General features: G+C 65.5%; 52 protein-coding genes and 2 tRNA genes (2 of these 54 cut by a window edge). 25 read left to right on the top strand and 29 right to left on the bottom strand.

The features are described 5' to 3' along the window. A protein-coding gene (locus tag PP1Y_RS09345) for a TonB-dependent receptor (protein WP_232512592.1) crosses the window boundary here: on the bottom strand, positions 1-587 show its beginning. It extends 2,059 nt beyond the left edge of the window; 587 of the gene's 2,646 nt are visible here — the first part of the coding sequence; its start codon is at positions 585-587; its stop codon lies beyond the left edge, outside the window. 295 nt (positions 588-882) lie between these two features. Here PP1Y_RS09345 and typA point away from each other — a divergent pair, with 295 nt between their 5' ends. From typA to PP1Y_RS09330, 3 genes are all read left to right on the top strand, one after another. Continuing rightward, positions 883-2,715 (top strand): translational GTPase TypA, encoded by a 1,833-nt coding sequence (gene typA / locus PP1Y_RS09340; protein ID WP_013832014.1) that lies wholly within the window; start codon positions 883-885, stop codon positions 2,713-2,715. A gap of 275 nt (positions 2,716-2,990) precedes the next feature. Then, positions 2,991-3,476 (top strand): hypothetical protein, encoded by a 486-nt coding sequence (locus PP1Y_RS09335; RefSeq protein WP_041558720.1) that lies wholly within the window; start codon positions 2,991-2,993, stop codon positions 3,474-3,476. Between the two features lie 140 nt (positions 3,477-3,616). Next, positions 3,617-4,774: a glycosyltransferase family 1 protein gene (locus tag PP1Y_RS09330; protein ID WP_013832012.1), complete on the top strand. Its 1,158-nt coding sequence runs from the start codon at positions 3,617-3,619 to the stop codon at positions 4,772-4,774. A 16-nt stretch (positions 4,775-4,790) separates the two neighbouring features. Here PP1Y_RS09330 and PP1Y_RS09325 read toward each other — a convergent pair whose 3' ends face one another. Beyond that, the gene (locus PP1Y_RS09325) at positions 4,791-5,228 is read right to left on the bottom strand and encodes a hypothetical protein (protein WP_013832011.1); all 438 of its coding nucleotides are present in this window, start codon (positions 5,226-5,228) and stop codon (positions 4,791-4,793) included. 93 nt (positions 5,229-5,321) lie between these two features. Here PP1Y_RS09325 and PP1Y_RS09320 point away from each other — a divergent pair, with 93 nt between their 5' ends. The 4 genes from PP1Y_RS09320 to PP1Y_RS09305 all read left to right on the top strand — a co-directional run bounded on the left by PP1Y_RS09320 (position 5,322) and on the right by PP1Y_RS09305 (position 9,539). Continuing rightward, the gene (locus PP1Y_RS09320; protein ID WP_013832010.1) at positions 5,322-6,641 is read left to right on the top strand and encodes a replication-associated recombination protein A; all 1,320 of its coding nucleotides are present in this window, start codon (positions 5,322-5,324) and stop codon (positions 6,639-6,641) included. Beyond that, the gene (locus tag PP1Y_RS09315) at positions 6,638-7,546 is read left to right on the top strand and encodes a hypothetical protein (RefSeq protein ID WP_013832009.1); all 909 of its coding nucleotides are present in this window, start codon (positions 6,638-6,640) and stop codon (positions 7,544-7,546) included. The genes PP1Y_RS09320 and PP1Y_RS09315 overlap by 4 nt, the downstream gene beginning before the upstream one ends. A gap of 80 nt (positions 7,547-7,626) precedes the next feature. After that, entirely contained in the window at positions 7,627-9,357 is a 1,731-nt protein-coding gene (locus PP1Y_RS09310) for a DUF885 domain-containing protein (protein ID WP_041558719.1), read from the top strand. Positions 9,358-9,463: 106 nt separating this feature from the next. Next, positions 9,464-9,539, top strand: a tRNA-Thr gene (locus tag PP1Y_RS09305). A 112-nt stretch (positions 9,540-9,651) separates the two neighbouring features. Here PP1Y_RS09305 and PP1Y_RS09300 read toward each other — a convergent pair. The 7 genes from PP1Y_RS09300 to PP1Y_RS09270 all read right to left on the bottom strand — a co-directional run bounded on the left by PP1Y_RS09300 (position 9,652) and on the right by PP1Y_RS09270 (position 17,714). Further along, positions 9,652-10,224, bottom strand: a complete 573-nt coding sequence (locus PP1Y_RS09300; protein WP_232512591.1) for a response regulator transcription factor — start codon at positions 10,222-10,224, stop codon at positions 9,652-9,654. A gap of 309 nt (positions 10,225-10,533) precedes the next feature. Beyond that, entirely contained in the window at positions 10,534-11,148 is a 615-nt protein-coding gene (locus PP1Y_RS09295; protein ID WP_013832006.1) for a Pycsar system effector family protein, read from the bottom strand. A gap of 17 nt (positions 11,149-11,165) precedes the next feature. Continuing rightward, on the bottom strand, positions 11,166-12,521 hold the full coding sequence (gene gdhA, locus PP1Y_RS09290; RefSeq protein ID WP_013832005.1) for an NADP-specific glutamate dehydrogenase: 1,356 nt from the start codon (positions 12,519-12,521) through the stop codon (positions 11,166-11,168). A 208-nt stretch (positions 12,522-12,729) separates the two neighbouring features. Further along, a complete protein-coding gene (locus tag PP1Y_RS09285; RefSeq protein WP_148274930.1) occupies positions 12,730-12,954 on the bottom strand; it encodes a hypothetical protein in 225 nt (74 codons plus the stop codon). A 144-nt stretch (positions 12,955-13,098) separates the two neighbouring features. Continuing rightward, complete coding sequence (locus PP1Y_RS09280) at positions 13,099-14,370, bottom strand: MFS transporter (protein ID WP_013832003.1); 1,272 nt, start codon at positions 14,368-14,370, stop codon at positions 13,099-13,101. 1 nt (position 14,371) lies between these two features. Continuing rightward, positions 14,372-15,244: an alpha/beta fold hydrolase gene (locus PP1Y_RS09275; RefSeq protein ID WP_013832002.1), complete on the bottom strand. Its 873-nt coding sequence runs from the start codon at positions 15,242-15,244 to the stop codon at positions 14,372-14,374. A gap of 103 nt (positions 15,245-15,347) precedes the next feature. Then, positions 15,348-17,714, bottom strand: a complete 2,367-nt coding sequence (locus tag PP1Y_RS09270) for a TonB-dependent receptor (protein WP_013832001.1) — start codon at positions 17,712-17,714, stop codon at positions 15,348-15,350. A 111-nt stretch (positions 17,715-17,825) separates the two neighbouring features. Between PP1Y_RS09270 and PP1Y_RS09265 the strand changes: the two genes are divergently transcribed. Both PP1Y_RS09265 and PP1Y_RS09260 read left to right on the top strand, forming a co-directional pair. After that, positions 17,826-18,464, top strand: a complete 639-nt coding sequence (locus PP1Y_RS09265; protein WP_013832000.1) for a TetR/AcrR family transcriptional regulator — start codon at positions 17,826-17,828, stop codon at positions 18,462-18,464. A 172-nt stretch (positions 18,465-18,636) separates the two neighbouring features. Continuing rightward, the gene (locus PP1Y_RS09260; protein ID WP_041558717.1) at positions 18,637-19,311 is read left to right on the top strand and encodes a L,D-transpeptidase family protein; all 675 of its coding nucleotides are present in this window, start codon (positions 18,637-18,639) and stop codon (positions 19,309-19,311) included. A 3-nt stretch (positions 19,312-19,314) separates the two neighbouring features. Here PP1Y_RS09260 and tilS read toward each other — a convergent pair whose 3' ends face one another. The 5 genes from tilS to PP1Y_RS25315 all read right to left on the bottom strand — a co-directional run bounded on the left by tilS (position 19,315) and on the right by PP1Y_RS25315 (position 25,337). Next, on the bottom strand, positions 19,315-20,328 hold the full coding sequence (tilS, locus tag PP1Y_RS09255; protein ID WP_041558716.1) for a tRNA lysidine(34) synthetase TilS: 1,014 nt from the start codon (positions 20,326-20,328) through the stop codon (positions 19,315-19,317). Beyond that, a complete protein-coding gene (locus tag PP1Y_RS09250) occupies positions 20,309-21,262 on the bottom strand; it encodes a tol-pal system YbgF family protein (RefSeq protein WP_013831997.1) in 954 nt (317 codons plus the stop codon). Before PP1Y_RS09250 ends, tilS begins: the two co-directional genes overlap by 20 nt. A gap of 203 nt (positions 21,263-21,465) precedes the next feature. Beyond that, positions 21,466-22,644 (bottom strand): helix-turn-helix domain-containing protein, encoded by a 1,179-nt coding sequence (locus PP1Y_RS09245; RefSeq protein WP_013831996.1) that lies wholly within the window; start codon positions 22,642-22,644, stop codon positions 21,466-21,468. A 160-nt stretch (positions 22,645-22,804) separates the two neighbouring features. Further along, positions 22,805-25,081 carry a phosphoenolpyruvate--protein phosphotransferase gene (gene ptsP / locus PP1Y_RS09240; protein ID WP_013831995.1) on the bottom strand — a complete coding sequence of 759 codons (2,277 nt, stop codon included), beginning with the start codon at positions 25,079-25,081 and terminating at the stop codon, positions 22,805-22,807. 100 nt (positions 25,082-25,181) lie between these two features. Next, the gene (locus PP1Y_RS25315; RefSeq protein ID WP_007013154.1) at positions 25,182-25,337 is read right to left on the bottom strand and encodes a YdcH family protein; all 156 of its coding nucleotides are present in this window, start codon (positions 25,335-25,337) and stop codon (positions 25,182-25,184) included. Positions 25,338-25,560: 223 nt separating this feature from the next. On the opposite strand from PP1Y_RS25315, the gene PP1Y_RS09235 reads away from it, so the two are divergent. From PP1Y_RS09235 to nadA, 5 genes are all read left to right on the top strand, one after another. Beyond that, positions 25,561-25,758, top strand: coding sequence for a YdcH family protein (locus PP1Y_RS09235; RefSeq protein WP_173364724.1), 198 nt, complete (start codon positions 25,561-25,563; stop codon positions 25,756-25,758). A 148-nt stretch (positions 25,759-25,906) separates the two neighbouring features. After that, positions 25,907-26,371, top strand: a complete 465-nt coding sequence (locus PP1Y_RS09230) for a DUF1465 family protein (RefSeq protein ID WP_013831994.1) — start codon at positions 25,907-25,909, stop codon at positions 26,369-26,371. A gap of 60 nt (positions 26,372-26,431) precedes the next feature. Next, positions 26,432-27,310, top strand: a complete 879-nt coding sequence (locus PP1Y_RS09225; RefSeq protein ID WP_013831993.1) for an MBL fold metallo-hydrolase — start codon at positions 26,432-26,434, stop codon at positions 27,308-27,310. Positions 27,311-27,385: 75 nt separating this feature from the next. Then, on the top strand, positions 27,386-28,102 hold the full coding sequence (locus PP1Y_RS09220) for a hypothetical protein (RefSeq protein WP_051010003.1): 717 nt from the start codon (positions 27,386-27,388) through the stop codon (positions 28,100-28,102). Positions 28,103-28,194: 92 nt separating this feature from the next. Continuing rightward, complete coding sequence (gene nadA, locus PP1Y_RS09215; RefSeq protein WP_007013150.1) at positions 28,195-29,181, top strand: quinolinate synthase NadA; 987 nt, start codon at positions 28,195-28,197, stop codon at positions 29,179-29,181. A 142-nt stretch (positions 29,182-29,323) separates the two neighbouring features. Here the strand turns inward: nadA and metW are convergent, their stop codons facing one another. Both metW and PP1Y_RS09205 read right to left on the bottom strand, forming a co-directional pair. Further along, entirely contained in the window at positions 29,324-29,917 is a 594-nt protein-coding gene (metW, locus tag PP1Y_RS09210; RefSeq protein WP_013831991.1) for a methionine biosynthesis protein MetW, read from the bottom strand. An 8-nt stretch (positions 29,918-29,925) separates the two neighbouring features. Then, a complete protein-coding gene (locus PP1Y_RS09205; protein WP_041558715.1) occupies positions 29,926-31,047 on the bottom strand; it encodes a homoserine O-acetyltransferase in 1,122 nt (373 codons plus the stop codon). 86 nt (positions 31,048-31,133) lie between these two features. Between PP1Y_RS09205 and hisC the strand changes: the two genes are divergently transcribed. From hisC to PP1Y_RS09190, 3 genes are all read left to right on the top strand, one after another. Then, a complete protein-coding gene (gene hisC, locus PP1Y_RS09200; RefSeq protein WP_013831989.1) occupies positions 31,134-32,246 on the top strand; it encodes a histidinol-phosphate transaminase in 1,113 nt (370 codons plus the stop codon). Further along, positions 32,243-33,169 carry a prephenate/arogenate dehydrogenase family protein gene (locus PP1Y_RS09195; RefSeq protein ID WP_013831988.1) on the top strand — a complete coding sequence of 309 codons (927 nt, stop codon included), beginning with the start codon at positions 32,243-32,245 and terminating at the stop codon, positions 33,167-33,169. Before hisC ends, PP1Y_RS09195 begins: the two co-directional genes overlap by 4 nt. 70 nt (positions 33,170-33,239) lie before the next feature. Further along, complete coding sequence (locus PP1Y_RS09190) at positions 33,240-34,019, top strand: transglutaminase family protein (protein ID WP_013831987.1); 780 nt, start codon at positions 33,240-33,242, stop codon at positions 34,017-34,019. Positions 34,020-34,110: 91 nt separating this feature from the next. Here PP1Y_RS09190 and PP1Y_RS09185 read toward each other — a convergent pair whose 3' ends face one another. Genes PP1Y_RS09185 through ftsE form a run of 4 tightly spaced genes read right to left on the bottom strand, consistent with a single transcriptional unit; the run spans position 34,111 to position 36,983 of the window. Next, positions 34,111-34,806: a 1-acyl-sn-glycerol-3-phosphate acyltransferase gene (locus tag PP1Y_RS09185; RefSeq protein WP_013831986.1), complete on the bottom strand. Its 696-nt coding sequence runs from the start codon at positions 34,804-34,806 to the stop codon at positions 34,111-34,113. Beyond that, on the bottom strand, positions 34,806-35,336 hold the full coding sequence (locus PP1Y_RS09180) for a YdcF family protein (RefSeq protein WP_013831985.1): 531 nt from the start codon (positions 35,334-35,336) through the stop codon (positions 34,806-34,808). Before PP1Y_RS09180 ends, PP1Y_RS09185 begins: the two co-directional genes overlap by 1 nt. Positions 35,337-35,346: 10 nt before the next feature. After that, positions 35,347-36,234 (bottom strand): ABC transporter permease, encoded by an 888-nt coding sequence (locus PP1Y_RS09175; RefSeq protein ID WP_013831984.1) that lies wholly within the window; start codon positions 36,232-36,234, stop codon positions 35,347-35,349. A gap of 35 nt (positions 36,235-36,269) precedes the next feature. Next, complete coding sequence (ftsE, locus tag PP1Y_RS09170; protein ID WP_007013141.1) at positions 36,270-36,983, bottom strand: cell division ATP-binding protein FtsE; 714 nt, start codon at positions 36,981-36,983, stop codon at positions 36,270-36,272. A gap of 149 nt (positions 36,984-37,132) precedes the next feature. Between ftsE and PP1Y_RS09165 the strand changes: the two genes are divergently transcribed. Next, on the top strand, positions 37,133-38,017 hold the full coding sequence (locus PP1Y_RS09165; RefSeq protein WP_013831982.1) for an MJ0042-type zinc finger domain-containing protein: 885 nt from the start codon (positions 37,133-37,135) through the stop codon (positions 38,015-38,017). Positions 38,018-38,158: 141 nt separating this feature from the next. Further along, a tRNA-Leu gene (locus PP1Y_RS09160) sits at positions 38,159-38,245 on the top strand. Positions 38,246-38,352: 107 nt separating this feature from the next. Here PP1Y_RS09160 and PP1Y_RS09155 read toward each other — a convergent pair. Then, on the bottom strand, positions 38,353-39,210 hold the full coding sequence (locus PP1Y_RS09155; protein WP_013831981.1) for a nucleotidyltransferase family protein: 858 nt from the start codon (positions 39,208-39,210) through the stop codon (positions 38,353-38,355). A 70-nt stretch (positions 39,211-39,280) separates the two neighbouring features. After that, on the bottom strand, positions 39,281-40,579 hold the full coding sequence (locus PP1Y_RS09150) for a DUF3422 domain-containing protein (protein WP_013831980.1): 1,299 nt from the start codon (positions 40,577-40,579) through the stop codon (positions 39,281-39,283). 247 nt (positions 40,580-40,826) lie between these two features. On the opposite strand from PP1Y_RS09150, the gene PP1Y_RS26340 reads away from it, so the two are divergent. Together PP1Y_RS26340 and PP1Y_RS09140 are read left to right on the top strand one after the other, a co-directional pair. Next, positions 40,827-41,423 carry a cytochrome c family protein gene (locus PP1Y_RS26340; protein ID WP_232512590.1) on the top strand — a complete coding sequence of 199 codons (597 nt, stop codon included), beginning with the start codon at positions 40,827-40,829 and terminating at the stop codon, positions 41,421-41,423. A gap of 190 nt (positions 41,424-41,613) precedes the next feature. Next, on the top strand, positions 41,614-41,802 hold the full coding sequence (locus PP1Y_RS09140) for a hypothetical protein (RefSeq protein ID WP_041558713.1): 189 nt from the start codon (positions 41,614-41,616) through the stop codon (positions 41,800-41,802). Between the two features lie 6 nt (positions 41,803-41,808). On the opposite strand, the gene PP1Y_RS09135 is transcribed toward PP1Y_RS09140, so the two are convergent. The 5 genes from PP1Y_RS09135 to PP1Y_RS09115 all read right to left on the bottom strand — a co-directional run bounded on the left by PP1Y_RS09135 (position 41,809) and on the right by PP1Y_RS09115 (position 49,304). Beyond that, complete coding sequence (locus PP1Y_RS09135) at positions 41,809-44,073, bottom strand: TonB-dependent receptor (protein WP_041558712.1); 2,265 nt, start codon at positions 44,071-44,073, stop codon at positions 41,809-41,811. Further along, the gene (locus PP1Y_RS25575; RefSeq protein ID WP_041558711.1) at positions 44,070-44,588 is read right to left on the bottom strand and encodes a cytochrome b; all 519 of its coding nucleotides are present in this window, start codon (positions 44,586-44,588) and stop codon (positions 44,070-44,072) included. The genes PP1Y_RS09135 and PP1Y_RS25575 overlap by 4 nt, the downstream gene beginning before the upstream one ends. Before the next feature lie 27 nt (positions 44,589-44,615). Next, on the bottom strand, positions 44,616-46,634 hold the full coding sequence (locus PP1Y_RS09125; RefSeq protein WP_013831977.1) for a TonB-dependent receptor: 2,019 nt from the start codon (positions 46,632-46,634) through the stop codon (positions 44,616-44,618). Positions 46,635-46,787: 153 nt separating this feature from the next. Then, the gene (locus tag PP1Y_RS09120; RefSeq protein ID WP_013831976.1) at positions 46,788-48,188 is read right to left on the bottom strand and encodes a hypothetical protein; all 1,401 of its coding nucleotides are present in this window, start codon (positions 48,186-48,188) and stop codon (positions 46,788-46,790) included. A gap of 114 nt (positions 48,189-48,302) precedes the next feature. Continuing rightward, on the bottom strand, positions 48,303-49,304 hold the full coding sequence (locus tag PP1Y_RS09115) for a PQQ-dependent catabolism-associated beta-propeller protein (protein ID WP_013831975.1): 1,002 nt from the start codon (positions 49,302-49,304) through the stop codon (positions 48,303-48,305). Between the two features lie 168 nt (positions 49,305-49,472). On the opposite strand from PP1Y_RS09115, the gene pedF reads away from it, so the two are divergent. The 4 genes from pedF to PP1Y_RS09095 all read left to right on the top strand — a co-directional run bounded on the left by pedF (position 49,473) and on the right by PP1Y_RS09095 (position 53,564). Further along, positions 49,473-49,916, top strand: a complete 444-nt coding sequence (gene pedF / locus PP1Y_RS09110) for a cytochrome c-550 PedF (protein WP_013831974.1) — start codon at positions 49,473-49,475, stop codon at positions 49,914-49,916. 3 nt (positions 49,917-49,919) lie between these two features. Beyond that, positions 49,920-50,813 (top strand): ABC transporter substrate-binding protein, encoded by an 894-nt coding sequence (locus PP1Y_RS09105; protein WP_013831973.1) that lies wholly within the window; start codon positions 49,920-49,922, stop codon positions 50,811-50,813. A gap of 261 nt (positions 50,814-51,074) precedes the next feature. Then, complete coding sequence (locus tag PP1Y_RS09100; protein ID WP_013831972.1) at positions 51,075-52,817, top strand: methanol/ethanol family PQQ-dependent dehydrogenase; 1,743 nt, start codon at positions 51,075-51,077, stop codon at positions 52,815-52,817. Between the two features lie 66 nt (positions 52,818-52,883). Beyond that, positions 52,884-53,564, top strand: coding sequence for a response regulator transcription factor (locus tag PP1Y_RS09095; RefSeq protein ID WP_013831971.1), 681 nt, complete (start codon positions 52,884-52,886; stop codon positions 53,562-53,564). 83 nt (positions 53,565-53,647) lie between these two features. Here PP1Y_RS09095 and PP1Y_RS09090 read toward each other — a convergent pair whose 3' ends face one another. Together PP1Y_RS09090 and PP1Y_RS09085 are read right to left on the bottom strand one after the other, a co-directional pair. Next, positions 53,648-55,855, bottom strand: coding sequence for a PAS-domain containing protein (locus tag PP1Y_RS09090; RefSeq protein ID WP_041558710.1), 2,208 nt, complete (start codon positions 55,853-55,855; stop codon positions 53,648-53,650). Then, positions 55,855-56,713, bottom strand: partial view of an FIST N-terminal domain-containing protein gene (locus PP1Y_RS09085; protein ID WP_013831969.1) — the 3' portion only. The gene runs 287 nt beyond the window's last position; 859 of the gene's 1,146 nt are visible here — the last part of the coding sequence; the start codon falls outside the window, past its right edge; it ends in the stop codon at positions 55,855-55,857. The genes PP1Y_RS09090 and PP1Y_RS09085 overlap by 1 nt, the downstream gene beginning before the upstream one ends.

Raw genomic sequence — 56,713 nt, 5'->3', positions numbered from 1 at the left:
AAGTTGCCGCCCAGTTCGAACTGCGGCTTCATCGTGACAATGGAAATCACGCCGGCCGAGGCATTCTTGCCGAACAGCGTCGATTGCGGCCCGCGCAGAACTTCGATCCGTTCGACATCCGGGAAGTCGGCAATCATCGAAGCCGAGCGCGAACGATAGACGCCATCGACGAAGAGGCCCACCGAGGGTTCGATCCCGGCATTGTTGGCACCGTTGCCGAAGCCGCGAATGTAGAAATTGGTGTTGGCCGAGCTTTGCAGCTGGTTGACGCGCAGCGATGGCACGAGCGTCTGCAGGTCCTTCAGGTCGCGGACCTGCGCGCGCTCGATGGTTTCACCGCTGGTTACCGCGACGGAGACCGGCACGTCCTGCAGGGTCTGCTCGCGCTTGGTCGCGGTAACGACGATTTCGTCGCCTGTGAGCGTTGCATCTTCGGCATTCTGGGCCAAGGCTGTGGGTGCCCAGACACAAGCCGCCGCGGCAACGCCAGTCATCAAGCCCATGCGCGCGAATTGACGGCGACGCGCCGTGCTCGCTCCGCGCACACGGAAGAACTCCGCGGCGGCGGCAACAGAAATGCCTTTCATGCAATCCTCGCTGTACAAACCCGTCGGGCGGCCTGTGTCTATCGCTGCACAGTACGCGCCGCATTCAATGCTTGGACAATTACGAGGGAATTCAAGGGGACACAATTAAGTCATTGCCATTCGGGACGAATAGGCGATGCTTGTGGCACGCGCGCCACAGCAACTGTACGATTGTGATCACAAGCAGTACCGCTTGCCGGAATCACTTGTATCGGCTAAGGGCGCGGCAATTTTGCGGTGCAGCAAACGGCATCGCGATGATGCCATTTGGCCCCCTCGAATTGTAAGGCTAACGATGTCCGCCCCGCTTCCCCTGCGCAATATCGCGATCATTGCGCACGTCGACCACGGCAAGACCACGCTTGTGGACCAGCTTTTCCGCCAGTCCGGCACCTTCCGCGACAACCAGCGCGTGGAAGAGCGTGCGATGGACTCCAACGACCTCGAGAAGGAGCGCGGGATCACCATTCTTGCGAAGCCGACCTCGATCGAGTGGAACGGCTATCGCATCAACATCGTCGACACCCCCGGCCACGCCGACTTCGGCGCCGAGGTGGAACGCATCCTCTCGATGGTCGACGGCGTGATCCTGCTGGTCGACAGCTCGGAAGGCGCGATGCCGCAGACCAAGTTCGTCACCGGCAAGGCGCTCGGCCTCGGCCTCAAGCCGATCGTCGTCGTCAACAAGATCGACCGCCCCGACGGCCGTCACTCCGAAGTGCTCGACGAAGTGTTCGACCTCTTCGTCAGCCTCGACGCCAATGACGAGCAGCTCGATTTCCCGACGCTCTACGCTTCGGGCCGCAACGGCTACGCCAGCTACGATCCCGACGCGCGCGAAGGCACCCTGACCCCGCTGTTCGAAAAGATCGTCGAGCACGTTCCCGCGCCGAACCTCGACGTCGACGCGCCGTTCTCGTTCCTCGCCACCCTGCTCGACCGCGACAACTTCATGGGCCGCGTGCTGACCGGCCGCGTCCAGTCGGGCACGCTCAAGGTCAACGACCCGATCCGTGCCATCGACATGGACGGCAAGGTGATCGAAACCGGCCGCGCCACCAAGGTCCTGACTTTCCGCGGCCTCGACCGCGTGCCCGTCGATGAAGCCCGCGCCGGCGACATCATCGCGCTCGCCGGACTCGAGAAGGCGACCGTGTCGAACACCATCGCAGATCCCTCGGTCACCGAGGCGATCCAGGCCCAGCCGATCGACCCGCCGACGCTGGCCATGCGCTTCGCCGTCAACGACAGCCCGCTCGCCGGACGCGAAGGCGACAAGGTGACCAGCCGCATGATCCGCGATCGCCTGATGCGCGAAGCGGAAACCAATGTCGCCATCCGCGTCACCGAATCGGCGGACAAGGACAGCTTCGAGGTTGCCGGTCGCGGCGAACTCCAGCTTGGCGTCCTGATCGAGACGATGCGCCGCGAGGGCTTCGAACTGGGCATCAGCCGCCCGCGCGTGCTGTTCCAGACCGACGAGAACGGACAGCGCACCGAACCTTACGAAACCGTCGTGATCGACGTGGACGATGAATATTCGGGCACGGTCGTCGAGAAGATGCAGCGCCGCAAGGCCGAGCTGACCGACATGCGTCCCTCCGGCGCAGGCAAGACCCGCATCACCTTCTCGGCCCCCTCGCGCGGCCTGATCGGCTACCACGGCGAGTTCCTTTCGGACACCCGCGGCACCGGCATCATGAACCGCCTGTTCGAGAAGTACGACGCGCACAAGGGTCCCATCGAGGGCCGCCTCAACGGCGTGCTGATCTCCAACGGCACCGGCGAGGCAGTGGGTTACGCGCTCAACAGCCTTGAGGATCGCGGCGTGCTGTTCGTCAAGCCGCAGGAGAAGATCTACGAGGGCATGATCATCGGCGAGAACGCCAAGCCCGACGATCTCGAAGTCAACCCGATGAAGTCGAAGCAGCTGACGAACTTCCGTTCGACCGGCAAGGACGACGCCATCCGCCTGACCCCGCCGCGGGTCATGACGCTCGAACAGGCAATCGCCTACATCGACGACGACGAAATGGTCGAAGTCACGCCGCAGTCGATCCGTCTGCGCAAGGCGATCCTCGATCCGCACGAGCGCAAGAAGGCCAGCCGCAAGAAGGAAGCGGCGTAAACCGATCCAAAAAAGCCTCCCCGGGCCATCTCGGGGAGGCTTTTTTTCTTGAAGCAGGGCTTAGATTGCCCGGGCACTCTCCAGGACACTCACCCTGAGCCTGTCGAAGGGTGGGGATGTGTCTCCCGGCCATCGGCCTGCCGCGAGCAGCGCACGCCTTATTACAAATCGCGACAAGTTCAGTGGCGGTTCAGTACCGGCCTGCCATGATCCTCTTCTAACGTGCCCGCCGATACCGCCGTCACCCGGTTGGCCATCCGAAGGGAGACGCCCAAATGAAATCCACACTGAAATCTCTTGCCACCAAACTCGGCCTCGGCGCCGTGCTGGCAGCCTCGACACTTGCCATGGCCGCTCCGGCCGAGGCGCGCGGCCGCCATCACGACGGCGATGACGCAGCCATTGCCATCGGCGCGGGCCTGATCGGCCTCGCAGTCGGCGCAGCGCTCGCCGACGATGGCGACCGCTATTACTACGACCGCGACTACTATCCCTCTCGCCGCTACGTGACCGTGCGCGGCCATCCGGGCTATTACTATTATTACGAAGGTCGCCCGAACCGCTATTATCGCGACCGTTACTACGATCGCTATTACGGACGCTACTACCGCGAACGCTGGAACCGTGGAAACAACTGGGGTCGAGACCGTCACGACTGGCGTCACGATCGGCGTGACTGGCACCGTGACCGCCGCGACTGGCGTCGCGATCGCCGTCATCGCGACCGCGATTACCGCTACGAACGGCGTTATCGCCACTGATCCTCTGACACACTCCATCCGGGCGGCGGCCACCGCGTGACATAAACGCAAGCCCCGCCCTTTTTCGTTCATCTTCGGATGGGATCCCGGGCCTCTCCCCCTCGCCAAGCGGGGCGGGGGAGGCTATGGCGCTCGCCACCATGGACACCGCCGACCTGCGCATCGCCCTGTTTTCGGGCAACTACAATTACGTTCGTGACGGGGCCAACCAGGCCCTCAACCGTCTCGCCGAGTATCTCCTGCGCCAGGGCGCCAAGGTGCGCGTCTATGCGCCTGTCGTGGCCGAACCCGCGTTCGAGCCGACCGGCGACCTCATCGGCGTCCACTCCGTGCCCATTCCCTCGCGTTCGGAATATCGCGTTCCACTGGCGATTTCCGGCAAGGCACGCAGGGATCTCAAGGCTTTCTCGCCTCACATCGTGCATGTCTCCTCGCCCGACCCGGTCGGCCATCAGGCGGTGAGCTGGGCCCGCAAGCGCGGCCTGCCGATCCTCGCTTCGGTGCATACCCGCTTCGAGACCTACCTGCGCTACTACAACATGGCCTGGGGCGAACCGGTGATCGAGGCGATCCTGCGCCGTTTCTACCGCCGCTGCGACGCTCTGGTCGCTCCGTCCGAATCGATGGCGCAATTGCTGCGCGAACAGCGCATGAACTATGACGTCTCGATCTGGTCGCGCGGCGTCGACCGCGAGATTTTCCACCCGGGCCGCCGCGACCTCGACTGGCGCCGTGCCCACGGCATTGCCGACGACGAAGTGACAATCGGCTTTCTGGGCCGGCTCGTCATGGAAAAGGGCCTCGACGTCTTTTCCGACACGCTCGACGAACTGCGCCGCCGCAAGGTGAAGTACAAGGTCCTCGTCATCGGCGAGGGTCCGGCGCGCGAGTGGTTCGAGGCGCGCCTTCCCGGCGCCGCTTTCGTCGGTTTCCAGCAGGGCGCGGACCTGGGCCGCGCCGTCGCCAGCATGGACCTGCTGTTCAATCCCTCGGTCACCGAGACTTTCGGGAACGTGACGCTGGAGGCGATGGCCTGCGGTCTGCCCGTCGTCGCCGCTGCCGCAACCGGCAGCCAGAGCCTAGTCGACGATCGCGTTTCCGGCCGCCTCCTGCCGCCCGGCGCGATCCACCAGTTCGCCGAGGCGCTCAAGGCCTATATCGAAGACCCGGCACTGCGGCTCTCGCACGGCAAGGCAGGCGAGGATCGCGCCGCCGAGTTCAGCTGGGACAAGATCAACCAGGCGGTTGCCGACACCTACATCCGCCTGATCCGCCAGAAGTCCGGCGCCAGGGCCTGACCGCGCGCAGGCGCTCTCAGGAAAGCACGTAAAGCGCACGCATGCGCACGGCGAACCAGAGCAGGGCGATGGCGACGATCCAGATCAACGCGCTCATCACCATGCCGCCCGCCCCGGTGACGGCCGCGGGCGCATCGCTGGTCCACTGATAGACCGTAGTCAGCGCAAGACCGAGCAGCGAGGCGGCGAAAGCCGCTATCGCCCAGCGCGAGCGCATGACCAGCAGGACCGAGCCAAGCAGCGCGCCCCACGTGCCCAGTGCCCAGGCGACGATGGACCAGGCGGGAAACGTGTCGATGTAGTCGATCATGTCGGGCGGAAACTGCGCAAGGTAGGTCGGGCTGCGCGTCACCGTCAGGGTGAAGTCGAGGCAGCCGAAGGCATTCCACGGGATCGACAGCAGCGCTGCCACCCAGAAGTACCAAGGGGTCCCTACGCCGGTCGCTTTGTCCATCGCATCCCACCATTTTGCATTTCCTTGTGGGCGCAAGCCTATCGCGCGCGGCAGACCGGTGCAATTGCGGGCGACTCTCGCTAGATAGGCCCCATGGCCGACCTGTTTGCCGAAGATATTCCCGCAACGCCTCCCGACGAACCGCGCGAGGATGCTCCGCTCGCCGACCGGCTGCGACCGCGCACGCTGGCCGACGTGGTCGGGCAGGAGCACCTGACCGGTCCGGAAGGCGCGATCGGACGCATGGTCGCGGCCGGACGCCTGTCCTCGATGATCCTGTGGGGTCCGCCCGGCACCGGCAAGACGAGCACGGCGCGCCTGCTGGCCGATGCCGTGGGCATGCGCTTTGCCGCGGTCTCCGCCGTCTTTTCCGGGGTGGCAGACCTCAAGAAGGCCTTCGCAGAGGCCGAAGTGGCCGCAAGGGCCGGGCAACGCACCCTGCTATTCGTGGACGAGATCCACCGCTTCAACCGGGCCCAGCAGGATGGCTTCCTGCCCTTCGTCGAGCGCGGCACCGTCACCCTCGTCGGGGCGACGACCGAGAACCCCAGCTTCGCGCTCAACGCCGCCCTCCTGAGCCGGGCGCAAGTGCTGATCCTGCACCGCCTCGACGCCGGGGCGCTGGGTGCGCTGATCGACAAGGCCGAGGCGCTGGAAGGCCCCCTCCCCCTCGATGCCGCGGCGCGTGAGGCGCTGATCGCATCGGCCGACGGCGATGGCCGCTTCCTGCTCAATCAGGCCGAGACGCTCTATGCCGCCAAGATCGCGGAAAAGCTCGACCCGGCCGGGCTCGGCCAGTTCCTGCAGCGGCGCGTGGCCGTCTATGACAAGGACCGCGACGGCCACTACAACCTGATCTCGGCGCTGCACAAAAGCCTGCGCGGATCCGATCCGCAGGCCGCGCTCTACTATCTCGCCCGAATGCTGACGGCGGGCGAGGAACCGCTCTACGTCCTGCGCCGCCTGGTGCGTTTCGCCTCGGAAGACGTCGGACTGGCCGATCCCCAGGCCCTCGTCCAGTGCCTTGCTGCCAAGGATGCCTACGAATTCCTCGGCTCGCCCGAAGGCGAACTGGCGATCGTGCAGGCCTGCCTCTACCTCGCCACCGCCCCCAAATCGAATGCGGCCTACATGGCGTTCAAGTCCTCGTTCCGCAGCGCAAAGGAAACCGGTTCGCTCAGCCCGCCGGCCAACATCCTGAACGCGCCGACCAAGCTTATGAAGGACATCGGCTACGGCAAGGACTACGCCTACGACCACGACGCGCCCGACGGCTTTTCCGGCGACAATTACTGGCCCGAAGAGATGGCTCCGCAGACCTACTATGCGCCGGTAGAGCGCGGTTTCGAACGCGAGATCCTCAAGCGCATCGACTGGTGGAACCGCAAGCGCGCCGAGCGGCGCGAGCAGTGAACGCCGCGGCGCATGGCGGGCCGCGCTTTCGCCACTTCATGGCGATCGACTGGTCCGGCGCTGTCGGCCCGCGCCAGAAAGGCATCGCGGTCGGCCTGTGCGACCTCAGCGGCGCAGCGCCGCAAATCGTGCGCCCGCGCAATCACGCCGTCTGGTCGCGGCAGGACGTACTCGATCATCTATTGCACGACCTGCCCGACGACACCCTGGTCGGGCTCGACCTCGGCATCTCGCTGCCTTTCGCCGACGCCGGGGCCTTCTTCCCCGGCTGGAACGAAAGCCCCGGCGATGCCCGCGCGCTCTGGGCGCTGATCGATGCGGTCTGCGCGGGCGATGCGGACCTATGCGCCACCAGTTTCGTCGACCACGCCAGGGCCAGCGCCTATTTTCGCCGTCACGGCGGGCGGGAGGGCCAGCAATTCCACCTGCCCGGCGCGGCACATCGGCGCGGGCGGATGCGCGTGACCGAGGAGGCGCAGGCCCGCGCGGGCTGCAAGCCCTATTCGAACTTCAACCTCGTCGGCGCGGCACAAGTCGGCAAGTCCAGCCTGACCGGGATGCGCATGCTCCATCGCCTTGGCGGCACAGTGCCGGTCTGGCCCATCGACCCGCTGCCGGCGCGCGGGTCCGTCATCGTCGAGATCTACACGACGCTGGCCGCCGTAGCGGCAGGCCGCTCGCCTTCCCGCGCCAAGATGACGACGTTCGAGGCCTTGGCTGACGCGCTCGCGGCGCTGGGTTCCCCGCCCGCCCGGGGCAGCGGCGCGATCGACGATCACACCAGCGACGCGCTGCTCACCGCCGCCTGGCTGCGCCGCGCCGCCTGCGATCCGGCACTCTGGCAACCGGCTGAACTGACGCCGGAATTGGCCTGCACCGAGGGCTGGACCTTCGGCGCGGTATAGACCACAACCTGTCCCATCGAGGGCGCCCCTCCCCCCGGTCCGGGCGTCGCTCCACCAAACCGATAGGGACACACTATCACATGAAACACAAACTGCTGGCAGGTCTGGCCTGCCTTGCAATGGGAGCCTGTGCAACCGCCGCGCCCCCTCCCGAAGCGCCGATGGCGGCCGCACCTGCGGCCGAGGCTCCGGCAAGCGCGTGGAAGGCCTTCGTCCAGAAGACCATCGACGACTGGATGATCCAGGACCCTGCCTTCGCCGTCTATCAGGGCGCACACCAGTTCGACGGCAGGCTGCCCGACTGGAGCGAAGCCGGTCTCGCCAAACGTGCCGCCTTCCTCCACTCGGTCATCGACCGGGCGAACGCCTTCACCGGCCTGTCCGACGCCGACAGGTTCGAGCGCGATTACCTGGTGCAGGTTGCCAAGGGCAGCCTCTTCTGGATCGAAGATGCCGACCAGCCGCACACAAACCCAACCTGGTACATCAACGGCGGGCTCGACCCGAACGTCTATGTCAGCCGCAACTATGCCGACAAGGCAACGCGGATGAAGGCCATGATCGGTTTCTTCAAGGCGGTGCCGACTGCCGCGAAGAACATCCGCGCCAACCTCAAGCCCCAGATGCCCGCCAGCTTCATCAAGCTGGGCGTCGCCGGCTTCGGCGGTTTCGCGGAGTACTATCGCGGCGATGCCCGCGCAGCCTTTGCCGACGTACAGGACCCTGCGCTGCAGGCCGAGTTCAAGGCCACGTCCGAAGCTGCGGCAAATGCCATGCAACAACTCGCCGACTGGCTCGCCGCAGCCACGCCGACGCAGGACTTCGCGCTGGGAGCCGAGCGTTTCTCGCGCATGCTGGCCGCGACCGAAGCGGTCGATGCCCCGCTGGACGAGCTTGAAGCGGTGGGTCAGGCCGATCTCAAGCGCAACCAGGAGGCGCTGAAGAAAGCCTGCGCCGCCTATGCCCCGGGCAAGGACATCCAGGGCTGTTTCGACAAGATGCGGGCCGACAAGCCAGAGGGTGGACCGGTCACCGCCGCGCGCAAGCAGATCCCCGATCTCACTGCCTTCGTGCGCGCGCACGACCTGGTGACGATCCCGGGAACCGAGCAGGCGCTGGTCGAGGAAAGCCCGCCCTACAACCGGCAGAACTCCGCCTACATCGACCCGCCCGGACCGTTCGAGAAGGGCATCCCCTCGATCTATTACATCTCGCCGCCGGACCCTTCGTGGTCCAAGCAGAAGCAGCAGGACTACATTCCGGGCAAGAACGACCTGCTGTTCACCTCGGTCCATGAAGTCATGCCCGGCCACTTCCTGCAGTTCCTCCACTCGAACCGCTCGCCGTCATGGGTGGGCCGCCTGTGGGTGGGCTATGCCTTCGCCGAAGGGTGGGCGCACTATGCCGAGGAAATGATGTGGGATGCGGGCCTCGGTGACGGCGATCCCGGCGTCCACGTCGGCCAGCTCTCCAACGCCCTGCTGCGCAACTGCCGCTATCTGTCAGCCATCGGGCTGCACGCCCGCGGCATGACGCAGGAGCAGTCCAAGCGCATGTTCATGGACGAATGCTACCAGGACGAGGGCACGGCCGAACAGCAGGCCGCGCGCGGGACCTACGACCCGGCCTACCTCAACTACACGCTGGGCAAGCTGATGATCCGCAAGCTGCGCGACGACTGGACCGCCAGCCGTGGCGGTCGCGGCGCATGGAAGCAGTTCCACGACAGCTTCCTGAGCTACGGCGGCCCGCCGATCCCTCTGGTTCGCCAGGCGATGATGCACGAAGACGCACCGCACGCGGTCTTCTGATCCAAAAGCGTTTGCACCCAACGCATAAAACTCTGGACCGGCGCCCCTGCCTCGCGGTAAGGGCGCCGGACTTGTTTCGTGCAGCCGCGACAGCGCGCCGCACCGGGCCGGCTTAGCTCAGTTGGTAGAGCACCTGATTTGTAATCAGGGGGCCACGGGTTCGAATCCTGTAGCCGGCACCATTTTCCCTTCCCGATAGAGCCAACAGGCCCGCCCAAACCAAGCGGTTCGGACGGGCCTGTGTAAACTTCTCGATTTGTCGGTACCGCCCTTGAGGCGCCCGGGGACGCAGCTTCAGATGATGCGCGCCTCGATGAGCAGGCGGATTGCGGCGTTGATGCCGACATCGCCCAGCTTGGTGAGCAGGTTCGCGCGGTGGATTTCCACGGTCCGGTGGCTGATTTCGAGCTGCTCGGCGACGGCGCGGTTGGTCAGACCCTGGGCAAGACCTTCCAGCACTTCCATTTCACGGCGCGTCAGGCTTTCGATCGACTTCTTGGCCCGGATCGCGCGCGCGCGGATGTGGCCGATGCGGTCTATGGAGACGCGCGCTTCCTCGACCGTCTTGCAGAATTCGTCGACATTGGTCGGGCTGTCGCTGTAGCCCACCGCACCTTCATTCACGGCCCGCACGATCTGCGACGTCGTCGGATTTTCAGCAAAGGCGACGAAGGGAAGCCATTTCTCCATCTGCAGCATGAGGTGGGTGAGCGTGGCGATGTTGTTGTTGTCGTCCGCGATGAGAATCATGCCCGCATCGGGCCAGCGCGATGCCAGTTCCTCAACCGCTTCGAAAGGAACGATATAGATGCCACGCTTCGACATTTCGTAGCTCACCGTCGCGCGGCGCTTTTGATTCTGATCCACCAGAAACAGGTGGAAATTCCCTTGGTACATTGGCTTGCGACCCCATGTTTTTGTCCAATCCGCTGGACGAACAGGGGCCTCGCCCGCACCGTTCGGTGCGATCCCCACGTTCATCCACCCCATTTTGGCTATATCTCGAGTTATCTCGATGAGGTGAGATTGGGCAACTACGTAATTGCACGTAGCCAAGGCTCGCAGCGAATTAAATTCGTGAAAGAATCACCCAAGCAATTGCAAAGAAATGATTTTCGTCAAGGTGATTTTCTGTCGCAAGACGAGATTTTTTTCATCCCGGCACCTCGACGCGAATCAAAAGATAGGGACCGCAGCTTCCAGCACGAAGGCGGCGAACGCCAGAACCAGACCGATCCGAAAGGTTCGGAAGGCATAGGAAAGATAGCGATACTTCTTGCGCTGGAGCACCACGCCGTTCTGGTAGATGTCCCGCAACATCGTGCTCAGCACCCGGCCATCGGTTTCTGCACGCTGCATGGCACGGTCGATGAATTCCTCCTGCGGCAATCCGGTAAAGACCCCGAAGAAGAGAAGATTGTCCAGCTCGTCGTCCGACAACTTTGGCGGAGTCACCTTTGGCGTCACCGCCGCCATCGCGAACAGCGCCGACAGGAAAGCGGAGAGGACGAGGATGAGCAGCGAGACGCGGTAGTTGCCGCCGCCGAACGCGCTCACCGACAAGGTGAACACGAGGAATGTCACGCCCATGAGGATATTCGCCTTGTGATCGGCCATCTGGCTGAGCACGGCGTGATTGGTCATGGCAGTGCGCACCATGTGGATGGCGTGCACCGAATAGGTCCTGTCGTCGTAGAGCCCGGCCTGCCTGCGGTCGGGCTCATGGCGGGCGGGTCCATGGCAGGCAGGCACGTCCGAAGCGGCTTCCTCTGGCTTCACCGTTTCGGACATGCGCCCCTCCAGCCCTGTTACACCACGCCGAACGCCAGCATGGCATCGGCGACTTTCTTGAACCCGGCGATATTGGCGCCGCGAACGTAATCGACATAGCCGCCACCGCGTTCGCCGTAAGTCAGGCAGCGGGCATGGATGCCGGACATGATGTCCTTGAGCATCTGCTGCAGTTCCGCCTCGGTCCAGGGACGGCGCCCGGAATTCTGGCTCATTTCGAGACCCGACACCGCCACGCCGCCGGCATTGGCAGCCTTGCCCGGGGCGAACATGATCTTGGCGTCCTTGAAGACGTGCACCGCTTCGAGGTCGGAAGGCATGTTCGCACCTTCCGAAACGGCGATGCAGCCATTGGCGACGAGCGCGCGGGCATCCGCGCCGTTCAGTTCGTTCTGCGTCGCGCAGGGCAGCGCAACGTCGCAGGCGACGTTCCACGGCGTCTTGCCCTCGTGATACGAGGCGCCCTTGAACTCGTCCACGTACTCGCTGATGCGGCCGCGGCGGTGAGTCTTGTGGTGCTTGACCCAGTTTATCTTATCGAGGGTCAGTCCATCGGGATCGTAGATGAACCCGCCGGAGTCCGAGAGCGTCACCGGCTTGCCGCCCATGTGGACGATCTTCTCCGCCGCATGGGTCGCCACGTTGCCCGAACCGGAGATGACGGCAGTCTTGCCGTCGAGGTCGAGCCCGCGCGCCGCCAGCATCTCGGCCAGGAAATAGACTGCGCCGTAGCCGGTCGCCTCGGGACGGATCAGCGATCCGCCGTATTCCAGACCCTTGCCGGTCAGCACTCCGGTGAAGTGGTTGGTGATGCGCTTGTACTGGCCGAACATGTAGCCGATCTCGCGCCCGCCCACGCCGATGTCACCGGCGGGAACGTCGACGTCGGCACCGATGTGGCGATAGAGTTCGGTCATGAAGGACTGGCAGAAGCGCATGATCTCGCGCACCGACTTACCCTTCGGATTGAAGTTCGAGCCCCCCTTGCCGCCGCCCATCGGCAGGCCGGTAAGCGCGTTCTTGAAGGTCTGCTCGAAGGCCAGGAACTTCAGGACGCTTTCGTTGACGCTGGGATGGAAGCGCAGACCGCCCTTGTACGGGCCGATGGCATTGTTGTTCTGCACGCGCCAACCGCGCTGGACGCGGATGTTGCCGTTGTCGTCTTCCCAGCAGACACGGAAGGAAACGACGCGGTCCGGCTCGGCAATGCGCCGCAGGATCTGCTGCTCGTGATACTGTTCCTTATCGGCGATAAATTCGAAGATGTCTTCCGCGACTTCCTGCACGGCCTGAACGAATTCGGGCTGGTAGGGATTACGGCGCTTCACGCCCTCCATAAAAGCGTTGAAATCAACGTGGTCGGTGATGGCCATAATTAATCTCCCTTTACTATATTCAGTACTTCCCGCGTCGTTCGCACAGTTCTCCTGCGTCAGAATACGACTGCGGATCAAGGCCGTACAGAGCTAAAGTGGACAAGTCGTTGATTTGGGAAACACCGGCGCGGCGATTGCGAAAGCAGGCCTGACCCACGGCTGCGGCGCCGGCCAGCAGAGTGCCCGAGCGCAGGAGCGCCCGCCATTACCTGGCGGGTTTGGCCGGCGGCTTGGCAGCGGCCGATTTGGGCTTGGCCGTCGGCTTGGCCTTGGGCTTTGCAGGCGCCTCGGGCTCGCTGTCCCGGGCAATCTTCTCAAGCTCCTTCTCAGGGGAGACGAACACGTCCTCCCCCTTGGCCTTGCGACCGATCGAGTACCTGTAGATCGCGTAAGCGCCAGCGCCACCAACGGCCCACTTGAGTAGTTTCACGAAGCGTCCCCTCGTTACCTGAACCAGCATCACCGCCCTGCCCGGATGCTTCCGGACAGGCCCGCTACTGCCAATTGGTAGTCGATAAGCGCGCGATTGCAACGCAGGAGCGGGCGGTTTTGCGCCCGGTGCAGGCCGAGCGGATCAGCCTTCGGACACCCATTCGCGCCGCAATGCCGGGCCCGCCAGCGCCATGAGCACGGCGGCGATCAGGTAGAGGACGAGACCGAAGAGCATCGAATAGCGCAGCGATTCCTCGCCATAGACCGGCGCCAGCGCCGTGGAGAGAGCGCCCAGCGCATAGATGCCGCCGCCCAGCCCGATCAGGTTGTTGATCAGCAGGAACAATGCCGATGCCGTGGCCCGGGCGGGCGGTTCGACGAGATGCTGGATCGCCGAGGTCACCGGTCCGAGCCAGATATAGGCCAGTGCCTGCGGGACGAGGAACATGAGGAAGGCGAGCGGCACGCTCGAAGTCCAGATGCCCCCGGCGAACAGGGGCACGGCAGCCACGAACGCCATCGCCGGCACCCAGGCGTAGAAGGCACGGTTGGCCCGGCCGAGACGGTCGGCGAGCAGCCCGCCCGACAGCACGCCCACGCTTCCGCCCAGGAGCAGAACCGCGCCGATGAACCAGGACGTCTCGACCAGATCGAGGTGGAAGCTGCGCTGGAGCAGGCTGGGCAGCCAGAAAGCGAGGCCGTAGCCCAGCATCGAGCTGGAGGCGGCGCCGAACGAAAGCAGCCAGAAGCCGCGCTTGCGGGCGAGCAAGGCCGCGATCGCGAGGAAGCGCACGCCCTCCCCGTCTGCCGGAGACGCCGGGGCGGCAGGCTTGGGGCGATCGCGCACGACGAACTTGAAAAGCGGCGCAATCAGCAGCCCGGCAATGCCAACGACGAGAAAGGCCGCGCGCCAGTCCACCCTTGCCGCAACATAGCCTCCGGCCAGCACGCCGGTTGCCGAACCCAGCGGAATGCCCAGCGAATAGACCGAGAGCGCGAAGGCCCTGCGTTCGCTGGGAAAATGATCGCCGATCACGGCATAGGATGGGGCAACCCCGCCCGCCTCCCCGACGCCGACGCCAAGCCGGGCGAGGAAGATGTGCCAGAAACCCTGCGCCGCGCCGCAGACCGCCGTGAACAGGCTCCAGATCACCAGCGATCCGGCTATCACCCAGGACCGGCTCGTGCGGTCAGCCAACCACGCCAGCGGCACGCCCAGCGTCGAATAGAGGATGGCGAAGGCAAGCCCGCCGAGCATCCCCATCTGCGCGTCGTCGAGACCGAGATCGGCCTGGATCGGTGCGGCCAGGATCGCGAGGATCTGGCGGTCGACGAAGTTGAACACATAGACCAGCAGCAGCATCGCCAGAACGAGATTGGGCGAAGCCAGTCGCCGGGGCGCAGTGCTGGTCATCTCAGTTCACGTGCTCCTGGCAGAAGGACCTGATGGCCGGCAGGGCCGCAGGCTCATCGAGGATCGGGGCATGGCCGACGCGCGGCACTTCCACGGCGGCATAAGGCCCCCTGTGCCGACTGGCCATCTCCTCGACCGTCGCTCTCGACAGGAGATCGGACAGCGCACCGCGAATGACAAGCACCGGCATCCGGTCGAGCAGGTCCCACAAGGGCCACAGGTCGGGCGGTACGACAGTCGCGTCCTCGTCCGAAAAGCCCTGCGAGATCGCCGGATCGTAAGCGAAGGAAACGGTGCCATCGGCATTCTCGGCGCAAGTGCGCCTGGCAAAGGCCATCCAGTCTGCGCTGCCGAAATCGGGGAAGGCGGGCGCGTTGATCGCACGGCACCGGGCTGCGGCTTCGGTCCAGGAGGCCATCGCCCCGCGCGGGCCAACATAGCTCTTGATGCGATCCAGCCCTTCGTCCTCGAGAACCGGGCCGATATCGTTGAACACCACGGCCGATGCGAGTTCGGGCCGCAGCGCGTTGATGATCAGCGCCATCAGCCCACCCATCGAAGTCCCGATCATGCCGACGCGCTCGATACCCAGTCCATCGAGCAGGGCCAGCATGTCCTGTGCGTAGACGTCCGGCCGGTATTGCGCAGGATCGGGGTCCCGGTCGGAGAGGCCCCGTCCGCGCTGGTCGGGCACGATCAGCCGGTAAGTGCCGGCCAGGTGCGCTGCGAGCGGCTCGAAATCCGCACTGTTGCGGGTCAGGCCATGCATCATCAGCAGGACCGGGGCCTCGTCGCCCGCGGCTGCGGGATAATCGCGCGCGGCCAGCTCAAGGCGCCCGCAGGCGCTGCGATAGCGGTGGTCGCGGTAGTCCATCGAACAATCCTTTCACCTGCAGCGGACCTGGCGGGATCTTGCGGGGGGTGCTCCGTAAGGGTGGAGACGAAGACCCCGCCAGGCTGCCGCGCAGTTGCCCCGATCAGAATTCCACTGTCGCGGTGAGGAAGACCTGGCGCGGATTGCCGTAGAACGCAGTCAGCGTACCTTCGCTGCCGAGCGTCGGGATCGGGTAGCCATTGGCACCCAGATTGACCGCGCCCGTCTCTTCGTTCTGCGAGATGTAGCTGTAGCCCGAAGTGATGTATTCCTTGTCGAGCAGGTTCTTGCCGTGCAGGCCGATGCTCCAGCCGCTGCCCGGCGCGGAATAGACCAGGCTGGCATCCCACAGGGCATAACCCTTCTGGTCGAGATAGGGGCTGGGGAACTCGAACTGGTGGGTCTTCGAGCGGTAGGACACCGTCGTCGACATGCTGAGATCGCCCTCGCCGACCGGGGTCGAGTAAGACAGCGTTCCGCTGGCGGTCCACTTGGGCGTATTCTGGATATTGCGATACTGCGCGACGTCGACAGTCTGCCCGCCGATCAGCGTCTCGTACTTCTTGAACTTGGCATCGATGTAACCGATCGCGGTCGAGAAATTCAGCCGGTCCCCTGAGGCGACGAGGTCGCGTGCCAGGCGGGCATTGGCCTCCAGTTCCGCGCCCTGCATCCTCGCCTTGCCGGCGTTGGAAACGACACCGCAGAAGGTCGGCACGCCATTCACCGTGCAGGCAACCGATCCGGGGATCTGGATGTCGGTGTAATCCATGCGGAAGATCGCACCGGCAACATAGAGCGCGCCGCCGAGCAGGTTGCCCTTGTAGCCCAGCTCGTAGCTGTCGACCGTCTCCGGCTTGAAGCTGAGGTACTGGGCGATTTCGGCATCGCTCAGGCTGCCGTCGCCATCGAGGTCGTTGGCGTTCTTGCCGACGCCGCGCGGATCGAAGCCGCCGCCCTTGAAGCCCTTGGAATAGCTGGCGTAGATGTTGTGATCGGCGCTGGGCTTGAAGCTGAGCGACACGCGCGGCGTGAACTTCTTGAATTCGTTGCTGCCGCTGAAGTCGGTGTCGGTCGAGAACAGCACGCCCGGATTCTGGAAGCCTGCCGAGCCGCCGAGAATATAGTTCTGCTTGAGGATGTTCGCCTTACGCTTGTCCCAGGTGTAGCGCCCGCCAAGCGACAGGCTGAACTGATCGGTCAGGTCATAAGTGAAATCGCCGAAGATCGCGTAAGTCTTGGTACCGACGTCGGCTTCGGTATGACCGGTGAGCATCGGCAGGACATCGGCAAAGGTCGTGTAGAGCCGGCTGTCGAAGTAGGTGTCGGCCGTGGCGTCGAGATAATAGACGCCGACAAGACCCTGCAGCGGCCCGCCGTCATCCCACTGCAGCTGGAATTCCTGGCTGACCTGCTCGTTGTGATAGAACGCCGGCACATCGAGGTCGACGGTCGGCAGCGCATCGAAGTCGATCGGCGAGGCACTGTTGTCCTTGCGCCAAGAACTGATCGACTTGAACGTCAGCGCGTCGGTCAGCTCGGCCGTGGCGTTGATGGCAAAGCCATAGGCCTCGACGTCCTGCTTCGGATCGGTCAGGCCGCCGCGCGTATCGAACACATCGGAAAGGACCGGCGCGCCCGAAGCGAAGCCGGGGATCAGGCGATGGCCGCCGCGGGCATTCGACTTGTCGTGGGTGTAGTCGCCGGAAATGCGGATCAGCACCGGCGCACCGTAGCCGCCGATGTCGAGGCTGCCGCGCGCCGCCCAGACGTTCTTGTTGTAATTCTCCGCCCCGGTAGTGAGGTTCTTGCCGAAGCCGTCGCGGGTGAGCCGCGCTACCGAACCGCCCACGCGCACGAGGTCGCTGATCGGGGCGGAAACCGTCACGACGCCATCGACCTGGTCGTAAGTGCCGATGGTGCCCTTGACCTTGACGTAGAAGTCCTGCGGCAATTGCTTGGTCACGTACTTGACCGCGCCGCCGATCGTGTTGCGACCGTAGAGCGTGCCCTGCGGTCCGCGCAGCACTTCGATGCGTTCGACATCGTAGATGTCGAGTACTGCGGCCTGCGGACGGTTGAGGTAGACGTCGTCGAGATAGATGCCCACGCCCTGTTCGAAACCGGAAACCGGATCCTGCTGGCCAACACCGCGGATGAAGGCGGAAAGCGTCGAGTTGGTTCCGCGCGAGGGCTCCAGCGTGACGTTGGGGGCCGACTGCGCGATGTCGGTGACATCGATCGCGCCGGACTTCTCGAGCTGGGCGCCGCTGAAGCTGGTAACCGCAATCGGCACGTCGACGAGGCGCTCCTCGCGGCGGCGGGCCGTCACGATGATTTCAGCGCCGGTCGTCTCCTGCGCTTCGGCTGCTGCCTGCGCATCCTGAGCGAGAGCCGGAGCGGCCAGCCCCAGCGATCCGGCAAGAGCCAGAGTACTGCAACCGAATGTGAGAAAATGCGCCTTGAGCATCACTTCACCTCCCAATGAACCTTGTCGTTGCCGCTATCGATACCGAGAGTTGAATCAGGTTTCAACATTGAAGATTTGCCAATCGCCATTGAAGGGGATAGCTGTGGCATTGTGACCACAGCAGATGCGCCCGAACCCAAGATTTCCGCCCCCTCCGACAAGGCTCCCAGAACCGAGCGGGGACGAAAGACGCTGCGCAAGTTGCTCGACGCCGCGGCGCTCGAATTCGGCGAGCACGGGTTTCACGAGGCATCGATAACGGGAATCACCCGAAGGGCCGGAACGGCGCTGGGCAGTTTCTACACCTACTTCGATTCGAAGGATGAGATCTTCCGCGCGCTCGTCGACGACATGAGCGGCAAAGTGCGCGAGGCAGCCAAGAAGGCCCTGGAGCCGCCCCTTCCCGCGCTCGACCGCGAACGCGCTGCCCTCGGGGCGTTCCTGCACTTCGCGCGTGAGCACAAGGAGATCTACCGGATCATAGACGAGTGCGAATTCGTCGATCCCGCCGCCTTCCGCGCGCACTACGAAACAACGGCAGCGCGCATGACCGACAGGCTCAAGGCCGGTATCGCCAGCGGCGAATTGCGCGAGGACCTGGGCGAAGCCCACGCCTGGGCGATCATGGGCATGAACGTCTTCCTCGGCCTGCGCTACATGGTGTGGTCCGACGAAACCAATCCGGACGAAATGGCGGAACTGGCCTGCTCGATCCTGCGCGAAGGCATCGCCCGCCCCAAGGGCGACTGAGAAGCCGCGCAGCGGCCCTCGATGGCTTGATCAGGCACCGGAGTGTGGCCGTTAACTTTTGCGGCCCGGCAGTCCTCCAAGGGGACAGCGCCCCCGCGCCGCTGGTACTTCACGCCGTTTTAAGCGATCATCGCCAGAACGGTACCGGCAGATTCGTCAAGGACAGGACTACGTGAACGGACGCATCCTCCTCGCTTCGGGCTTTATCGCCCTGGCCGTCATTGCCGGCGTCCTGATGCTTGCCGCGTCTCCCGACAAGCCGCAGCCCGCATCGCTCTCCGAAGCCCGCGTGGCAGCGGCCAAGGCCGATCCGGCAACGGTGGCCCCTGCCTCCGAAGCCCTCGCCGCACAGGCCGCAACGCCTGTCGCCAAGGCCGACGAGCCTTTCGTGATCAAGCGGATCCTGCCCATCGACGGCCCGATCAAGTACGGCGAATGGCACTGGGACGACACCGATGTCCCCGACGGTCCGATCGTCGTGACCGTGGACCTCGACGCCCGCGTCCTTTCCGTGTTCCGCAACGGCTACGAGATCGGCGCGACTGCCGTGCTGCTCGGCACCGAGGACAAGCCCACCCCGCTCGGCGTCTTCCCGATCACGCAGAAGGACAAGGACCACGTGTCCAACATCTACACCGGCGCACCGATGCCCTACATGCAGCGGCTGACCGACGACGGCATCACCCTGCACGGCTCCAAGGTCGAGCTGGGCTATGCCAGCCACGGCTGCATCGGCATGCCCGAGCCTTTCGCCGCCAAGCTGTTCCGGACCACGAAGCTGGGCGACAAGGTCTACATCACCCGCGGCAAGCAGGTTGGCATGGGCGACAGCCTCGTCGGCGCGTGACCGTCAGGCCCTGGGGCGGCGGGCCGCGCGCACCGGCGCCTTGCTGAAACTCCAGCGCCCGGCATTGGGACGCACGACAAGCGCGCCAATCGACGCCGGACTGCCCTGAACCAGCGTCTCGAACAGCCGCGCCACTGCACTGCCGCGCGGCTCCGCTCCGTCCAGTTCACGCACGATCCGGGCAAGCACCCGCAGGACGACGGCACGCGGCGCCTGCGGCCGGTAGCCCAGGCCCATCGGCTCCTTCTTGACGCACGAACGCCATTCGAGCGCCGCCATCCAATCGAGCGCGGCATCGGCCTCGGCAATGTACTGCGCGCTCTGGGCGATCGCGGAAACATCGAGCCAATCGGCATCGGCAAGTGCCTTGCGCACCCGCACCCGATCATATTTGTCGTCCGCATTGCTGGGGTCCTGCGCCGCCGGGATTCCGGCCTCGGCTACTACCTCGGCCAATTCCGAGCGGCGCCAGCCGAGCACCGGGCGCAGCAAGGGAATGTCGCTATCGGGCACCTGCCCGCGCCCGCGGGTACCGGCCAGCCCGGCGACTCCGCTCGCCCGGTTCAGGCGCATCAGCAGCGTCTCGGCCTGATCGTCGGCATGATGCGCGGTCGCCAGCGCCGCCAGCTGCCGCGCCTCGATCCATCGGGCAAGCGCCGCATACCGGGCGCTGCGCGCCTCGGCCTGGACATTCCCGGGCGCCACCTCGACCCGAAGCGTTTCGTGCGGCACGCCCAGGCGCGCACATAGCGCGGCGACGTCGGCCGCTTCCTGCGCGCTTTCGGGGCGCAGGCCGTGATCGACGGTTGCCGCCCCGACCCGGCCCGGCAGCGCCGCAGCGGCGAGGAGGAGCAGCGCCGTACTGTCAGGGCCGCCCGACACCGCAATCGCCAGTCGTGCGGGCTGCGCATCGATCGCCTCGGGCCAGAGCGCGGCCAGTCCCTCGCGGAACCGGGCTACGCGCTCGGCCTGAGGAATCAGCCTCGCGGCCGAGGGATCAGCTGCAGGAGAGTCCATTGCGCGTGGCGTCGTACAGGCTCTTGAGACGACCTGCCGCTTCGGCCGCATAGGTCTGGCTGAATTCGGCCAGCGCGATACAGGCGCGCTTGGTATCCTTGAGCTGCTTCATCGAAACCGCCAGGTAGAGCAGGCTGTCAGGCGCACGCTCGCCGTTCTTGTCGGCCTGGTAGTTCTGGACGAACCACTTGGCCGCCTCGAGCGCATTGCCATCGTCGAGATAAGCGCGGCCCAGAAGGTTGCGTCCCCAGCTTGCACGGCTGCTCTTCGGGTACTTTTCGAGGAACAGCTTCAGCTGCTGCTCCGCCTCGGGATAGAACTTGGCATCCCAGAGACGGTAGCCGTAGCTGTACTCATCGTCGGCCGGATCGTCCGTCTGCGGCTTGACGATGGCCTGCACCGCCTGAAGGCGGGACGCGGAAGGAACCGCTGGCGCGGACGGCTTGGCCGTTACCGGAGTTCGGTTAAGCGAGGATGGCTGGTTGGCGACGCCGCTCATCGTAGAGAGGTTGGCGGCAGGCGCGCTCGTTGCGGGCGCCGAGGTCGCCGCCAGCGAAGCCGCACCCGAAGCGGCCGCGACCGGCGCGTCGGCCGCCAGCTTCGCTTCCAGCTGGTTCAGGCGGTTGGTATTCTGTTCCACTTGCGCTGTCAGGCGGCTCATCTGCGCCTCGACCGCGTCCATGCGTCCGAGCAGGTCGGTCACCGGCGTGCTGGTGGGCACTTGCGGCCCGCTAGACGCCGAAGGCGCAGGCGTGGAGATCTGCGGCTCAAAGAACTTGCCATCGCCGCCCGGGAAGACCTTGCGCTGCAAGGCCCGAACTTCGGCCTCGACCTTGGTCAGGCGGCCTTCCGTGGAATCCTGCGCCAGAGCCGGCACCGTCCCGCAAACCAGCAGGGCTGCAACGACCGAGGTCGCCAGTAGGCGTCCGCTCATGAACCGCATCCCTCGCCCAGCCCGAAGTGAACCAATCATCGCCAAATCTACTCCAAGTCGGGGCCCACCGCCCCATCACCATTGCCCCCGATGCCATTGCCCCCAATGGCATCGCACTCTGGCCTGCGCCGGCAAAACCGGCGATTAACCATGCGCGATACGCCGGATGTTTGCAGAAAGCGGACGTGTGTGTCGAGGCAGCCTTACTCGGAAACCGTGGAAACCGCAGGATCGGACGGCCGCGGACTGGGCGTTGGCGAAGGCGTCGGAAGAGGCGCAGTTGTGGACGTCGGCCTCGCTTGCGGCGCGGGCCTGGCCGATGCAGCCTCGCTCGGTGCGGCAGCGGCAACGCTGGGCTTCGCACGCACGGTGGCGGATGCCGTTACCGCAGGGCGCGGCGCGGCAGCCCGCGGTGATGCGAGCGGCGCTGGCGCCCGCGATGCCGCGACCGGTGTAGGGCTGGGCGTCGGCAAAGTGCCGGGACGATCCGCCTGCGCAGACGGCACCGGATCGCGCGTCGGCGCGACGATCGTGCGCGGCGTCTGGGCCGGCGCGGGGGCCGCCTGGGTCGACGCGCCTGCCGCACCTCCCGCTCCCCGAGCGAGGACATCGGCTGCCGCCAAGGAAATGCCTGAAACCAGCGTCGGCTTGTCGGAGATCTCGGGCACCGCCTGCCCGCCCACCGTCAACTGCAGCGCGTCAGGGCGAGCCGTGCGCAGTTCGGGTCCCGCGGCATCCTGAGGCACGGTCCAGCTTTCGCCGAGCGCCAGTTCCTTCTGCAGAAGCTGCTTGCCGTCGGCGTCAGTGACCTTGACCCAGACCCTGTCGGCCGTGGCGGTCATCACGACCGGCCCCGTGTTCGCCGCCATCCGGCTGGGCGCGGCCGCCGGGCCCGGCACAGGCGCCTTGCTGGCGGTTGCCACCGGCTTGTCGGCGATCAGGTCGGGCAACTTGCCCTCGGGCGAAAGGAAGCTGCCCCAGAAGGCCAACAGCAGGCCAACCACCACGACAACGCCGGCCGCTGCGATCCAGGCCATGCGCACTGGCGGAACGCGGGCCGGATCGCCGGGCTCGAAGCTCGGTTCGACGAGTTCGGAGCGCAAATGATCTCCCGCGTGGAGCTGTTCGCGAACCTGCTCGGCGATTTCCACTTCGTCGATGCCGAGGGCGCGCGCGTAGGCACGCGAAAACCCGACGGCGTATGTCCGCGCCGCGAGATCGTTGAAGCGATCTTCCTCGATGGCGATGAGATGGCGTTCGGCAATCTTCGTCTGCGTGGCGATATCGGCGCGGGTCAGCCCCGCAGCCTCACGCGCCTGACGCAGCCTGCTGCCCGCAGTCGTCGGCGATACTGCCGCTCCGTTGCTTTCGACGTCTTCCATTCCGCTCCCGAAGGGACATGAGGTGATACGGCCCCGATCCGGCCCAACCCAAGACGCACGAGTCCCCGAAGTCAATCAGAAGGCAGGTTTCTGATTCAAGGGCATGCGGTGGGTCGTGCCTGACCGGCGACGGATATCCTCTGCTTGCGCCAGAGTTATGTCAATCCACGAGAATTTCTCGATCCGCAGCCCAGCGCGCCAGCGTCGCGCGCATGTTCTCCGGCGGGTTGACCAGCCACCCGTTCATGGCCTCACGGATTTGCGAGATATCGACCTTGCCGATGATCTCCTTGATCGGACCGACCGACGCCGGAGTGATCGACAGCCGCGTGATCCCCAGGCCAAGCAGGGCGAGGGCTTCCAGCCGCCGCCCGCCCATCTCGCCGCACACGCCGACATCGACGTTGTGACCCTCGACGTTGCGCAGAACCCGCCGCAGGAAACGCAGGATAGCCGGGCTCAGCCAGTCATAGCGTTCGGCCAGTTTGGGGTTCGAACGGTCCGCCGCAAACAGGAACTGGGTCAGGTCGTTGGTGCCGATCGACAGGAACGAGATCTTCGGCGCCAGCAGGTCGAGCTGCTCGGCAAGCGCGGGAACCTCGAGCATGACCCCGTAGCGGATCGCTTCGGGCAGGACCTTCTTCTGCGTCTTGAGATAGGCGAGCTGATTGTCGAACACCGCCTTGGCGGCGTCGAACTCCCAGGGTTCGGCCACCATCGGGAACATGACGTTGAGCGTGCGCCCGGCAGCCGCCTCGAGCAAGGCACGGGCCTGCGCCTTGAGCAGGCCGTCGCGCTCAAGCGCCACGCGCAGCGCGCGCCAGCCCATCGCCGGGTTTTCCTCCCCCTCGCCGTCGTCGTGCCGCAGGTAGGGCAAGGTCTTGTCGCCGCCGATGTCGACCGTGCGGAACATCACCGGCTTGTCCCCTGCCGCATCGAGCACGTCGCGATAGAGGCGGGTCTGGCGTTCACGTTGCGGCAGCGTGGCCGAGACGAGGAACTGGAATTCGGTGCGAAACAGCCCGATGCCGTCCGCGCCGGTGAGGCTGAGATTGGTGATGTCCTCGCGCAGGCCCGCGTTGATCATGACCGTGATCCGCTCACCGTCGCGCGAAACCGGCTGCACGTCGCGCAGCGCCGCATAGGCAGCCTGGCGCTCACGGCTCTTGGCGAAACGGGCCTCGAAGGCCTCGATCATGCCCGCTGCGGGCCGCACCATCGCCGTGGCCTGGTCGGCGTCGAGGAGCAGCAGGTCGCCTTCGCGCACGATACCACGCATGCTGCGGACCCGTCCGAGCACCGGCACGCCCATGGCGCGCGCGACGATGACGACGTGGCTGGTAAGCGAGCCTTCCTCGAGGATGACGCCCTTCAGGCGCCGCCGGTCGTACTCAAGAAGCTCGGCCGGGCCGAGATTGCGTGCGATCAGGATCGCATCGCTGCGCAGTCCCATCGAGGCCGCCGTGCCCATCTGGCCTGAAACGATCCGCAGCAGGCGGTTCGCCAGGTCCTCGAGGTCGTGCATGCGGTCCGCCAGCAACGGGTCGTCGATCTGGCGCATGCGCATGCGGGTGCGCTGTTGCACGCGTTCGATCGCCGCCTCGGCGGTCAGGCCCGAATCGATCGCCTCGTTGATCCGGCGCGTCCAACCTTCGTCGTAAGCGAACATGCGGTAGGTCTCGAGGACCTCCTCATGCTCTCCGCCCACACCGAATTCCGCCTGGCTGGCCATGCGGTCGATCTGCTCGCGCATCTTCTCGAAGGCGAGGATGACGCGCTGGCGCTCGGCCTCGGTGTCTTCCGCGACGACATGTTCGATGGTCACCCGTGGCTGGTGATAGACCGCGGTACCCGATGCCAGTCCCTTGACCAGGGTCAGGCCATGAAGCTGCTCCGGACCGTTGCTGGCCGCATCGAAGGAATGGGTATCCACTTCGTCGATGAGGTCCGCATTGGTGATGAGCTCTGAGAGCACCATCGCCACTGTCTGCAGGGCCTCGATCTCGACTTCTTCGTAGCGGCGCGGATCGACGTGCTGCACGCACAGCACGCCAACCGCACGTTCGCGCCGCACGATCGGTACACCCGCAAAGGAATGGAACTTCTCTTCCCCCGTTTCCGGACGATAGGAGAAGTCGGGGTGCGCCGTCGCTTCGGCGAGGTTGAGTGTCTCGATATTGTCGGCAATCGTGCCGACGAGACCTTCACCCACCGCCATTCGCGTGACGTGGACAGCCTCCTGGGCCAGGCCGCGCGTTGCGAAGAGTTCCAGCATCCCCTCACGCAGGAGGTAGATCGAGCAGACCTCGCTATCGAGGCACTCGCCTATCACTTCCACCACGTTGTTCAGCTTGGCCTGCGCATTGCTGCGCGAAGCCATGACCTCGTGGAGGCGGGTGAGAATGTTTCGTGCTGCTTCGACGGCTCCGCTGGTCATACCCTGAGAACTACCCCAATCGGAGCGCTTTGGGAACGGAGCGGGACCGTGAAATCAGGTTAATTCGGAACTTATCTCTGCGACGCGGGGGATCGCGCGCCTAACAGCGGGCGATTTCTTCCTTGAGTCTGAGCTTTCGCTTCTTGAGGGACTGGATTACCGCATTGTCAGGCAACGGCCGGGCCATCTCGTCGTGAAGCCGGCGTTCGATCCCGGCATGCTTGAGTTGAAGGGCGCTGACGTGCGAACTATCCATGGACGGTTCTCCTCTTGAAGGGGCCGGATCCGCGCCGAGCTCCCGGATTGGCGACTCGACTCCTGTCGGATACGACGCAAAGTCATCCAAACATATTCAGGCCACCTTGCGAAGAGGATGATTGATTCATATTCGGTGAATCGCATGGTCGCTGCGTTGAGCAGGCCAGTAGCCAAACCAGCGCCGCGGCCCCAAACCGCGCAAAGTTATGAGGAATTCCGGCGTGACCGAAGAGGAAATGCGCAAGCGCCTAGAACTCCTGAGGATCGAGCATCGCGATCTCGACGCTGCCATCGACGCTCTCAATGCCACGGGAGCGTCCGATCAGCTGCAGATTGCCAGGCTCAAGAAGCGCAAACTCATCCTGAAGGATCAGATCGCGCAGATCGAGGATTACCTAATCCCGGATATAATTGCCTGATTCGACGGATTTCTGCGGAGGAATGCTGCCTTTCAGTTAACATCGGCAAACCATGAAACGTGCCACGCAGGGACAGTCCCGAATCGGGCCGTGGATTCTTGCCAAGACGCTGTTGCCCGCGATTCGACCTTCATAAATATCGAATGCAATGTCGAAACCGCTGACCATAAATCCGCGCATCGTCGAAGCGCTCTACTGCGAAGCTCTCACGCTTTCGGACGAAGTGCGCCATGCCTTCACGCTGCCCGGCCAGCTGGGGCGGGCCGGACACGACGAGGACGACGCGCGCGTCGCCCTGTCGAGCGAGGGCCTGCGCACGACGACCCGGATGATGCACGCGATCGCCTGGCTGCTCAATCACCGGGCCTTCTTCATGGGCGAGATCACCGACTACCAGCTGCGCCGCCACGGCCGCCTGTCGGCCGAAATGCGCCGGTCCGATGCACAGCAGCTGGCCCTGCTCGAGCCCGAAACGGTCGAACTGGTCCAGGCGACGCGGCGCTTTTACGAACGCCTGCTCTGGCTCGATCGCAACTGGCGCCTGAGCGAAAGCCATGAGCCCAGCGCGATAGAGCGGCTGCGCGAACGCATCGAACAACGGCTGGCCGGCTGATCGGGCCCGCGTTCGGGCCGGAAACTCGACAGCGCAGCGATCAGGGGCCATATCGCCTCCATGACCGAGCAAAGCGCCATCGCCGCCCCCTATTCCGAAGCCGAACAGGTCGGCCCGCTCGTGCGGCGCGTACTGGCACGCAATCCTTCGCCTTTCACTTACACCGGCACCCAGACCTACCTCGTCGGCTCAGGCAGCGATGTGGCGGTGATCGACCCCGGCCCGGACGAGGCCGAACACATCGATGCGATCCTGGCCGCCATCGGCGACGCGCGCGTCAGCGCGATCCTGTGCACCCACACGCACCGGGACCACTCCCCCGCCGCTGCCCCGCTTGCCGCTCGCACCGGCGCGCCGATCGTCGGCTGCGCCCCGCTTACGCTGGAAGACGACGGGCCGCGCGCGGATGCCGCTTTCGACGCGCACTATCGTCCCGACCGGGTCCTGACCGACGGCGAGGCGGTTTCGGGCGACGGCTGGACGCTTCTGGCCGTAGCAACGCCCGGCCACACCTCGAACCACTTGTGCTTCGCCCTGCCCGAGACCGGCGCGCTGTTTACCGGCGACCACGTGATGGGCTGGTCGACCAGCGTCGTCGCCCCGCCGGACGGCGACATGTCAGACTACATGGAAAGCCTCGCCGCGCTCTACCGGCGCGAACAGGACACCATCTACTACCCGGCGCACGGCCCCGCGGTCGAAAAGCCGCGCCAACTCGTGCGCGGCATGATCGGCCATCGCCGACAGCGCGAGAAGCAGATCCTTCGCCAGATCGAAGCAGGCCGCCACCGGATCGACGAGATGATTCCGCACATGTACAAGGGCGTGGACGAGCGCCTCTGGCCTGCCGCCGGGCGGTCTGTACATGCCCATCTGATTGATCTGGAAAGAAGAGATATGGTCACGAGCGAGAACGGCGAGTGGTCATTGCAGACTTGACTTCGCCGCATCTGGAAGACTGCCCAACAATACTGTATTACCGCGCGACATAGGAAATAATCGCGGGGGAAATTCGTGGCAAGCATTGCAGGTGAACGCAGTGACGCGCTGACGTTCTGGCAGAAGATGGCAATCGGCATTGCCGCCTTCATTCTCTTCGGTTTCTTCCAGTGGGCCGCACGCGGCTTCGTCGATATCCCGCGCGTGCCCATCTGGATCCACGTCCATGCGCTGGTCATGGTCGGCTGGCTCGGCCTGTTCATCTACCAGCCGACCCTGATCAAGCGCGGCGAGCCGGCACGCCATCGCCGGTTCGGACGGATCGCGCTGGCCCTGGCCGCACTGATCGTGATCCTCGGCAGCTTTTCGGCGATCATGTCGATCCGCACGAATCACGTGCCGCCATTCTTCACGCCCGCCTATTTTCTGGCGCTCACCCACATCGGCCTTGTCCTGTTCGTCGCGATGCTGGTCGCCGCGATCGTGAACCGGCGCGATACCGAAGTGCACCGCCGCCTGATCGTAGGTGCCAACGTGCTGCTGATGGAGCCGGCCTATGGCCGCCTGCTGCCGATGCCCTTACTCGGCCCCTGGGGCGAGACCGTGGGCATGGTTATCCAGCTCGGCACGCTCGCGATCGTGGCACGCCACGACAAGGCGACGCTGGGCAGCGTTCACCGCGCCACGCTGATCGCGATGGTCGCGGTCGTGGCAAACCACGGTCTCTATGAAATAATGGGCCGCACATCGCTCATGGCTTCACTGGCGGCGCGCATTACCGGCAGCGCATGACGCATTTTCCCCTTGGGACACGGGCATTCCATCCCTAGATAGGCCCGGCAACCGGAACGAAACCGGCACAGGAACCAGAGGGAAAGCCTACCATGACCGTAATGCCCGCCGATCTGTCCGGCATCGACGTTCGCGCCGAGATCGAGCGGCTGCGCAAGGAGCGCAATGCCGTCATCCTCGCCCACTACTACCAGAAGCCGGAAATCCAGGACCTGGCGGACTACGTGGGCGACAGCCTCGAACTGAGCCGCAAGGCCGCCGCGACCGATGCCGACGTCATCGCCTTTTGCGGCGTGAAGTTCATGGCCGATACCGCCAAGATCCTGAGCCCGGAAAAGATCGTCGTGCTGCCCGACCTCGAAGCCGGCTGCAGCCTCGAGGATTCCTGCCCGCCCGAAAAGTTCAAGGCGTTCCGCGAAGCCCACCCCGATCATATCGCGCTGACCTACATCAACTGCTCGACCGAGGTGAAGGCGCTGTCCGACATCATCGTCACCAGCTCCAGCGCCGAAACGATCCTGCAGCAGATCCCGAAGGACCAGAAGATCATCTTCGGCCCCGACCGGCATCTCGGCGGCTACCTCAGCCGCAAGTTCGATCGCGAAATGCTGCTCTGGCCGGGCGTGTGCATCGTCCACGAAGCCTTCAGCGAGACGGAACTGCTCAAGCTCAAGGCGCAGCACCCGGGCGCGCCTATCGCCGCTCATCCGGAATGCCCGCCGCACATCATCGATCACGCCGACTACGTCGGTTCGACCAGCGGCATCCTCAAGTTCGCCCAGGATTTCGAAGGCCAGACCCTGATCGTCGCCACCGAGCCGCACATCATCCACCAGATGGAAAAGGCGCTGCCGGGCAAGACCTTCATCGGCGCCCCCGGTGCCGACGGCAACTGCGCCTGCAACATCTGCCCCTACATGGCGCTCAACACCATGGAGAAGCTCTACCTCGCCCTGCGCGACCTGCAGCCGCGCGTGGAAATCGAGGAAGGCCTGCGCGTCGCCGCTAAGAAGAGCCTCGACCGGATGCTGGAAATGGCATCGGGCACGGTGGGCAAGGGAGACCTCGGGGCGCGCTAAGCGCTGCCCCGGGTGGGCGCACGGCCTTCGGCAAACTCAGCCTGAGCGGATGGAGCGAATAACCTTGGCCAATCCTCTCTTGATCCAAGACACGGTTCAGCCAGCCTGAACCTGTCGCAGGCCGGGCGCTGGCCCGACCCGATCAGTTGCGCGAGAGTTGGAACACCGCGTGTTCAGCGCGGAAGTTCGCGGCTGCCGAACTGCACTGGGTGTCGCCGGAGAGGAACCAGCTACCCTCTACGGTAATTCCGCGCTCCTTCACCAGCGCGCGGAAATCGTCGACGGTGAGGTGGTGGATATTCGGTGTCTCGTACCATGCGACCGGCAGCAGCCGGGTCACCGGCATGCGCCCGCCCCACAACAGCGAGAGGCGCACGCGCCAGTGAGCGAAATTGGGGAAGCTGACGAAGGCCTTGCGGCCGATGCGCAGCAGTTCCTCCAGCACCATGTCAGGGCGCATCGTCGTCTGCAGCGTCTGCGAGAGGATCGCGTAGTCGACCGATTTGTCGGGATAGAAGGCGAGGTCCCTGTCGGCATCGCCCTGGATCACCGACAGCCCCTTGCCCACACACTTGCCCACGTTCGCAGGGTTCAGCTCCATGCCGCGCGCGTCGCACCGCTTCTCGTCGCGCAGGGCCTGCATCAGGGTCCCGTCCCCGCAGCCGACGTCGAGCAGGCTCGATCCGGGCGCGACATTGGCGGCGATCACGGAAAGGTCGGGCCGCAGGTTGCTCATCACCGGGCTCACTGGTTCAGGAATCCTTCGACGACGCGATCGAGCGCGGGAACGTCCAGCAGGAACGAGTCGTGCCCGAACGGGGCGGAAAGCTCGACGAAGCTCACCGGCAGGCCCGCGGCATTGAGCGCGTGGACCACATTGCGCGATTCGGAGGTGGGGTAGAGCCAGTCGGTATCGAAACTGACGAGGCAGAAGCGCGCCTTCGAGCGGGCGAAGGCGTTGGCCAGCATCCCGCCATGCTCCTCCGCGAGGTCGAAATAGTCCATCGCGCGGGTGATGTAGAGATAGGAATTGGCGTCGAACCGGTCGGTGAATGACAGGCCCTGGTAGCGCAGGTACGATTCGACCTGGAAATCGGCATCGAACCCGAAGGTCTTCTCGCTGCGGTCCTGCAGGCGGCGGCCGAACTTTTCGGTCAGCCCGGCTTCGGACAGATACGTGATGTGCGCGGCCATGCGCGCGACCGAGAGACCCTTTTCGGGCCCCTTCCCGCCGTTTTCCTTGGCCTCGTAATAGGCGCCCTCGCGCCAGTCGGGATCGGCCATGATCGCCTGGCGCCCCACTTCGTGGAAGGCGATGTTCTGCGCCGAATGACGCGCGGTCGAAGCGATGACCAGCGCGGCGCGCACGCGTTCGGGGAAGTTCGCCGCCAGCGAAAGCGCCTGCATCCCGCCCATGGAGCCGCCGACGACGGCATGGAGCTGGTCGATTCCCAAGGCGTCGAGCAGGGCGATGTGGCCACGCACCATGTCGCGGATGGTGATGACCGGGAAGCGCATGCCGTAAGGCTTGCCGTCCGGGCCAGGGCTCGCCGGACCGGTCGAGCCCATGCACGAGCCGATGACATTGGCGCAGACGATGAAGTACCGGTCTGTGTCGATCGGCTTGCCCGGCCCGACCATGCGCACCCACCAGCCCGGCTTGCCGGTCTTGGGATGGTCGGACATGACGTGCTGATCGCCGGTCAGGGCGTGACAGATGAGGATCGCGTTGCCGCGAGCCTCGTTGAGGGTTCCGTGCGTCTCGTAAGCGATGCGCACGCCTTCGAGGCTCTGCCCGCCGTCAAGCGGAAGAGGCTGCGCCAGTTCAAGGACTTTGCTGGTTTCCATGTCGCGGGCCGTGGCCATAATGAACCGCCAAGTGGGGGACGTCCCGGCAACTGTCAATCACAGGCTGTCAATCGGTCCCACGCTGCGTTAAAGGCGCGCGCGTGATGACCGACACCGAAACCCGTTCGAAAGCCCCGCAACCCAAGCCCTGGATCGAGGCGATTCACGCCTATGTGCCGGGCAAATCCTCCGGCAAGGACGGGCGACCGCTGATCAAGCTTTCGGCGAACGAGAACCCGCTGGGCACCAGCGAGTCCGCGCTGGCCGCAAGAGCGCAGGCCCCCGCGCTCTATCCCGACCCGGACAGCAAGGCGCTGCGCGCCAAGCTCGGCGAGTTGCACGGGATCGATCCGGCGCGGATCGTCATGGGCACCGGCTCGGACGAACTGCTCAACCTCGCCGCACAGGGCTATGCCGGCCCGGGCGACGAAGTGATCTACGTGCGCTACGGCTTTTCGGTCTACGACATTGCCGCGCGTCGCTGCGGCGCGACGCCGGTCGTAGCCCCCGATGCCGACTACGGGACCGATGTCGATGCCCTGATCGCCCTGGTGACGGACAGGACGCGCGTGGTCTTCATCGCCAACCCGAACAATCCGACCGGATCCTACCTGCCCAAGGGCGAGATCGCACGGCTCCACGCAGCGCTGCCCGCCGACGTGCTGCTGGTGCTCGACCAGGCTTACGGCGAATACGTCGCGCCCGAGGACGAGGACGGCGCGATGGCGCTGGCCGCCGCGCACGATAACGTGCTGGTCACCCGCACATTCTCCAAGATTTTCGGACTTGCCGGCGAGCGTATCGGCTGGGGCACCGGCGCGCCGGGTATCATCCAGACGATCAACCGCATCCGCGGTCCCTTCAACGTATCGAGCACCGGGCAGGCCATGGCGCTTGCCGCGCTGGAAGACACCGCTTTCGTCGAGCGCAGCCGCGTACACAACAGCGACGAGCGGGCCCGCTTCGTCGAGAAGATCGAGGCTCTGGGCAACCATGGCCTGCGCGCGCTGCCGAGCCAGGCGAACTTCGTGCTGATCCTGTTCGAGGGCCCGCTCTCCGCCGAGACCGCCTTCGACGGCCTTGCCGAACGCGGCTATATCGTGCGCTGGCTTCCCGGGCAGGGCCTGCCGCAGGCTCTGCGCATCACCATCGGAAAACGCGCCGACCTCGACGTGATCGCCGATGTACTGCGCGAAATGGCAGAAGCCGCCAAATGAGCTTCGAAAAAGTCGCCATCATCGGCCTGGGGCTGCAGGGCGGATCGATCGGCCTGGCCACGCAGGAATTCCTGCCCGAGGTCCAGACTACCGGTTTCGACCTCGATCCCGCCACCCGCGCCCGCGCTGCGGAGCGCGGCCTCGTCCACCAGGTCTGCGAAACCCCTGCCGAGGCAGTGCGGGATGCCGATCTCGTGATCTTCTGCGTGCCCCCCGGCGTCATGGGCGAAGCGGCGGCACAGGTGCGGGACGCCCTACGCGAGGACGCGCTGATCAGCGATGTCGGCTCGTGCAAGCAGTCGATCGCGACGGCGTTGCGCGAAGCCCTGCCCGATCACTACGTGATCCCGGCGCACCCGGTCGCGGGCACGGAAAACTCCGGCCCCGACGCAGGCTTTGCCCACCTGTTCCGCAACCGCTGGTGCATCGTCACCCCGCCCGAACACACCGATCTCGTCAAGCTCTCGCAGCTCGTCGAATTCTGGGAAGCGCTCGGCGCCAATGTCGAGATCATGGACGCGCAGCACCATGACCTCGTCCTCGCCGTGACCAGCCACCTGCCTCACCTGATCGCCTATACCATCGTCGGTACCGCCTCCGATCTCGAGGACGTGACCCAGAGCGAGGTAATCAAGTACTCGGCCGGCGGTTTCCGCGACTTCACGCGCATCGCCGCCAGCGATCCAACGATGTGGCGCGACGTCTTCCTGACCAACAAGGAAGCGGTGCTCACCATGTTGCAGCGCTTCACCGAGGACCTCACCGCCTTGCAGCGCGCGATCCGCGTGGGTGACGGCGATGCGCTGTTCGAGCAGTTCGCGCGCACCCGCGCGATCCGCCGCTCGATCATCCAGGAAGGTCAGGACGATTCCCGCCCCGACTTCGGTCGCGGCGACCACGAGAACGGAACGAAGAAAATCTGAGGCCCGCAGGACCTTTTTCGGCTACCCGGCTTTGAGCGGAGGACAGCCCCCGCACCGGAGCCCTGCCCCCATGAAATTATCGATCCGTACCGAGCTCGACTATTCGCTCCCGGCTCCCGCCGACGTGCTGCTTCAGGTCGAGGCGGCCATCCTGCCCGAACAGAAAGTGCTGCGCGCCCATATCGACCTGCCGCCGGTCGAGCACTTCGCGCGCATCCCCGGGCATGACAACATCGGCGACCGCATCTGGCTGGCAGCGGCAGAAACGCTGAAGGTCCATTACGAGGCTACAGTGGAACCGGTGCGCATGCTCGCCCGTGTCGACGACCTCGCGGCGGTTCCGGCCCACCTGCTGCCCGGGGAGACGGTCGATTACCTGATGCCTTCGCGGTACTGCCCATCGGACACCTTCCAGAACCTGGTCGAGGCCGAATTCGGCGGGCTGCAGGGCGGCGCGCGCGTCGGTGCGATCCGCGACTGGATCGGCCAGCACCTCACTTACGTGGTCGGATCGAGCGAGAGCAGCACCTGCGCCGAGCAGACTTTCGTCACCCGGCAGGGGGTCTGCCGCGATTTCGCGCACCTGATGATCACGCTCACCCGCGCCAGTGCGATCCCGGCGCGCTTTGCCAGCGTCTATGGCCTGGGCGTCGACCCGCAGGATTTCCACGCCGTAGCCGAAGTGTTCCTGGACGGTGCCTGGCACATGGTCGACGCCACCGGCATGTCGCGCCCCGAGTGCATCGCCAAGATCGGCGTGGGCCGCGACGCCGCTGACGTCTCGTTCCTCACCAGCTACGGTGCGGTCACGCTCAATTCGCAAAGCGTGGAAGTCTCCGAAGTGGCCTAGGCGCCCAATACGCCATCGCCTTCGTAACCCCTGCGCAGGCGGGGATGCTGCTTTCCTCACCGCCTGCCCCCCGGGCGGCAGGTCAGCCTGGTCAGCGATTGAGCGCGTTGATCGCCTCGGTCACGCGCGCTTCCACTTCCTTGCGCGGCAGACCGGCCTCGATCCGCTCGCCCACCCGCACGGTGATCACTCCGGGTTTTTTCCAGCGCCGGTGATAGAGCCGTCCACTGTCGACCGCGACCGGCACGACCGGCAGGCCGAGCAGCTTGTAGACCCCGGCGAAGCCAGACTGGAGTTCACCGCGCGTTCCATGCGCAACGCGCGTACCTTCGGGGAAGATCGCCAGCGGCCTGCCCCTGGCTGCGAAGTGCCTGGCATTGGCGACCATTGCCCGCAGGGCCTTTGCCCCCTCCTCGCGTTCGACAACGACGATGCCGTAGCGCATCGCCGCAGCGCCCCAACCGGGAATGCGGGCAAGTTCCGCCTTGGGGAACGGCACCGGCCAGTCCATCAGCGAAGGCAGGTCGATGGCTTCGAAGAAGCTTTCATGCTTGATCGCCACCAGCACCCCGTCATTGGGCATCTCGCCCTCGACGACCACGCGCATGCCCAGCAGCCAGCGGGCACAGGCACGGTGGTATCGCGACCAGCCGCGCACGACGCGGCGTGCCGGCATTTCGCCCAGCCTTGCGGCCAGAAAGAAGCCCAGCACATAGAAGATCGAGCCGGTATAGAAGGCAGCGTAGAACGCGAGACTGCGCAGGACGTCGGCCGGGGTGCTGCGCATCACTTGCCCCACAGGTTCAGCACGAAGCGCGCCAGCAGCTTGTGATATTCAAGGAACAGCGCACCGAGACTGGGGCGCGAGGATACCGCATCCGGCTTCAGCTCGACACCGGCAGGCATTTCCCGCGAGATTTCCAGCATGGCGCGGCGCATGTGCCAGTCGGCAGTGACGAGCCGCACCGATTTCGACTTGTGCTCGCTGACCCATTGCGCCGCCTCGATCGCGTTCGAGCGCGTATCGTAGGCGTTGTAGCCAAGCGTGATGCAGCATTCGAGCAGCTGGTCCGAGACGCCGAACTGGGCGGCGAACTCGCGCGGCTTGACCTCGCGGTCGACGCCCGAGACGAGCAGGCGCGAGGCCTCACCCTCCTTCAGGACATCCAGCGCGTGCTCGATACGTCCGGCGCTGCCGGTCAGCACGATGATCGCATCGGTCTTCGTCCCGTCGAGAGGCTGCGGCAGCGCGATGGCGAACCACAGGAACCCGAAAAGCCAGGCAAGGAACAGGAATGCGACCGTGCGACGAAACATCTTGTGTGTACTATAGCATCTTGCGCAGGGCGTGCATCACCGTGAGCCGCGCCGTGACCATTGCCAGCAATGTGGCCAGCAATGGGACAAGTGCAAGGAGCAGCCAGTCGCTCCAGATCAACGCGCCGTTATCGACCAGCCCTGCCCCCAGCCCGGCGAAGCGGCGGCCCAGTGCGAAGATAACCACCATCGCCAGGACCAGTCCGACCGCCCCGCCGCCCGCCGCGTCGTAGCCGATCGAACGCTGGAAGACGCGCGCGACCTGGGCATCGGTACCGCCGAGCAGGTGAACGATCTCGATTGTATCGCGATTCGCGCCGAGCGCAGAGCGGGCCGCCAGCAGCACCGCCGCGGCGAGCGCAAGCGCCAGCAGGCCGACAAGCACCATGGCAAGCAATTGCAGCGAAACCATCGCGTCGAACACCGGCTTGAGCCAGTTCGACTGCGCATCGATCTTCGCGGACGGCGCCACCGGCATGACTGCCTGCTCCATCGCGGCAAGCCGGGCTGGCGTGGCCTGACGGTCCAGCCGCACGTCGATCAGCGCGGGAACCGGGATCGCCGTGCCCGTCGCATCGTCGATGCCGGTGCCAAGCCAGGGCTCGATCAGGGCATCCAGCTCGGTCTGGGGGACCAGCCGCAGGCCGGCGATGCCCGGCAGGTCCTTGATCGCCGCAACCGCGCGCTTCGCCTGCTTTGCGCGCAAATCAGCGCGCGGCTCGACGATCTGGATGGTGACGCCGCCCTCGATCTCGGCGCGCGCGGCGCTGACGGCATTGCCCAGCGCCAGGCCTGCCGCAAGCGCAATGGCCGTCATCGCCACCATGATCGCGATGACCCAGGGCATCGGCCCGGACATGCGCCCCTGCGGGATCAGCTCGGCCTCGCCCCGGCCCATCAGCCGGCGCCCGCCGCCCAGTAAGGTGCGCAGGTTCACTGCATCTTCCTCGGCGGGTAGCGCAGCGCTCCGGTCGGATCGGACAGGCGGCCGCGGTCGAGCCGCATGATCAGGCTCTCGGGCACCTTGCGCAGCAGGTCGAGATCGTGGGTCGCGACGACGACGGTGGTGCCCTGGCGGTTGAGCATCTCGAACAGGCGCATCAGCTTGAGCGCCATCTCCGGGTCGACGTTGCCGGTCGGCTCGTCGGCGACCAGCATCGCGGGACGCGCGATCACGGCGCGGGCGATGGCCACGCGCTGCTGCTCACCGCCGGAAAGAGTGGGCGGGCGCGCATCGATGCGGTCGGCAAGGCCCACCCAGTCGAGAATGTCGCGGACCGGCCCGGCGAGGTCCTTTTCCTGGTGGCCGGCCACGCGCAGCGGCAGCGCGACGTTGTCGAAGGCGGACAAGTGCGGGATCAGCCGGAAGTCCTGGAAGACCACGCCGATCCGCCGCCGCAGCCCCGGCAGGCGGCTGCGCGGCATGGTGATCGCATCGGTCCCGAACATGCGGATCATCCCGCGCGAAGGGCGCTGGGCAAGATAGAGCAGGCGCAGCAGCGAAGTCTTTCCCGCGCCGCTGGCGCCCGTCAGGAAGTAAAAGCGCCCCGGGAACAAGGTGAAGCTCAAGTCGCTGAGAACCTCGCGATCGGTTCCGTAGCGAAGCCCCACGTTGTCGAAGTGAATGATTTCCCCGTCCGCAGTCATACTCATCTGGTTCGTCAGTGTGTCCGGGTCCGAACGGGCGATTTGCGGCCTATAGCGAGCATTGAATGTGGAAAAAAGGCCATTGGGCCGCCTACCCACATGTCCGAAGCTTGTCCCGCGCGAGCTAACCGTGCTTATAACATGACACCATGATCATCGCCTGTCCTGCCTGCTCTACGCGCTACGCCGTCCCGGACAGCGCCATCGGCGTGGATGGCCGCACGGTTCGTTGCGCCAAATGCCGTCATAGCTGGTTCCAGGAAGGCCCGGAACTCGTCCTTGCCGAAACCGAAGCGCAGGCCGCGGCCCAGCGCCCGGTGCAGGAAACCCCGCCGCCCCGACCGGCGCGGACGCCCGCGGCCGATGAGCGCGCGACCGATGAAAGCCCGGCCGACGCAGGCGTCGCAGAGCCGGAAACCGCACGCGAACCCGAGCCGGTGGCACCGGGGCGGACTTCGAGCTTCGCCAGCGAAAATTCCCCGCTGCCGCCGGCACCGCCCAGGACACCGCAGCGCACGGTCTCTTCCTACTACGACGATACCGTCGGTGCGCGCTACGCAGACGAGTCCCCGTCCAGCTTCGATTTTTCGCCGCCGTTTCGTCCGCGCCGCAACTGGACCAAGATCGGCACCATCGCGGCCGGCGTCTTCGCAGTCGCCACTCTTAGCCTGACCGGAGCCGTGGCATGGTTCGGCCTGCCCGACTGGGTGCCGATCCCGCGCCAGAGCTTCACCAAGGCGCAGCCCGACCTGCAGCTGGACTTCCCGCGCAAGCGGCAGGATCGCAAGCCCCTGCCCGACGGCACCGAATTCTTCAGCGTCAGCGGCACGATCAGCAACATCGGCAGCGAATCGCGCTACGTGCCTTCGCTGCTCGTCGTCTTGCGCGACGATCGCGAACGCATCGTCTACGAAAAGGAAATCGTTCCGCCCAAGCGCGAACTCGCGCCCGGCGAAATGGTAACCATCAACGAAGCGCTGACCGACATTCCCAAGGCAGCTGCCGCTGCCGAGATCGGCTGGAAGCCTGAATAAGGCGGGTTCGCGCGCACCGACCCCGAATTAATTTCGCCTCCTTGAATTTTTATCGGAAACAGCGCTTGCAGCCCCCCAATCCCTTTGCTAATGGCGCGCTCCTGCCACGGGGCTGGTGCGAACCAAGCCCCGTTTGATTTAGCGGTCGTGGCGGAATTGGTAGACGCGCAACGTTGAGGTCGTTGTGGGCGAAAGCCCGTGGAAGTTCGAGTCTTCTCGACCGCACCATCCCCTGAATTGGCGAAACAATTCAGGGGCCTGAGGCCAGGGAACAAGTCCCGCCTCAGCCTTGGCAGGCAATCCTGAAAATCGATGCAGGAGCTGTGCCCCCGCCGTCAGGCGACAGCGAGTTGCGGCACGTCTTCCTCGATCCCTTCGGCCTCGCGCGTCTCAAGCAGATCGCGTACCACAGCGTATGTGCGGTCGTCATCGACGTCGATCGCCTGGCTGCCATCTCCGAGAATGACCGCACCGACCTTGAGCGCAAGGCGCCGGGAAGCCCGCGCAATCGCACCATAGAGCGTCTCCAGCCCGAGCATGACCCGCAGCAGGCCAAGCGCCCCGGTTGCGCGCGCGATGCGCTGGCCGCTGCGATCGAACCGGTCGCCGCGAAACACCTCGATCGCACGCAGGGCCTGGCGGCCTGACATGCCGTAAAGGTCGCAGGCAGCGAATTCACCGTCGCGCAGCCTGAGATAATGGCCGTGGCCTGCGCGATGGGCCTCCTCCACCCATTCGCGCCGGGTCAGGGCAAAGGCGATGTCCGCAGTTTCCAGTGTATCGAGCAGGGCATCGATGGATGACCCGGTCAACAACGCATGATCGGCGGTGGTGACGATGATTGCCCCGTCCCAGCCCTCCACCGCGGCGTGTACGCTGTCCGCCAGGGAATCGCGTGCCTCGATCAGGGCCACCGTTCCGCGCCCGGGCAGACGCGTCAGGACGTCGTAGACCGGCTCGAAGCCGTCGCGCTCGATACACACGGCAAGGCTGGCGATCCGCGGGTGGCTGACTGCAGTCTGCAGGACATGCGCGATAAGCGGCTTTCCTGCGAGCGGGATCAGGCACTTGTGGCTCACACCGAAGCGCTGCGCGAGCGGATCTGTCCCTTTACGCGGACGACCGGCGAGAACGACCAGGCGGATCGGCTGCGGCAAGTTGCCCTGATCGGTCGAGAGACTGCGAACATCCATGGCCTGCGCCTATGCCGCGCACTTGTGACAGTCCCGTGACCGGGAAGCCTTTGTCATGGATTGTCACAAGCTACCTCGCCATGGGCTCGAGAATCCGTCTCTTCATGTGATGTATCCCGAGCCACACCGCGGCGAGCACGAACGGCACCATCAACGCGGTCAGGAAGTGGGCGTGCAGGCCGGGCACGACGCTTTCCACCCCTTCCAGCAGCTTCGCCAACAGGCCCAGGGCATAATAGCTCACGGCTACGACAGAGAGTCCTTCGACCAATTGCTGCAGACGCAGCTGGCGCGTGGCATTGCGCTCCATCGAGGCGAGGAGCCGCCCGTTCTGGTTCTCGATGCGCGTCTCGATCCGGGTGCGGAACAGCGAAACGAACTGCGCGGTGCGCTGGGCGAGTTGCTCGGCGCGGCGGCGATGGGCAGCGCAGGTACGCACCGCCGGGAAGAAGCGGCGCTGGGTGAAATCGGTCAGCGACAGGTGCCCCGGGCATGGACGGATGTTAAGGTCGACCAGCCGCTCCTCGACGATGGTCGCATAAGCCTCGGTCGCGCTCATCCGGTAATCGCATTCGGCCGAGTGGGTGATGAGATCCATGTAGAGGCTGGTCACTTCTTCCAGCAGCGAATCGTCGGTCACTTCGGGCCGCGCGATAGCGCCGTTCATCTTGCCCAGCATCGCCTCGATGTGATCGAGCCGCTTCCAGCCTTCGCGTGCGACCGGGAGCCCGAGCAGCGCGAGATTGCGATAGTTGCCCAGTTCCTGCAGGCGCTGCACGGTGCGGGTCAGGTCCGCGGGCAGCATCCCGTTGGCCGCCACGATGAGGATGCCGAAGCCCTGCTCGCGCAGGCGAAAATCCGACCAAATCCGCGCCGAGGCGTCCAACGCCTCCCCTGTGCCGATACGGCAGGATACAAGTTCGTCATCTGCAATCCCGATCTGCGGCAGGAGCGCACCCGCCTTGCCCTCGTCCTCCACCAGCAGCAGCCGGGTCGCGCGAATCAACTTGCCCGGCAGGGAATTGGCCCAGGCCACCGCCTTTTCCAGGTCGCTTTCCGGCGCCGGGGCGAACAGCGCCTCGAGGGTGCCATCCCTGACGAACAAAGTGGTCGTGCTGGCCTCGCTGTGCCGTTCCAGCGTAAAGGCAACGCCGGGCGAGAACAGGCCCTTCACATGGCGCGGATTGTCGGCGCAATCGATCCAGGCCCCTCGAGGCAGCTCTTCCAGCGCCAGGCGCTCAGCCTCACGGTCCCCGGCATCGAGCACCCGGACCAGTTGGATGACAAGGGACGGCGCTTCCAGGAGAGGCCAGCGTCGCAAGTGCATTTCGCCGACAACGGTTCGGCGCAACTCGTGCTCATTGTCCATTGCTCATCCCTGAAGCGAGCCCGGTTTCAGCCCGGATTCGATGGAGGCATGTTAACGCCGAAGGCCATGCGTCCACAACCGGACCGAAAGTATGGAATACCAATTCCCGCTGGATTGACCGTCCTGCCCCGCGTTCCCTCTTCCTCCTCCTCCTCCTCCCGCGTCCTGCACGGAACCAAAGTGCAATAGCGGCCATCCCGGCGACCGTGCGAAACCTGCGCCAACATCAGATCCGGGAGATAATCTCATGCGTTTTCACCTTGCTGCGGGACTGTCGGCGTTGATGCTGGCCGGTTGTTCCGGCGGCAACGAGACAGCCGCCCCTGAACCGACCCAAACGGTCAGCGCCGCTGCAGCCGAAACAGCCCCTGCGGCGGTTGCCCCGGTCGAACCCGTCGCCAGCGCATTGCCTGAGGCGGAGCCGACGACCGGTACTTCCGAGCCGACACCGTCAGCCACGCTCGAAGCCAGGTCCACGCCGATCCCGAAGCCAAGCCCTGCACCGGCACCCGCTGCCACACCGCTGGCCGAGCCGGTCAAGGTTGCCGAGGCCGCACCGCCTGCCGCCTTTGCGCGCTGCGCAGTCTGCCACAGCGCAGTCAAGGGCGCTCCGGACCAGCTCGGCCCCAACCTCTACGGCGTCTATGGTGCCAAGGCGGCGCAAGGCAGCTTCGGTTTCTCCGATGCGCTGAAGAATTCGGGACTGACCTTCGACGCGGCGACGCTGGACAAGTGGATCGAGAACCCACGCGCGCTCGTCCCGGGCAACCGCATGAGCTTCCCCGGCCTCAAGGACCCCGGCAAGCGGCAGACCATCATCGACTACCTCAAGCAGCAACGTTGAGGGACCGCTCGTCCCTGCCCGTCATCCCCGCGCCGGCGGGGATGACGCATCCCGCCTCGCCGTGACGCAATCGTCCCCGTCATACGCCCGCCGCATCGGAAAATGCACGTCTGCGCAAAGCCAGTGAAATGCCGCTGGCAACTTCCCGAAATCAGGCTAGCGTCAGCGCAAACAAATGGGAGAGCCGTTTATGTTCGTGAAGTTCACCGCCACCGACAGGGTGCCTGCCATCGTCAATGCCACACAAGTCACTTTCATCACGCCCGTCGAGGATGGCACGCGCATTCGCTTTGGCGAAAACCGCACTGTCACGGTGATCGAACCCATGGACGAAGTGTGGCGGCGGCTGGACCAGACCGGCCAGTTACCGTCCAACTGACCCCCCCTAGAAATGCGCGCGCAGTGAAACCGTAAGGCGGCGCGGCGCGCCGGGGGCATAGGCGCGCGGGTCGCTGGCACCAGGGGCTTCGACAAGGTCGATCTTTTCGATTTCTGCGAAGGTCCCTGCGGTCGCATAGCGCTTGTCGAATAGGTTGCGCAGCTCGCCTGCCAGTTCCAGTCCCGGAGCCAGAGTCAGCCTGCCGAACAGGTCGAAAACGGCGTAGCCAGGTATGCGCGGATTGTCGTTGCCCTCATCGCCCATAAGCACTTGCGCGGTGCGCGCACGCATCGCGGCGCCCAGTTCCCAGGCGTTCGTCGCGCGGCCCGCGTAGAGGTTCAACGCATGGCGCGGCGTACCGGGCAACCGGTCACCGCGCGCAACCGCGATCGTCCCTTCCGCGTCGGCCATGGGATTGGCCGGACTCGACAACAGGAACGGGCTGCGGAACCGGGCGTCGGTGAAGGCGTAGCCCGCGCTCAGGCGCCAGCCATCGCGGTGCCATTCCAGCGACGCCTCAACGCCCTGCCTGCGGCTGCGCCCGAGATTCGCGAAGTAGGCACGCCCGCGCACTTGCGAGGCAACCATGCGGATATCGTTTCGCGTATCCGCGCGCCAGAGAGACAGGCGCCAGCCCAGTCTCCCCGGCGCGCCTTCCAGACCGACATGCCAGTTGCGCGCGGTGACGGCCCTGAGCGGCGGGTCGGCGATGAAGAAATTGGCCAATGTACACGGCGCTTCGGGGTCGGCGCAGGAAAGCTCCGCAGGCGTCGGGATGCGACTGGTCATCGCGAAACCCGCCGTCGCGCGCAGGTTCTTTTGCAAGGCATAGTCGAATTCGAGCGATGGATTGATCCGGGCGAAGCGGTGGCGGCCATCGAGGGCGGTGCCGAGCCGGTCGTCGAGCTCGACCCGATTGCGTGCCCAGCGCGCGCCCAGTTCGGCAGTGAGCGCACGTGTCAGCGGCTGTTCGGCGCTTGCGAACAGCGCCAGGTCGCTCATCCGGCTATCCACGTCGACCGGGGCGATCGCGCCGTCCGCCGAGGCGAGTACGTGGCCAAGCGCCTCGACCGATCGGTCTTCCTCCAGCGCGCCCAGTTCACTGACTGCGCGAAAGCGTGTGCGGTGCCGCTCCCACGAGAGGCCGACGGCGAACCGGCGCGTGCCACGATCGGTCTCGCGCTCATCGAGCCATTGCAGCGTCGCGCCGCCGCCGTGCGTACGCTCGCGGCCACGGTTGAAGACGGCGTAATCCGCGACGGCGGGATCGACGGCAACCGCCGCCCCTCCCGACAGCAGGGGCTCGGAAAAGCCGTCTTCTTCGTCGCCAAGGCACAGGAATCCGGATTTGCCGTCGCAGGGGCCGAAGTCGGCAAGATCGCCATTGGCGCTTCGTCGCGAGAGGCGCTGGTAATGGCTGCGCAGTTCGATCCGTCCACTCGCTCCCAGTTCGACGTATGGCGCGGCGACAAGGCGCAGAAACGACGTGCGCGTCGTATCGGGGCGGGTGAAAACGGCGCGGTAGTCTGCGGCCAGCAGTTCCACCGGCGAAACGCCATTGCCGGTCAGGCGGGTTCGGGCCGCCAGCGCCTGTACCTCCAGCCCCCAGCCCTGCCCGGCGTGCAATCCCTTGGCGAAAAGCCGATCCAGCCGCGAGGGGCTGGCATCGCGCCAGCCCTCGTCGTCGCGCCGGTCGGCTACCAGCAGGACGCTCGAATCCGCGTCGCCAAGCCCGGCCGACGCGATTCCTCCGATGCTGCCCAAGCTATCCCGGTCGAGCGCGAGCCGCAGACCGTGCAGTGTCGTGCCGTCGTGGGTTTCAAGCAGCAGCGATCCGGCCAGCGCATTGCGGCCATGGACCGGGCTCGCTTCGGTGAGCCGCGCGCGCGCCAGTGCCGCCTCGGGCAGCAGGTCGACAAGCACGACATCGCCGAAAGGCTGGTTGAAGCGCACGCCGTCGAGATAGACGGCAAGGCCCTGCTCCGCGCCCTGAAGCGGCGAAGCGGAAAAGCCGCGCCAACCGATCGATGGCTGCCAGGCATTGCCGGTCGCCCCGCCCAGAGTAAGGCCCGGTACCTTTCGCTCCAGCGCGCGGCCAAGGTCGGGCCGGGCCGCGGCATCGAGCGCCCGGGCATCGATGACCCGGGCTTCGTCGAGGTCGATCGCGCCGCCGGGCGCGACGACCGTGATCAGCGGCGCCTCGTCCGCCCGGGACGGGGCCGGCCACACCAGCGCGACCGCAGCCAGTGCCGCGGCCAGGCCGGTCTTCACATCATGCGGCGCAGGATACCGTCCTTGAGCACGAAGTGATGGCGCAGGGCGGCGGCGATATGCAGGACTACCAGCGCAAGCATCACCCAGCCCAGGATCTCGTGACCTTCGTGCGCCGGACCTGCGAGCGGGCCGTCCTTGCTGATCGGCAGCTTGGGCCACAGGAACAGGCCGAAGTAGCTGAGCGGATACTTGCCCGCCGACGAGAAGATCCAGCCGGTCAGTGGCATGATCAGCATCAGGGCGTAGAGCACCACATGCGTGGTCGACGCGACCATGCGCTCCATCGGTGAAACGTGATCGGGCAGCTCGGGCTTTTTCCAGCGCAGGCGCCAGACGATCCGCCCGATCGTGACCAGCAGGATGGTCAGGCCGAACGACTTGTGCACGGTCATAAGCTGGACGACTTTCTCCAGCGGTTCGTGCAGCAGGCCGGACGCCAGATTGAGAATGACGAGAACCGCAAGGGTCCAGTGGAACCAACGGGCCCCCAGATTGTACTTCTCGACCGTCATCAAATGCCCTCATGATCAGGGTCCGGATCACAGACCCCAGCGAAACCCGGCCCACAGCGTGCGGGGCACGCCTAGGTCCAACGAACCGCCAGAGTTACGGGTTATGATCTTCTCGTCAAACAGGTTTTCGCCGCGCAGGATCAATGAGGCACGCGCGCCGAGAGGGATTTCCACGAGGGCATCGAGCGTCGTGGCCGCAGGAAGGACGTCGGTCTGCAGGTCGTCTTCGAATTGCGCACCGACATGGCGCAGGGTCAGCGCCATGCTCCACCTGTCGGCGGGTACGAATGCGAGGGTCGCGCTGGCTGCAAGACTCGGTGTCTGCGCCGGGCGCATGCCGTCGAGATCCCCGGAAATCCCGGAGCCGTGGACCTTCGCATCGTTCCATGCCAGCGTGGCGTCGAGCCTGACCGGACCGGTCGCGAAGTGCGCTGCGGCCTCGATCCCGCGCGAACGGATTTCCGGTAGATTACGGCGCTGACGCAGGTTGGCGGCGATGGTGACGTTGGCAATGGCATTCTCGATGCGATTTTCAAACGCCGTCAAAGAGAGTTTCAGACCCGGTGACGCAGTGAAATCGACCCCGGCCTCGTAACCTTCGAGCTTCTCGTTGCGCAGGGCGGCATTGGCGAGGGTGACGACCGGGAAGACGGTGAAGGGCCGGTAGAGTTCGTTGAGCGTTGGCAGGCGCAGCCCGCTGTAGGCCGAGGCGCGCAGCGCAACGGTCTCGCTTGCATGGAGCAGCACGCCGGCGCGGTAGCTCAATGTCCAGTCGGCCCGGTCCGGGTAGCGCTCGTCGCTGACGGCAAGGCCATCGGGGCTTCTCTCGGTGAAATACCCGCCTGCAATGACCGTCCTGTCCCCGCGCAGGCCGCCGGTGAGAACGACCGGCCCCAGCGTCCAGTCGTCCTCGGCGAAGAATCCGAGGACGGTATTGTGCCCACCGGCCCGTCGGCGCGCGGCGATCTTGCCGGTAAAGGCACTTATCGCCGCTTCCTGCATGGTCCCCGAAGTGCGCCGCCAGTCGGTACCGAGCCGCAGCACATGGGCCTCGCCCAGCGGCGGGCGCAGTTCGAACTTGCCGCCGATCCCGGTCGCGGGCGTCTTGTACTGGTCGAGCACCGGCACGAAGCGTGTCGAGCTGACGACGACATTGCTGAAGTTGCGGGCCTGGACATAGACCAGCGCATCGAACTTCCAGCCACCCCGACCGACAAGACGCAGGCTGGCATCCTGCCCTTCGGTTGCACTGTCCGCGCCCCGGAAGCGCAGGCTGCGGCGGTCCCCGAAGACGAGGCCGCGGGCCTGCAGTTCCACGTCGCCCGCAAGCGGTGCGATCGCACGCAGACTGGCCGACCATGAATCGAAGCGCGCACGGGCAGAAGCGGGAACGCGCTCGTCACCCGGCGTGGTCCAGAAGCCCTTGCCGCGATCCCAGCGCCCGCTGGCGACGACGAATCCCGATCCCAGTTGCGGCGCGATCGAGGCGCTCGCCTCGGTTTCGCCGCGCTGGTTGGCGATGATGCTGCCCGAGACCAGGCCGAGATCCTCGGTCGCGGCGCTATCCAGCTCGATCGTGCCCGAGAGCGCGCCCGAACCGAAGGGACCGGAACCGCCGCCGCGCGTAACCCGGATACGGCCCAGGCGGTCGGGAGCCAGGGCGGGAAGCGGAATGTAGCCGAAGAAGGGATCGGCCATCGGCACCCCGTCGAGCAGGACCAGTGCGCGGCTAGAGGCATTGCCGCCCAGCGCCCGCAAGGTCACGCCCTGCGCCGAAGGATTGGACGATCGGCTGTCGGAACGGCGGAACTGCTGGAAACCTGCGACCGAGGTCAGCACGTCCTCGATCCGGCCGGACGGCGCAGAGAGGATCTCCTTCCGCTCGATCTCTACCGTGGAATAGGCGGGCGTCCCCGGGGTTTCCTCAAGCCCGCGCCCGGTGACGAGAATTTCGCCCGCATCGGCGGCCTCCTCGGCCTGCGCGAGGCCCGGGGACAGCAAGGCCAGCGCAAGCGCCGTGGCGGTGATGGTGAATGGGCCACGCATGGCACCCGGGAAACGAAAGTCATCCATATCTCTGCGACCTGCCTACGGGTGACGAAAAAGGGAGCCGGAGATCCCGGCAGCCCCGGTAGGAGGCGGGACTGCCGGGATGCCCCGTGCGGCGGGGAAGCACGCCGCACGGGGTCGGGAAGCGCCTCAGAAGAAGAGGATCCCGCCCAGCGCCATGGCATCGCTCTCGGCCGCGTTGCCGCTGTGGGCCCTGGCCTTCGAGTGAACGTATTCGCCGATAAGCGTGACCCAGCTCGTCAGGCCGTAGCGAAGCTGTCCGACATAGCTGGAGTTGGTCTTGACCAGATCGGGATTGGCCAGCACGTCGGCCGCATTGGCATGGTGCAGCGAGCTTTCGCCGTAGCTGGCACCGACTCCGATCTTGCCGAAAGTAGCGAGAGCCTGGGCATAGAAGCCGTCGCTCTTGCGCGGATTGCCCAAGGCGTCGGTATCGAAGAGGCCGAAGACCGTCGTGCCAAGGCCCCTGGCGGTATAGTAGTAACCGGTCACCGCAATCGGTCCCGCCGTGACCTTGCCGCCCAGGTCCAGCCCCTTGCCTGTGTAGCTGCCGCCTGCCGCGATGTCGTGCTTCTGGCTGACGCCGGAGACCCAGAACCGGGTGCCGATACCGCCGAGCTTGCCGTCATAAGTCAGCTTGCCCTGCACGCCCGGACTGGCATTGCTCTGCGCCGGACCGGTCAGGGAATCGAGCGGCTGGAAGACGCCGACCGAGGCCTGGAAACCCGAGAACTTGGGGCTGGTATACGTGATCTGCGGCTGGAAATCGGTGTAGATGTAGCCCACGCCGATGCGGCCCAGCGTCGTATTGCCCGGTGCGACGTTGTTGCCCGGCGTGCCCGAGGACAACAGCGTTATGTCGTTGAGGATGCCTTCCGAGGCAAAGAGGCCGATATCGCGGCCGATCTTGATCGTGCCCAGCCCGGGCTTGCCGAATGTCAGGTAGGTCTGGCGGGCATCGATACCCGCCGTCGCCAGCGCCGTCGGCTGGCCCCCGTTGTTTGCGCCCAGCGCCCCCCAGGCAGTCGAATTGATGCCGGGATAGAGACCGAAGAAGGCGCCGATGTCCCAGCCCTCCTGCTTGGTCGAGACCGAAACGGTCAGGTAGCCGGGCAGCAGACCGTTTCGCACCGCGCTGGAATTGCGGGTGCCGACACTGGCGATGCCGCCCACCACGCTGGTCGTGGCCGAGGGCGTGTCCGGATTGTCGTGGACATAAAAGCCGTTGACCGAGCCGGAGAACCTGATCGTGGCGGGGCCGACTTCCATGCCGATGCCGCTTTCGGTCATGCGCACCATACGGCTGGAATCGAGCGTTTCCTGTGCCCTTTCCATCGGTGCGGCGCTGGACGGCGGAGCCGCTTGCGCCTGTTCCTCGGCCAGCAATTCGGCGTATTCGTCATCGCTCAGGATGCCTTTTTCATGAAGGCGCTTGAGCAGCGTTTCGCCCGTTCCGGCATATGCCGGCGCGCTTGCCAGGGCGAGTGCCCCCAGCGCGGCAGAGCCACGTAGAATGATCCTGGAGATCATTATCCTTCCCCCTTCGGTAAGATGGTGTCGACTATTCCTGCGACTGGGGAAGATGATGGGCCGGGAGTGCCCCGGCGGGTATTGGACTTTGGTTCCTGTACTTTGGAACGAGGGCTAATGGCCGATCGCGACGCCCCAAGGTCCTTCGCCCGCGGGGATCGTCGCCGTGACTGCCAGTGCCTCGAGGTCGACCACCGAAAGGTCGTCGCTGCCGCCATTGGCGACGAGTGCACGCTTGCCGCCGGGCAGGATCGCCAGGTGCCAGGGCCTCTCGCCCACGGCGATGTAGCCGCGCACCTCGCGGCTGACGACGTCGATCACCGCCACAGCATTGGCCCGCCCCAATGCGACGACGGCGGTGCGGCCATCGGGCGTGAAGCGGATGCCGCAGGGCATGACCTTGTATGCCGGCACGCCGGGCGGGGCGAAGGCGATGGTCGCGATTACCGAGCGGCTCGCGACATCGGCGATCTGGACGACACCCGCCATTTCCGCGGCCACCCACACATGGGCGCCGTCGGGCGTGAATTCGACGTGGCGCGGCCGGGTCTGCGTCTCCATTTCCTCGACCACTTCGCGCGTGGCGAGGTCGATCCAGGCGACGGTCGCGTCCTCCTCACTGGTGACGAGCAGCCATTTGCCATCGGGGCTTTCGGCGATCCCTTCCGGCTCTTCCCCGACCGAAACCTGCCAGGCAAGGCGACCTTTGGCGAGATCGACCGCAGTGGCCGCGCCGTCGTCCTCGTTGGCAATGAACAGCAGCCTCCCGTCGTGCGAGGCGAAGAACTGCTCCGGATCGGCTCCCGAGGGCAGGACCGAGACGAGCGCCCCGGTCTGCGGATCGCGCATTTCCACGGCGTTGTCGGCACTGGCGCAGACAAGCAGGTACTTGCCGTCGCGGGTGAGCGCGATGCCGCGCGGGCGATGGCCCACCGGCCAGTTCGCTACGGCTTTGCCGCTAACGAGGTCGACAACAGTGACCGTCGAGGAACGCTCATTGCTGACGTAGGCCCTGGTCGCGGCGCTTTGGTCCCCGGCAAGTGCGGGTGCGGCGCAAACGAGCGGCGAGAGCGCGGCGCAAGCGACCAGCGCGATCCGGTTCAGGCATCTCTCCATGACGGCAAGCCTATCACGTGCCCGCCCGCAGGGAATTGCACCTTGGTCTGGTACCATAGTCCAATTGGGGCGGCGCGCGGCTCTCGGTTATCCAGAACGGCAACAAGGCGGCGGCAACCGGAGGCAATCCGAAGTCGCAAGGCCGCAAGTCGCAGAGGATGACTGACCATGAAACTGACAATCGGCCGCTCGGCCCTGCTTGGCGCGGCAGCCATCGCTTCCCTCTCCATCGCCGGCAACCTCCATGCGCACGGCAACGTGACGCCGCAGGCGGTCGACACCAGCGCCCTGCCCGATATCGAGGGTGGCAACGACCACTGGCTCGAAGAGAACCCCTATACCGGCAACCGGAAGGCCATCGAGATCGGCGAATCCGCCTATGGCCAGAACTGCGCGCGCTGCCACGGCCTGCAGGCGATTTCCGGCGGTATCGCGCCGGACCTGCGCTATCTCGAACTGGGCGCATCGGGAGACGAATGGTTCGTCGAACGCTTCCGCCACGGCTCCAGCCACGACGGCAAGGTCTACATGCCGCCCTTCGGCGATGTGCTGGGGCAAAAGGCCGGTTGGGCGATCCGCGCCTGGCTGGAAACCCAGCACACCGAGGACTGAGAGGTGGCAGGCGATAGCCGCAGGTCGTTCCTGACCGGGCTGGCGGGCGCGCTCGGCGCGCTCGCCCTGCCTGCCGCCCTGCGCCCGGCACCGCTGCTCGCCGCCCCGCTGGAGAAAGTCCGCGAACTGGGCGTGCTGCGCGTCGGGCTCTATGCCGACAACCGGCCATGGTCGTGGGACCGGGACGGCACGCCCTCGGGGATCGATGTCGAGCTTGCCCGCGCATTGGCCGAACATCTTGGCGTGCGCGCCGACATCGCGCTGTTCCCGGCCGACGAGGAGCTGTCGGACGACTTGCGCAACGTCGTATGGCGCGGCGGCCTGCTGGGCTTCCAGCGCTGCGACGTGATGCTGCACGTGCCGTTCGACCGCCAGATCATGGCGCAGGAGGACAACGTCGTGTTCCTCGCACCCTATTACCGCGAGAGCTTCGGCGCGGCCTGCGCGGCCGATATCGGCGATTGCGAGGCCCCACCCGTCCAGATGCGCGGCAGGCGACTGGCGGCCGAACTGGATTCGATCCCCGACTTCTACCTGCTGGGCAGCTTCGGCGGCATTCTTGCCAGGGACGTGACCCACCTGCCGAGCGGCTATGCCGCGGTCGCGGCGCTGGGCGAGGACAAGGCCGACTTCGCCGTCGCCAGTCGCGCGCAGATCGAGGCCGTGCTTGCCGACCATCCCGATGCCGCGATCCGCAAGCGCAAGGGACCGCTGCCCGCGATGCTTTCGCCGGGATGGGACATCGGCATCGCGGTCAAGGAAAACAGCCGCTCGCTCGGCTTCGTCCTCGAGGAAGAGATCATGGCCATGGCCGCAGACGGCCGGATGAAGACGATCTTCGCTCGACACGGGGTCGAGTGGCAGCCGGCTCTTGCCGCCCAGCCCTCCGCTTCGTGAACCAGGGGGACGGGGACGCCGACTGCGACCGGCGTCCCCCGAACCGCATCCTTCCCCGACATCCGCGCGACCCGCCCGCTTCTGGCCGCCCTTGCCGCGCGCCCTGCGACAGCTTCCCGAAGATGCGCATACTCCTCCCGTCTTGTCCCAAGGTTCAATTGTCCGCCCCTCTCCAACGACTAGGCTGACCGTCGACGTCCGGGGGCACCAGGTCGACTACCGGCACCTGAACTCGGCGCACAAGCAACAAGGAGGGATAGGATGAAGCGGCGTTTCTCAAAACTCATCGCGGTGCTCGCCGCGGCTGGCAGTACGATAGCCGTACCGCTCCATGCGGCCGGCCCGACCAGCGCCGACCTCATGAAGGATGCCGAATCCACCGGCGACGTTCTCAGCTATGGCCTGGGGCCATGGCAGCAGCGCTTCTCGCCGCTGGACACGCTCAACAGCGACAATGTCAGCAAGCTCGTGCCGGCCTTCGCGGCCTCGCTCGGCGGGGAAAAGCAGCGCGGTCAGGAAGCCCAGCCGCTGGTATATGACGGCACCATCTACGTCACCGGTTCCTATTCGCGTCTCTTCGCTTTCGATGCGCGCACCGGCGAGAAGAAGTGGGAATACGACGCCCGCCTGCCTGACGCGATTATGCCGTGTTGCGACGTGGTCAACCGCGGCGCGGCGATTCACGGCGACAAGGTGATCTTCGCAACCCTCGATGCGCACCTCATCGCGCTCAACCGCGAGACCGGCAAGGTCGTATGGAACAAAAAGCTCGCCGACTATCAGGCGGGATACTCTGCCACCGCCGCTCCGCTGATCGTCAAGGACATGGTCATCACAGGCAATTCCGGCGGCGAGTTCGGCATCATCGGCGAAGTGCAGGCGCGCAACGTCGACACCGGCGAGCTGATCTGGTCGCGCCCGACCATCGAAGGCCACATGGGCATGCTCAACGGCAAGGAAAACGGCGTGACAGGCAAGACCGGCGCGACCTGGCCGGGCGACATGTGGAAGACGGGCGGCGGCGCCACATGGCTGGGCGGCACCTATGATCCGGGCACCAACCTGCTGTTCTTCGGCACCGGCAACCCGGCGCCTTGGAACAGCCACCTGCGCCCGGGCGACAACCTCTACACCAGTTCCACCCTGGCCATCGACGCCGATACCGGCGTCATCAAGTGGCACTACCAGACCACCCCGCACGACGGCTGGGACTTCGACGGCGTCAACGAATTCATTCCCTTCGACGCGACGATGAACGGCAAGCCGATGAAGCTGGGCGCCAAGGCCGACCGCAACGGCTATTTTTATGTGCTCGACCGCAGCAACGGCAAGCTTCTGGGCGCGCACAAGTTCGTGATGGAGACGACCTGGGCGAACGGCATCAACCTCAAGACCGGCCGTCCCAACTACGTCGATGCCAACCGCCCCGGCGCACCGGCCGGTCCGGACAAGGGCAAGTCGGTGTTCGCCTCGCCTTCGTTCCTGGGCGGCAAGAACTGGATGCCGATGGCCTATTCGCAGGATACCGGCCTGTTCTACGTGCCCTCCAACGACTGGGGCATGGACATCTGGAACGAACCGATCGCCTACAAGAAGGGCGCGGCCTACCTCGGCGCGGGTTTCACCATCAGGCCGATCGCCGAAGACCACATCGGCGCCCTGCGCGCGATGGACCCGAAGACCGGCAAGATCGTGTGGGAATACAAGAATGCGGCGCCGCTGTGGGGCGGCGTCTTGACCACGCACGGCAACCTCGTCTTCACCGGTACGCCGGAAGGCTACCTCAAGGCCTTCGATGCAAAGACGGGCAAGGAGCTGTGGAAGTTCCAGACCGGATCGGGCGTCGTCGGTTCGCCGATCACCTGGATGCAGGACGGCGAACAGTACGTCGCGGTGATGTCCGGCTGGGGCGGCGCGGTTCCGCTCTGGGGCGGCGAAGTCGCCAAGACGTTCAAGGAAATCAGCCAGGGCGGCATGCTCTGGGTGTTCAAGCTGCCCAAGTAAGCGGTCAGCACGGCAACCGGCGCGCCAGTCCGGGACTGGCGCGCCCAACCTCCCCGGGTTAACTTCATGAGCATATTGGTCGCCAGGGACAGAACCATGGAAGAGTTCACCGCACCGGACCGCGTCCTGATCGTCGACGACCATTCGCTGGTCCGTGACGGCCTGCGCTCGATCTTCGACGATACTTTCCCCGACTGCGAGATCCTCGAGGCGGACTGCCTGGAAAGCGCCCTGCAGGTGCTGTCGGCATCGGGCGACGTCGACCTGATGCTGCTCGACCTCAACATCCCCGACGTCTCGCACCTTTCCGGGCTGGAACGCCTGCGCGACGACTTCCCTGCGACACCGGTCGTGATGGTCTCGGGCGTGTGCGACCGCAACGTGGTGCGCGATGCATTGGCCGCCGGCGCGGCGGGCTTCGTGCCAAAGTCACTGAAGCGTGCCGCGATCGTCGATGCCCTGCAACAGGTCCTCTCCGGAGAGATCTATATGCCCGAACTGGAGGTCGACGATACGCAAGCCGCGGAAGAAGACCTCATCCGCGCGCGCATCGACAGCCTCACCCCGCAGCAGCGCGTCGTCCTCGGCCATCTCGTCGCCGGGCGGCTCAACAAGCAGATCGCCTATGAGCTGGACGTCTCGATGACGACGGTGAAGGCCCACGTCTCGGCAATCCTGCAGAAGATGAACGTCTTCAGCCGCACGCAGGCGGTGATCATGGCGGGAAAGATCGGTTTCAGGGGGTGATCGCGGCCAGGTGGCGCCAAGTTCCCCAGCCTTCGACAGGCTCAGGATGAGCTTGTCGAAGTTCTCTGCCAAACCGCGCCTGGTCAGATCACCTCGAGCTGGCGCAGCAGGGCCCGCAATTGAGCGGGCTTTACCGGCTTGTGCAGGACCGGAAGCGACAGCCCGGCAAGCCGCGCCTTGGTCTCCTCGCCGCGATCGGCGGTAATCACCATTGCCGGCACTTGCGAGCCCGCCTTCTCACGCAGCTGGGCAATTGCGACATCCCCGGTCACCTCGTCGTCGAGGTGGTAGTCGACGATCAGCATGGCCGGGCCCTGCTTCATGGCAGTCAGCGCGGCCGGGTCCTGCGGATCGCCGACGGCGACGACATCGAGCCCCCAGTTCTCCAGCAGGGCTTCCATGCCGGAAAGGATTGCCGGGTCGTTGTCTACCACGAGAACGAGCCCCCCGGCTTCGCTGGCGCCGTTCACGGCTGCAGGCCGCGCTTCGGCCGGCAGCGCAGCCGGTTCGGCGCGCGGCAGGCGGATCGAGAACGCCGCCCCCGCTCCCAGTGCCGTTTCCAGGCCGAGCTCATGGCCGAGCATCGTCGAGACGCGGCGCACGATGGCAAGGCCCAGCCCCTTGCCCGGGATCTTCTGCGTCTTGCCGATGCGGCGGAACTCCTCGAAAATCTCGTCACGATCGGACGCGGCTATGCCCGGGCCGGTGTCGCGTACGGTGACGACCACCTGATCGCCCTTCAGGGTCAATTCCACCGCGACGCGGCCCTCTTCGGTATAGCGGATCGCGTTCGAGACGAAATTCTGCAGCACCCGGCGCAGCAGGCGTTGATCGCTGCGCACCCACAGCGCGGTTTCGGGAACGTCGAAGGCAAGTTTGCCGGCCTGCGCCAGCGGGGCGAACTCGATCCGCAAGGCGCGCAGGATCTGGTTGAGCGAGATATCGGTGAACTCGGGCTGGATCGCCCCGGCATCGAGACGCGAAATCTCGAACAGCGCTTCGAGCAAGTCTTCCACCGAGTCCAGCGCGGTCGAGGCCTGCTGCACGAGGCTGTGCGACTTGGCCGGCATGTCCTGCCCGTCCATCGCCGAAACGAACAGCCGCGCGGCATTGAGCGGCTGCAGCAGGTCATGGCTGGCAGCGGCGATGAAGCTGGTCTTCGAACGGTTGGCCGTCTCCGCCTCATTCTTCGCCTCGACGAGCTGGCGGTTGAGATCGACGAGTTCGGCCGTGCGTTCGGCGACCCGCCGCTCAAGCGTCTCGGCTGTCTCGGTCAACGAACGCTGGAACCGCACGCGGTCGGTCACGTCGTCGAAAGTGAAGACCATGCCGCCGTTCTTGAGCGGGACCGAACGCACGGTGAAATGCCGTTCGGCGATCATGCACTGGGTCGCCACCTGCGCAGCCCCGCCCTCGCGCCAGTCGAGCGCATCGGGCCGGTCGAGACCAAGATTGAGGATACACCATTCCGAGAGCGCGGCGTGATTGTCGAGCCCGTTTCCCGGGGCGTCCGTACCCAGCCCGAGGATCGTCAACATGCCCTCGTTCCAGGCCTGCAGGCGCCGCTGCGGATCGAACAGGCAGACGCCTTCGGACAGGGTATCGAGCGTCGCCTGCAGCGCAAGGTTGCGTTCGGCCAGTTCGCGGGCGCGCTGCCGGGCGTCCTCGGCCTTGACCGAGGTGATGTCGGTGTAGATGCCGACGGTGCCGCCGTCGCTGGTCTTGAGTTCGTTGATCTGGATCCAGCGCCCATCCGACAGCGCCTGCACATGCGCACCCTGCGCCAGGCGATGGCGCGCCACCCGGTCCTGCAGCCAGCGTTCGGGTGCATCGCGCGATGCCAGGGCCGCACCCGACTGGGCAAGGTGCGAGGCCAGCTGCGAGAACTCGGGCGCGGCCTCGCTGATGTCCTCGAAATAGGGAAAGATCTTCAGGAAGGCGCGGTTGCACAGCACCATGCGGTCGTCGCTGCCGAAAAGCGCGAAGCCGTCGCTCAGCGACTCGATCGCATCGCGCAGAAGGGTCCGGGCCGAACTGGCCGCGGCATGTGCGGCGGCCAGTTCGGCATTGGCATCGTTGAGGCGGCCCAGCGCTTCCTCGAGCGCCCCGGTGCGGTCGCGCACCATGGCTTCCAGCGAAATCGCCGTCTCGAACATCGAGAACGCCCCGCCCTGAATGTCGGTCGAGCGCTCGACCCGATCCATCAGCGCCGCATTGATCTTTTCCAGCCGGGCAATCCGCAGCTTCAGCTCTTCCACCTCGCCGGTATCCGCCGCCATGCCCATCGCCATCAGCGTCCGATCGCCAGGCCGCTGAAGGTCTGGTTCATGTGCGCGGCCAGGAACTGCTCGCCATACGTGCTGAAGCCCAGTACGTTGAACTCGGAGTAGAGCGCCGAAATCTCGCGCGAGATCTGGCGGTCCTCGGCATCCAGCCGGTTGAGCACGCAGTCGAAACCGATGATGTGATCGATCTCGCCGACCCGCGCGCCCACCTTGCCGAACAGTTCGCGCAGCCAGGCAATGCGGTCGACCGGCTCGCCGATGGTCAAGACCACCCCGGTATCGATGGCGCAGTAGAAAGTCAGGCTGCCGTCGGGATTGGCCGACTGGATCGAGCGCACGTGGTACTGCCCGCCGGTGCGCACCATGGGCGGATGGGCTGCGAAGAAGTGGACGTCGAGCGTCTCGGCCGGGCTTCCGGCAAGCCGCCGGTATTCTTCCGCAGCCGGCGCCGCGTTGATCTCGAAGACCGTGCGCGTTTCCGGATCGGCCTGCGTGATGACCATCTTGGCCGGACCGGGCTGGTAGTGACTGGCACTGAAGACGTGCATCGGCCGCCGGCTGGTGAGCAGCGCGATTACCGCGGCATCGGAATGAAATTCGCCCTCGTGCAGCACCGCGGTCTCTGCAAAGGATAGGTCGTCCCCACTCGAACCGCCGATGAGCTGGACATCGCCCAGGGCGTGCTGCGCCGTCATCGTCAGCAGTTCTTCGCGGTGCGAAAGGCCATCGACGAAGAACAGCGCGACCTGATGCAGGTCGCCGGCCGCGCCATGATCCAGCCGCGCGCCGGAAACGAGCTGGCGGATCGCTCCTTGCGCCGTCTGCGGATCGAAATGATCGAGATCGTCGAAGCGCAGCGCCGCC

Origin of the sequence: Novosphingobium sp. PP1Y, from assembly GCF_000253255.1 — a bacterium.
Lineage (GTDB): Bacteria > Pseudomonadota > Alphaproteobacteria > Sphingomonadales > Sphingomonadaceae > Novosphingobium.
This window is presented reverse-complemented; position numbering and strand designations above follow the sequence as displayed.

Coding starts and splice junctions, on each gene's coding strand:
- PP1Y_RS09245 (WP_013831996.1), bottom strand. CDS start 22,644: ATGGAAGACGTCGAAAGCAACGGAGCGGCAGTATCGCCGACGACTGCG.
- PP1Y_RS09140 (WP_041558713.1), top strand. CDS start 41,614: ATGTTCGTGAAGTTCACCGCCACCGACAGGGTGCCTGCCATCGTCAAT.
- PP1Y_RS09335 (WP_041558720.1), top strand. CDS start 2,991: ATGAAATCCACACTGAAATCTCTTGCCACCAAACTCGGCCTCGGCGCC.
- PP1Y_RS09120 (WP_013831976.1), bottom strand. CDS start 48,188: ATGATCTCCAGGATCATTCTACGTGGCTCTGCCGCGCTGGGGGCACTC.
- PP1Y_RS09155 (WP_013831981.1), bottom strand. CDS start 39,210: ATGGATGTTCGCAGTCTCTCGACCGATCAGGGCAACTTGCCGCAGCCG.
- tilS (WP_041558716.1), bottom strand. CDS start 20,328: ATGGACTCTCCTGCAGCTGATCCCTCGGCCGCGAGGCTGATTCCTCAG.
- ftsE (WP_007013141.1), bottom strand. CDS start 36,983: ATGACTGCGGACGGGGAAATCATTCACTTCGACAACGTGGGGCTTCGC.
- PP1Y_RS09100 (WP_013831972.1), top strand. CDS start 51,075: ATGAAGCGGCGTTTCTCAAAACTCATCGCGGTGCTCGCCGCGGCTGGC.
- PP1Y_RS09090 (WP_041558710.1), bottom strand. CDS start 55,855: ATGGCGATGGGCATGGCGGCGGATACCGGCGAGGTGGAAGAGCTGAAG.
- PP1Y_RS09205 (WP_041558715.1), bottom strand. CDS start 31,047: ATGGCCACGGCCCGCGACATGGAAACCAGCAAAGTCCTTGAACTGGCG.
- PP1Y_RS09185 (WP_013831986.1), bottom strand. CDS start 34,806: ATGCGCAGCACCCCGGCCGACGTCCTGCGCAGTCTCGCGTTCTACGCT.
- PP1Y_RS09230 (WP_013831994.1), top strand. CDS start 25,907: ATGTCGAAACCGCTGACCATAAATCCGCGCATCGTCGAAGCGCTCTAC.
- PP1Y_RS09280 (WP_013832003.1), bottom strand. CDS start 14,370: ATGACCAGCACTGCGCCCCGGCGACTGGCTTCGCCCAATCTCGTTCTG.
- PP1Y_RS09125 (WP_013831977.1), bottom strand. CDS start 46,634: ATGCGTGGCCCATTCACCATCACCGCCACGGCGCTTGCGCTGGCCTTG.
- PP1Y_RS09180 (WP_013831985.1), bottom strand. CDS start 35,336: ATGTTTCGTCGCACGGTCGCATTCCTGTTCCTTGCCTGGCTTTTCGGG.
- PP1Y_RS09320 (WP_013832010.1), top strand. CDS start 5,322: ATGGCCGACCTGTTTGCCGAAGATATTCCCGCAACGCCTCCCGACGAA.
- PP1Y_RS09275 (WP_013832002.1), bottom strand. CDS start 15,244: ATGGACTACCGCGACCACCGCTATCGCAGCGCCTGCGGGCGCCTTGAG.
- gdhA (WP_013832005.1), bottom strand. CDS start 12,521: ATGGCCATCACCGACCACGTTGATTTCAACGCTTTTATGGAGGGCGTG.
- metW (WP_013831991.1), bottom strand. CDS start 29,917: ATGAGCAACCTGCGGCCCGACCTTTCCGTGATCGCCGCCAATGTCGCG.
- PP1Y_RS09330 (WP_013832012.1), top strand. CDS start 3,617: ATGGACACCGCCGACCTGCGCATCGCCCTGTTTTCGGGCAACTACAAT.
- PP1Y_RS09250 (WP_013831997.1), bottom strand. CDS start 21,262: ATGAGCGGACGCCTACTGGCGACCTCGGTCGTTGCAGCCCTGCTGGTT.
- PP1Y_RS25575 (WP_041558711.1), bottom strand. CDS start 44,588: ATGACGGTCGAGAAGTACAATCTGGGGGCCCGTTGGTTCCACTGGACC.
- pedF (WP_013831974.1), top strand. CDS start 49,473: ATGAAACTGACAATCGGCCGCTCGGCCCTGCTTGGCGCGGCAGCCATC.
- typA (WP_013832014.1), top strand. CDS start 883: ATGTCCGCCCCGCTTCCCCTGCGCAATATCGCGATCATTGCGCACGTC.
- PP1Y_RS25315 (WP_007013154.1), bottom strand. CDS start 25,337: ATGGATAGTTCGCACGTCAGCGCCCTTCAACTCAAGCATGCCGGGATC.
- PP1Y_RS09195 (WP_013831988.1), top strand. CDS start 32,243: ATGAGCTTCGAAAAAGTCGCCATCATCGGCCTGGGGCTGCAGGGCGGA.
- PP1Y_RS09150 (WP_013831980.1), bottom strand. CDS start 40,579: ATGGACAATGAGCACGAGTTGCGCCGAACCGTTGTCGGCGAAATGCAC.
- PP1Y_RS09295 (WP_013832006.1), bottom strand. CDS start 11,148: ATGTCCGAAACGGTGAAGCCAGAGGAAGCCGCTTCGGACGTGCCTGCC.
- hisC (WP_013831989.1), top strand. CDS start 31,134: ATGACCGACACCGAAACCCGTTCGAAAGCCCCGCAACCCAAGCCCTGG.
- PP1Y_RS09310 (WP_041558719.1), top strand. CDS start 7,627: ATGAAACACAAACTGCTGGCAGGTCTGGCCTGCCTTGCAATGGGAGCC.
- PP1Y_RS09325 (WP_013832011.1), bottom strand. CDS start 5,228: ATGGACAAAGCGACCGGCGTAGGGACCCCTTGGTACTTCTGGGTGGCA.
- PP1Y_RS09095 (WP_013831971.1), top strand. CDS start 52,884: ATGAGCATATTGGTCGCCAGGGACAGAACCATGGAAGAGTTCACCGCA.
- ptsP (WP_013831995.1), bottom strand. CDS start 25,081: ATGACCAGCGGAGCCGTCGAAGCAGCACGAAACATTCTCACCCGCCTC.
- PP1Y_RS09270 (WP_013832001.1), bottom strand. CDS start 17,714: ATGCTCAAGGCGCATTTTCTCACATTCGGTTGCAGTACTCTGGCTCTT.
- PP1Y_RS09115 (WP_013831975.1), bottom strand. CDS start 49,304: ATGGAGAGATGCCTGAACCGGATCGCGCTGGTCGCTTGCGCCGCGCTC.
- PP1Y_RS09190 (WP_013831987.1), top strand. CDS start 33,240: ATGAAATTATCGATCCGTACCGAGCTCGACTATTCGCTCCCGGCTCCC.
- nadA (WP_007013150.1), top strand. CDS start 28,195: ATGACCGTAATGCCCGCCGATCTGTCCGGCATCGACGTTCGCGCCGAG.
- PP1Y_RS26340 (WP_232512590.1), top strand. CDS start 40,827: ATGCGTTTTCACCTTGCTGCGGGACTGTCGGCGTTGATGCTGGCCGGT.
- PP1Y_RS09175 (WP_013831984.1), bottom strand. CDS start 36,234: ATGGGCCGGGGCGAGGCCGAGCTGATCCCGCAGGGGCGCATGTCCGGG.
- PP1Y_RS09165 (WP_013831982.1), top strand. CDS start 37,133: ATGATCATCGCCTGTCCTGCCTGCTCTACGCGCTACGCCGTCCCGGAC.
- PP1Y_RS09225 (WP_013831993.1), top strand. CDS start 26,432: ATGACCGAGCAAAGCGCCATCGCCGCCCCCTATTCCGAAGCCGAACAG.